This window comes from Actinacidiphila sp. bgisy144, from assembly GCF_057708105.1.
The window spans coordinates 114399-171666 of record NZ_JBYIRM010000002.1; the positions used below are offsets into that span (position 1 = coordinate 114399).

Consider the following 57268-nt stretch of genomic DNA (forward strand, 5'->3'; position numbering starts at 1 on the left):
CGGCAGGTCGAGCAGCAGCACGTCGAGGTCGCCCCAGTACACGTCCGCGAGGAACTGCTGGAGCGCGCGGTGCAGCATCGGCCCGCGCCAGACCACCGGCGCGTTGCCGGGGGTGAACATGCCGATCGAGATGACCTTCACGCCGTTCGCCGACGGCGGCATGATCATGTTCTCGACCTGGGTCGGCCGGCCGTCCGCCCCGAGCATCCGCGGCACGCTGTGCCCGTAGATGTCCGCGTCGACCACGCCGACCTTCAGCCCGTCGGCGGCCATCGCGGCGGCGAGGTTGACCGTCACCGAGGACTTGCCGACCCCGCCCTTGCCGGACGCGACCGCGTAGACCCGGGTCAGCGAGCCGGGCTGGGCGAAGGGGATCTCCCGCTCGGCCTGGCCGCCGCGCAGCGACGCCGCCAGCTCGCGGCGCTGCTCGTCGCTCATCACGTCCAGCCCGACCTGAACCGACGTCACCCCGGGCACGCCCTGCACCGCGGCGGTGACCCGGCCGCTGATCTCGTCCCGCATCGGGCAGCCGGACACGGTCAGGTAGACGGTGACCGCGACCGCGCCGTCCTCGGCGATGTCCACGGATTTCACCATGCCGAGCTCGGTGATCGGCTTGTGGATCTCCGGGTCGTCAACGGTCGCCAGGGCGGCGCGTACGGCGTCGTCGGTGGGGGTGCCGGTCGGGGTCGAACCGTGCAGAGCGGTAGCCATACGCACGAGGATACGGCCGTGGGCGGCGGCCCTTCAGCGCCCCCGGCCGTCTCCTTCGTCACGGGCGGCGGCGCCGTTGCGTTCGGCGGTGTGCCGGTCGGTGCCGGTCAGCTCAGCGGCCGGGCGCCGCTCCTCGAGCTCCCGCAGCAGGTCCTGCAACTCCGAGCGGATCCAGTCCCGGGTGGCGACCTCGCCCAGGCCCATCCGCAGCGCGGCCACCTCCCGGGTCAGGTACTCGGTGTCGGCGATGTTCCGCTCGTTCTGCTTGCGGTCCTGTTCGAGGTTCACCCGGTCCCGGTCGTCCTGCCGGTTCTGCGCGAGCAGGATCAGCGGCGCCGCGTACGACGCCTGGAGCGAGAGCATCAGGGTCAGGAAGATGAACGGGTACGGGTCGAACTGGAAGGACCGGGGCGCGAAGACGTTCCACAGCAGCCACGCGACGATGATCACCGTCATCCAGACGATGAACCGCCCGGTGCCCAGGAACCGCGCCACCCGCTCGGAGAGCTTGCCGAACGCGTCCGGGTCGTAGGACGGCAGCAGGCTGCGGCGCGGCGCGCGCGGCTGGTCCAGCCGGTTGCGGCGCGGCCGCCCGGTCGCGGTGGCCCCCGAGGGGTGCCGGGTCCGTTCGCGCTCCTCAGCGGCCACCGGGCACCCCCGTCCGGCCGCCGGCGCCGCCCGGGCCGTCCTCCGCCGCGTCGTACAGCGCGGTCTCCCGCCAGTCGTCGGGCAGCAGGTGGTCCAGTACGTCGTCCACCGTCACCGCGCCCAGCAGCGACCCGCTGTCGTCCACCACCGGCGCGGAGATCATGTTGTACGTGGCCAGGAAGCTGGTCACCGACGGCAGCCCGGTGTCCGGCCCCAGGGGTTGCAGGTCGGTGTCCACGATCGAGGCGAGCAGCGTGAACGGCGGTTCGCGCAGCAGCCGCTGGAAGTGCACCAGGCCCAGGTACTTGCCGGTCGGGGTGTCGTCCGGCGGCCGGCACACGTACACCTGGGCGGCCAGCGCGGGCGACAGGTCGGGGTGGCGGATACGGGCCAGCGCGTCGGCGACGGTCGCGTCCGGGCGCAGCACGATCGGCTCGGTGGTCATCAGCCCGCCCGCGGTGCGCTCCTCGTACGACAGCAGCCGCCGTACGCCCGCGGCGTCATGCGGCCGCATCAGGGTCAGCAGCCGCTCCTGCTCCTCGGGCGGCAGCTCGGCGAGCAGGTCGGCGGCGTCGTCGGGGTCCATCGCCTCCAGCACGTCCGCGGCCCGCTCCTCCTCCAGCTTGCCGAGGATCTCCACCTGGTCGTCGTCGGGCAGCTCCTCCAGGACGTCGGCGAGCCGGTCGTCGTCGAGGGCGGCGGCCACCTCGCCGCGGCGCTTGGGCGACAGGTGGTGCAGCACGTTCGCCAGGTCGGCCGGGCGCAGCTGCTCGAAGGTCGCCACCAGGTTCTCCGCGCCCTGGCCCTCCTCGGCGAGCGAGAAGCCGCTCACCACCGACCAGTCCACGGTCAGCGTCTCGCCCCGGCGGCGCAGCGCCCCGCCCTTGCCGCGGCGGACGAAGACCTTGTCGATCTCCCAGTCCCGCCGGGACGGCAGCTGCGTCATCGACACGTCGAGCACGGTCACCTCGACGGAAGGGGCCTCGCCCGCGGCCGAGCGGGCCGCGGCGGCGGGCGTCTCGGCGGGGGAGCCCGACTCGTCGGTGGCCAGCCGCACCCGGCGGTCCAGCAGCTCGCCCAGCACCAGCGTCTCGGTCGGCCGCTGCTCGAAGCGCCGCATGTTCACCACGCCGGGCGTGATGACCTGCCCGGACTCCACCCCCGTCACCCGCGTCATCGGCAGGAAGATCTGCCGCCGGCTGGCCACCTCGACCACCAGGCCCAGCACCCGCGGCGGGCGGCCGCGCACCCGCAGCATCACCACCACGTCGCGCACCCGCCCGACCTGGTCGCCGTTCGGGTCGAAGACGGCGACCCCGGCCAGGTGCGAGACGAAGACCCGAGTGGCGCCTGCCGCCATGTCGGTGCCTCCTACGGTCCGCGGACAGCTGCTCCGGTGGGCTGGCTCCGGTGCCTGCGGGCCACACCCGCCACACGCGCTTCAGGCTACTCCGGGCCGATCTTGCCCGCCGCGCGGGATGGTCCCCGGGAGTAACCCTGCGGTAGCTTCGAGGCGGCCCGCAGCCGCCGCCCCTGGAGGAAACCACCCGTGCACCACGGCCGCAGGACACTTGCCGCCACCCTGGCCGCGCTCGGCGCGAGCAGCCTGCTCACCGGCTGCCTCGGCCTCGGCAGCGACCCCGACGCCGGCACCAACGGCGTCGGCAAGCTCCCCGCGGCGACCATCGAGCAGAAGGCGAAGGCCGCGGCCGCCGGCGCCACCGCGGTCCGGCTGGCCGGCACCGTGGTCAGCGGCGGCCACAGCTACCGCCTGGACATGCGGCTGCGCGGCAACGGCGGCGTCGGCGAGGTCAGCACCAAGGGCGACACCTTCCAGCTGCTGCGGGTCGGCGACGACCTCTACCTCAAGGCCGGCGCCGACTTCTACGGCGCCGACGACAGCGACAAGAACAGCAAGGCCGCGGCCGAGAAACTCAACGGCAAGTACGTCAAGGTGCCGTCCACCGACCCGTCCTACCAGCAGTTCTCCGGGTTCACCGACAAGAAGACACTGCTCGCCGACCTCTTCGTGCTGGACGGCGAGGTCAAGGCCGGCGACCACCGCAAGGTCGGCGGCACCAGGACCATCGCGCTCGACGGGACCAAGGGCGGCTCCCTGGACGTCTCCCTCAAGGGCTCGCCCTACCCGCTGCGCTACGAGCGCGCCGGCGGCGGGGGCACCCTGACCCTCTCCGACTGGGGCGAGGACTTCACGCTCGCCGCCCCGGCCAAGTCCGAGGTGGTCGACTACGGCAAGACCGTCGGCAAGTAGCCGCCGGCCGGGCAGGCGGTCAGGTCCTGCGGCGGCGCGCCAGCAGCTTCGGCAGCCCCGCGGGCGCCGGCCGGCGGGTGGTCGCCGAGGTGGCGGCGGGCACGGCCGCGCCCGAGGAGTCGGGCATCGCACCCGGGTGTTCCGGCACGCTCCCGGTCGGCGCCAGCCGGAAGACCTGGCACTGCGCCGCCCACCGCGCCGGCAGCTCCTCCGCGTCGACCGCGTTCAGCCGCTTGCCCTTCATCTCGCCGACGGCCGCCTCCCAGGGCTCGCTGTGCGGCGCCAGCACCGCCACCCGCGCCACCCAGCCGACCAGCCGGCCGCCCTTGTCCTTGCTGCGCACGGTCACCGTCGCCGTACCGCCGTCCACCAGCCCCGGCACCGGCTGCTCACCGGGCCCCGCGACCAGGTGCAGGCCGCCGTCCAGCCACAGGTGCCACACCGCCTGCCCGTTCACCCAGACCAGCCCGGACTTCTTCGCGGCCTCCTCCACCAGCGCCGCCAGCTCCTCGTCGGCGGAGGGCGCGGCGGACGGGGCGGGGGAGGGCGTGGACGGCGTCGACATGGGCCCAGGCTATCGGCGGCGATCGGCGAGGATCACCAGGGCCAGCCCGGCGAGGATCACCGCCAGCGCCGGGTAGGCGGCCGCGGGCGGGGTCTGGCCGAGCCACAGCCCGGCGATCAGCGCGGCCCCGGGCGTCTCCAGCAGGATCGCGGTCGACGTGGTGGACGGCCCCAGACCCCGCACCACCCGGTTCAGCAGCGAGTGCCCCAGCAGCTGCGCGGCCACCGTGAGCGCCGCGATCTTCAGCCAGGTCCGCCCGTCGTACCCGCCCAGCGCCGACCCGGAGACCAGGCACGCGCACAGCAGCGCCACCGCCGTCGTGGTGTAGCAGACGAACGTGTACGCCGTCGTCGTCGCGGTCCGCCGCACCTGAGAGCCGAGCAGCATGTACACCGCCGCGGCCAGCCCGGCGGCCAGCGCCAGCGCGTCACCGGCCAGCGCCCGCCCGTCCGTCGACAGGTCCAGCCCGGTGAGGATCAGCACACCGACCACCGCCAGCGCGGTGCCGCCCCACACCAGCCGCGGCGGGCGGTGGCCGCGCAACCGCAGGATCAGCGTGGTCCAGATCGGCGTGGTCGTCACCAGCGCGGTCGAGGTGGCGACCGACGTCATGCCCAGGCTCGGCAGCCACAGGCCGAAGTGCGCAGCCAGCAGCAGCCCGGCCAGCACCGACAGGCCCAGCGCCCGCGGCCCCATCCGCCGCAGCTCGCCGCGGTGCCGCCACAGCGCCACCGGGCTCAGCACCCCGACGGCCATCGCGTTCCGCCAGAACGCGATCGCCAGCGCGGGCGCCGCCGTGGCCGCGATCAGCGGCGCCGACAGGGACACCCCGGCGATCGCCACGGCCAGCAGCACCAGGTCCGCCCCGCGCCCGGCGTCGACCGCCCCGGCGGCGCCCTCCGCGGCCGCCACCCCACCCTGCTCGGCGGTCCGCTCACTCGTGTTCACCGCACAAGCGTACGGAACGGGCGGCGGTGCCCGGAACCGTCCGCGGGGACCGGAACCACAGGTCCCGGAGGCGGCCGTTCCGTCCTGGAGGCGGCCGCTGCGCTCCTAGAGCCAGCCGTTCCGGCGGAAGCCCCGGTGGATCGCGTAGCAGATCGCCAGGATCGCCACGAGCACCACGGGATACCCGTACTTCCAGCCAAGTTCGGGCATGTGCTTGAAGTTCATCCCGTAGACGCCGGTGATCATCGTCGGCACCGCCAGGATCGCCGCCCACGCGGTGATCTTGCGCATGTCCTCGTTCTGCACCACGGTCGCCTGTGCCAGGTTCGCCTGGAGGATCGAGTTGAGCAGGTCGTCGAACCCGGTCACCTGCTCGTGCACGCGCGCGACGTGGTCGGCCACGTCCCGGAAGTACTTCTGGATCTCCGGGTCGACCAGCCGCATCGGCCGCTCGCCGAGCAACTGCATGGGCCGCAGCAGCGGGGTCACCGCCCGCTTGAACTCCAGCACCTCGCGCTTGAGTTGGTAGATCCGCCCGGCGTCGCCCCCGCGCGAGGTCTTCCCGTTGTGCGCGGAGAACACGTCGATCTCGACCTCGTCGATGTCGTCCTGCACCGCCTCGGAGACCGCGAGGTAGTCGTCGACGACCTGGTCCGCGATCGCGTGCAGCACCGCCGAGGGGCCCTTGGCCAGCAGCTCCGGGTCGTCCTCCAGCCGGTGCCGCAGCGCGCGCAGCGACCCGTGGCCGCCGTGCCGGACGGTGATCACGAAGTACCGGCCGGTGAAGACCATCACCTCGCCGCTCTCCACCACCTCGCTGGTGGCGGTGAGTTCGGCGTGCTCGACATAACGGATCGTCTTGAAGACCGCGAACAGGGAGTTGTCGTACCGCTCCAGCTTCGGCCGCTGGTGGGCGTGGACGGCGTCCTCCACGGCCAGCGGGTGCAGGTCGAACTCCTCGGCGACGCCCGCGAACTCCTGCTCGCTGGGCTCGTGCAGCCCGATCCACACGAAGCCGTCGCTGCCGTCGCACTTGGCGCCCGGCCGGCCGCGGCGCACCGCCGCCAGCGCCGTCCGCAGATCCGTGGCGTCCTCGTCGCGCACACCGTCGCGGTAGACGGCGCAGTCCACGACCGCGCTGGCGAGGTCCGGCTCCTGGACGGGTTCGTACTCGTAGGTCGTGGTGGTCCTGCGCAGGGTCGGGCGCAGGGCGGGGCGTACGACTGCACGCAGGTCGCGGATCATCGACATGGCAAGCTCCTTCACGGACTGGCCGACGGCATGGCGCCGCGCTGAAATGCGGATCAAGGAGGGGTGATCGCAGGCAGTTCAGGGCGCTCTTCCGCTGCGGCGGTTCCGCGGGAGCCGTCCTTCGCACCGGACCGGTGACGAAGGGGCCGTCATCCGTGGACGTGGCGCGTTTTGGACCCGGTCAGCCGGGTAGAAAACGCGCGACGTGCGCGTACGGCGGGAAACTCAGCGCGCGAAACGGCATACGGAAGAGCTGCCGGTACTGCACGGTCGACTCGGATCCATGTCAGTCCCCACCTCCTCCGGCCGATCCCCGCTGAGGGATGTCCTTGGTGCGCGAGTGAACACTCCACTTTAGCAAGCCCGGATGCGTACTCGGCGCCGCCTTACCGGTTCTGTACGCGTTCTATGCTCGCCGTATGGCTGATGTTCCGGCGCTCGTCGAGGCGCGGCTGTCCGAGACCTTCGGGGCGCCCGACGCCCGTGCCGCGGTCACCTTCGTCGGTGCCGACCGCATCGAGGTGCTCCGCTTCACCACCGGTGACCTGGTGCGCTACGCCACGCTCGGGATGTCGGCGCAGCCGATGGCCGATCCGCTGGCGACCGTGGCGGACCCGCTGCGCGGGCCGCGCGCCGAACTGCTCCTCACGGTGCGGGCGGGGCTCGCCGACACCCGCGAAGTGCTGCGGCCGCTGGCGGTGCTCGCCGCCTCGCCCCAGGTCGAGGGGCTGGTCATCGCCCCCGGGAGTTCCCTCGACACCACCGAGCCGCTGTGGCCCGGGGCGCCCTTCTCCGCGGTGCTCGTCGCCGAACCCGGTGGGCTCGTCCCCGACGTGGCCCTCCCCGAACCGCTCGACCCGGTGCGCTTCTTCCCCCTCCTCCCGATGACGCCGGCGGAAGCCGCGTGGAAGCGGGTGCACGGGGCCGCGGCCCTCCAGGACCGGTGGCTCACCCATGAAACGGATCTACGCGACCCCCTGCGGAAAGCGGTGGCCTTGACCCCCTAGGGTGCCCGGCCCGCCGGGTTGCGGGACCTTGCGGTGGGGGGTGGCTGGTCGCGCCGTTCCCCGCGCCCCTTCGAGGCGCGAGCTTCTTCCGTGGGAGGGGCCGAGCAGACCCAGGGGCGCGGGGAACGGCGCGACCAGCCACGGCGGACCGCAAGGTCCCGTGACGGCGGGGGCGGGGCACTCTGGGGGGGTGGCGCCGCGCCCCCGGAGGGGTGATCGTCCTTGACGCGGGGGAGGGGCCAGGAGGACCGTGGTGATTTATGAGGGGCGAACCCAGTTGCCCGAAGTGCGGTGGCAGGGTCCGTGCGCCCGGACTCTTCGCCGATTCCTGGCAGTGCGATCTGCACGGGGCCGTGCATCCGCTCCAACCGGTGGTCCCGCCCAGCGTCGAGGCCCTGGGCGTCGTGGTGAACCGCTCCCAGGTGCCGGTGTGGATGCCGTGGCCGCTGCCCGTCGGCTGGCTCTTCTCCGGGGTGGCCGCCGCGGGTGACGACCGCAGTGGCGGCCGCGCCACCGCCGTCTCCTGCTCGGGCCCCGGGCCGCTCGGCGGTCCCGGGGAACTCCTGCTCGTGGCCGAGGAGTTGGGGGTCGGGCTCGGTGCCAGGTTCGCCGGGATCGACGGGCCCGACCCGGGGCCCGGGATGTGCGTGGACCGGCCGCCCCACGCGAAGGTCCTCGCCGCCGGGCGGCCCACCCCGCTCTGGCACGTCGAAGGCGTGCCCGACGACCGCGTCGTCTTCGCCGGCGAGGCCCGCGGGCTCTGGCTCTGGGCCATCGTCTGGCCCGAGCAGACGGGGCTGCTCATGTACGACGAACTGGTCCTGACCGACCTCCGCGACGCCGGCGCCGAAGTCGACCTCCTCCCCTGCGGCGCCCTCACCCCCCGCCTCCTCACGTAAGCGGGGTGCCCCTTCCGCGGGAGGGGCCGAGCAGACCCAGGGGCGCGGGGAACTGCGCGACCAGCCACCGCGGACCGTGAGATCCCGGCACCCACAGAACGCACCACCCCGGAGGGTTATGCTGGCGGCGGCCACTTACGACCCCCCTAGACCCGCGGAGCGCGCTGTGCGAATAGACCTGCACACCCACTCCTCGGCGTCGGACGGCACGGACGCGCCGGCCGACCTGGTACGGAACGCGGTGGCCGCGGGGCTGGACGTGGTGGCGCTGACGGACCACGACACGGTGAGCGGGTACGCGGAGGCGGCCGCCGCGGTGCGCGGGCTGGCGCCGGGCGGGCTGACGCTGGTGACCGGCGCGGAGCTGTCCTGCCGGATCGACGGCATCAGCATGCACATGCTGGCGTACCTCTTCGACCCGGCCGAGCCGGAGCTGGACCGGGAGCGCGAACTCGTCCGGGACGACCGGGTGCCCAGGGCGCGCGGGATGGTCGCGAAGCTCCAGGAACTGGGCGTGCCGGTGACGTGGGAGCAGGTCGCACGGATCGCCGGGGACGGCTCGGTGGGCCGGCCGCACATCGCCACGGCGATGGTCGAGGCGGGCGTGGTGGCCAGTGTCTCGGACGCGTTCACCGAGGAGTGGCTCGCCAACGACGGCCGCGCGTACGTCGACAAGCACGAACTGGACCCCTTCGACGCGGTGCGGCTGGTGAAGGCCGCGGGCGGGGTGAGCGTCTTCGCGCACCCGGGGGCGCACAAGCGCGGTGAGACGGTGCCGGAGCCGGTGATCGCGGAGCTGGCCGCGGCCGGGCTGGACGGCATCGAGGTGGACCACGTGGACCACGACGACGCGACCAGGGCGCGGTTGCGCGCGTTCGCCGCCGAGCACGACCTGCTGGCCACCGGCTCCAGCGACTACCACGGCGACCGCAAGACGGTCCGGCTGGGGGAGTGCGTCACCGACCCCGAGGTCTACCGGGAGATCGCGCGCCGTGCCACCGGCGCGGTCCCCATCTCGGCGGTCTAGCGCACCGGATTCCTTTCGGCCCCGCTTTCCCGCGCCGGTGTGCGGGGAGCCGTGGTGCGCGGCGCCGTCCGCGCGGCCCCCCTTGTCCCTTGAGGCGCCCGCCGAGGCGCCGTGCTCGACGTTCATCCCCTGACGCCGCCCCCGCCGGGTCCGCCCGGTCCGCGCGGCGCCTTGCAGAAAGCCTTCACGCATGTTCGACGTCACCCTGTTCGGGTCGGTCTTCTTCACCCTGTTCGTGATCATGGACCCGCCCGGGATCACCCCGATCTTCCTCGCCCTGACCTCGGGGCGGGCGACGAAGGTCCAGCGGCGGATGGCGTGGCAGGCGGCGTCGGTCGCCCTCGGGGTGATCGCCGTCTTCGGCGTCTGCGGCCAGCAGATCCTGGACTACCTGCACGTCTCGGTGCCCGCGCTGCGGGTGGCCGGGGGGCTGCTGTTGCTGCTGATCGCGCTGGACCTGCTGACGGGCAAGGCGGACGAGCCGACGCAGACGAAGGACGTCAACGTGGCGCTGGTGCCGCTCGGCATGCCGCTGCTGGCCGGGCCGGGCGCCATCGTGACGGTGATCCTCGCGGTGCAGCACGCGCACGGCTTCGGGCAGCAGCTCTCGGTGTGGCTGGCGATCGCCGCGATGCACCTGGTGCTGTGGCTGACCATGCGCTACTCGCTGGCGATCATCCGGCTGATCAAGGAGGGCGGGGTGGTGCTGGTGACCCGGCTGTCGGGGATGCTGCTGTCCGCGATCGCGGTGCAGTCGGTGGCGAACGGCGTCATCGGCTTCGTCCACGGCGAGGGCTGAACCCCCGGCCCGGCGGGCGATCGGGCCCGGACAGGCGAAAGCGCCCCGTACATCCAGTCGGTACGGGGCGCCGTTGCGTCGGGCCTGTGATCAGTCCGCGGGGCGGATGTAGATGCGCTGCCCGAGAGCGGCGGCCTGCTGCACGATCCTGTCGACAGCGTTGGCGTCCACGACGGTGCTGTCCACGGCCTCGCCGTTGACGTCGTCGAGTCGCATGATCTCAAAGCGCATGGGGCTTCTCCCTTCGTCGCGCGTTACATGTGTGGTCAACGAACGCCCCCTTCTAAACATTCCCCAGACTAACGAAAAACTTTCCTGCCTTAACTAATCGCCGGCGAGGGAGTCGGGCGAAGGGGTACCGAGTGCCCCTACCGTCCCTCGACGTCCGTCCAGAACGCGATCAGCGCGGCCGCCGTGTCCTGCGGCTGCTCCGCGTTGGGCGAGTGCCCGGCGTCCTTGATCACGACGCGCCGCGCGCCGAGCCGGGCGGCCATGTCGTCCAGCCACGGCACCGGCCAGGCGTAGTCCACCTCGCCGGAGAGTACGAGTTTAGGGAGCGGCAGCGCGGCCAACTCCGCCACTCGGTCGGTTTCTGTCATCAACTGCCGTGCGGTGGCGAGAAGTTGCTCCGGTACGGTGCCGATCCAGCGGCGGTGCAGGAAGTCGTCCAGCCAGTCCGGGACGGCCGCCGCCTCCTCCTCGTCGCCGGCGGCGTCCGCGTCGGCCCCCGCCTCCAGCGCCCGCATCGCCTGCCAGGCCGTCTCCATGTCCATCGCCGGCAGGTGGTCCAGCAGCAGCTGGGTACGGGCCTGCTGGTCCGCCGCGATCGCGGCCGGCCCCGAACTCATCAGCGTCAGCGAGGCGTACGGCGCCGACGGCTCGGAGAGCAGCGCGGACCGGACGATCTGGCCGCCCAGCGAGTGGCCCACCACGTGCAGGGGCGCGTCCGCGGCGGCGCCGGCGGCGAGCACCGCGGTCTGCGCCAGGACGTCCGCGGCCAGCTCGGCGCGGGCGTAGGCCGCCTCGTCCCGCGGGCCGGCCGACTCGAACTGGCCGCGGCCGTCCACCGCGACGGCCCGGTAGCCGGCCGCCGTCAGCGGGGCCAGCAGAGCGAGGAAGTCCTCCTTGCTGCCGGTGAAGCCGGGGACCAGCAGCACGGTGCCGCGGGGCGCCGCGCCGGGGGACGGCGCCGGGGCGCCGTCCAGCACGGCGAACGCTCCGCGGCGGGTTTCCAGCGGGCGGGAGACGACGTTCGCCGGGAGGTCGAGGGTGGTGGGTCGGCTCATACGGTGAGGTTACGCGTCCCGTATGTCCGTCAGGTTGCCGTCACCCTCCGGGTGCCCCCGACCCCCCGGGTGCCCCGGTCCTGTCGGCCGAGGGACCACCTGCCGGTGGGGGCTGGTCGCGCAGTTCCCCGCGCCCCTTGATGTGCTCGGGTCCTTCCGGGCAAGCGCGGTGGAAGCCGCACCTACCAAGGGGCGCGGGGAACTGCGCGACCAGCCACGACGCACCGCCAAGATCCCGGCACCCACCGGACCGGGCAGCCCGGAGGGCAGCCCCACCGGCAGGTGGTCCCGGAGCCGACAGGACCGCGGCACCCGGGGGGTCAGGGGCACCCCGCTACGCGGCGAGGCCGAGCGCGGCCATGCGCTTGGTGTGGGCCTCGGTGATGCGGGAGAACATCCGGCCGACCTCCGCGAGGTCGAACCCGTCGGCGACGCCGCCGACGAGCATGGTCGACAGGGCGTCGCGCTCGGCGACGACCCGCTGCGCCTGGGACAGCGCCTCGCCCATGAGGCGGCGGGCCCACAGCGCGAGCCGTCCGCCGACCCGGGGCTCCGCCGCGATCGCCGCGCGCACCTTCTCCACCGCGAAGCTCGCGTGCCCGGTGTCGTCGAGCACCGCGAGCACCAGCGTGCGGGTGTCGGAGTCGAGCCGCGCGGCGACCTCGCGGTAGAAGTCGGACGCGATCGCGTCGCCGACGTACGCCTTGACCAGGCCCTCCAGCCAGTCCGAGGGCGCGGTCTGGCGGTGGAAGCCGTCGAGCGCGGCCGCGAACGGCTCCATGGCCTGGTGCGGCTCCTCGCCGATCCCGGTGAGCCGGTCCCGCAGCTGCTCGAAGTGGTGGAACTCGGCCGACGCCATCGCGGCCAGCTCCGCCTTGTCCGCCAGGGTCGGCGCGAGCTTCGCGTCCTCCGCGAGCCGCTCGAACGCGGCGAGCTCGCCGTACGCCAGCGCGCCGAGCAGGTCGACGACCGCGGCGCGGTACTGCGGCTGCGCGGACGCCGCGGCCCAGTCCTGGGCGGCGATGCCGGTGACGGTCGGCTGGTGGTCGGTGGGCGTGTCAGGCGTCTCCATGCAGCGCACAATAGCCAAGTTCCCGGCCGCGGTCGGCCCCGGTGACGGCATCCGCGACCGGGCCCGGGCCCGGTGCGGCCCGGCCCGCGCGGACCGGCGGGCCGGGCCCGAGGAGACGGCCGACGCCCCGAACGAAACATTTGATCGGGTGCAGCTACGTGTTTCCGGGGTAGAGTGGTAATGCACCCGTCCAAAGTCGGCCAGGCACCGACCTACGACGGGCCACGTGTGCAACACCTGGATGCCCGGTCGGTGGCCCGATCGGCTCCTAACCGACCGCCCTCCCGACATCGGGAGGGGCCCGCTCGCGGCCTGAGCGAGGGCAGCGGTCCCGCGCCTGAGCGGCCGACCTATGGCCGTACGACAACTCTGCGCGGTCAGTGAACGGCATGCCGCCCCGCGGCGTGCCGGATGCTCGACCCCCTCGCCGCCCGTGCCGCGTCTCACAGAAGAGGCAACATCCTGACCACCACGACTTTCCGCAGCCTGGGAATTCTCGATGAGACCGCCGACGCCCTCGAGGCCGTCGGGATCACGACTCCCTTCCCGATCCAGGAGATGACGCTTCCGGTCGCCCTCGCGGGCAACGACGTCATCGGCCAGGCCAAGACCGGCACCGGCAAGACGCTGGGCTTCGGCCTGCCGCTGCTGGAGCGGGTCACCGTCGCCGCCGACGTCGAAGCCGGCCGCGCCACCCCCGACCAGCTCACCGACGCGCCGCAGGCGCTCGTCGTCGTGCCCACCCGCGAGCTGTGCCAGCAGGTCACCAACGACCTGCTCACCGCCGGCAAGGTGCGCGCGGTGCGGGTCGTCGCGATCTACGGCGGCCGGGCGTACGAACCGCAGGTCGAAGCGCTGAAGAAGGGGGTCGACGTGGTCGTCGGCACCCCGGGCCGACTGCTCGACCTGTCCGGCCAGAAGAAGCTGAACCTCAAGCACGTCCGCGCCCTCGTCCTCGACGAGGCCGACGAGATGCTGGACCTCGGCTTCCTGCCCGACGTCGAGAAGATCATCGCCATGCTGCCCGCGCGGCGCCAGACCATGCTGTTCTCCGCGACCATGCCCGGCGCCGTGATCAGCCTGGCCCGGCGCTACATGTCGCAGCCGACGCACATCCGGGCCACCGCGCCCGACGACCACGGCGCGACCGTGGCCAACACCACGCAGCACGTCTTCCGCGCGCACTCCCTGGACAAGCCGGAGCTGGTCTCCCGCATCCTCCAGGCCGAGGGCCGCGGCCTGGCGATGATCTTCTGCCGCACCAAGCGCACCGCGGCCGACGTCGCCGAGCAGCTGGAGCGGCGCGGCTTCGCCTCCGGCGCCGTGCACGGCGACCTCGGGCAGGGCGCCCGCGAGCAGGCGCTGCGCGCGTTCCGCAACGGCAAGGTGGACGTCCTGGTCTGCACCGATGTCGCCGCCCGCGGCATCGACGTCGAAGGCGTGACGCACGTCATCAACTACCAGACGCCCGAGGACGAGAAGACCTACCTGCACCGGATCGGCCGCACCGGCCGGGCCGGCGCCTCCGGTACGGCGATCACCCTGGTCGACTGGGACGACATCCCGCGCTGGCAGCTCATCAACAAGGCGCTGGAGCTGCCCTTCAACGACCCCGAGGAGACGTACTCCACCTCGGCGCACCTCTACGAGCTGCTCGGCATCCCCGAGGGCACCAAGGGGATACTGCCGCGGGCGGAGCGCACCCGGGCCGGGCTCGACGCGGAAGCCGTCGAGGACCTGGGCGAGACCGGTGGGCGCGGGCGCAAGGGCGGCGGTGGCGGGCGTGAGCGCGCGGCCGCGGCACCCGTCGCCGAGCGCGCACCGCGCACCCGTACGCCGCGGCAGCGCCGGCGCACCCGCGGTGGGGCCGCGGTCGACCCGGCCGTCGCCGCCACCGAGGCCGCGTCCGCCGCCCCGGCGGTTCCGGCGCCGGCCGCCGCGGAGGCGGAGGAGCCGCGCAAGCCGCGCCGCCGCCGCACCCGCAGCCGCTCCTCGGCCACCCCGGAGCAGTCCGCCTGACGTCTCCGACCGGCCCTCCGCCGTGTCCCGCCGCCTCGAGAGGCCCTAGGCCTAGCCCAGCGCTTTGGCGTGGCGGCCGCGGCGCGGGGGGCGGGCGAGGACGCTGAGGAGGGCCGCGGAGGTGAGCAGGGCGGCCGGGAAGGTCGCCTCGGGGTGGTGGCCGCCGACGATGCTGTAGGTGACCAGGCCGCCCAGGAGCGAGGCGACCGGGCCGGTCGCGAGCACCAGGGGCGACGCGGGGAGCCGCAGCGGGAACATCCGGCTCGCCGACCATGCGGCCAGCAGTCCGAGAGCGGCGAAGACGACGGCTTCCCACAGCATCATCGTGGTATCCCTCCGGTGGCAGGTACGGAACGGGACCGGTCCATACCACTCCTACCCCGGAGCAAGCCGGCGCAAAGCGTGCTCACCCGTCTGCTCCCGGCTCGAACGCCTCAGCGGGGACCGCTCGATCCGGCCCGGGGCACAAGGGAGTTGGCGGCCCCGGGAAGGCGCCCGGATCACGGGCGCGCCCCCGGGGCGGGTCTCATACGACCTGCACGTCACCCACGACGAGCCAGCCGCCCGCGGTCGTGCCCTGCGCGGCGAGCGCGATGCCGGGCACGTTGCCCTTCGAGGTGTCGACCAGGGCGACGCCCCAGCGGTAGGCGCCCTTCGCGACGTTGAGCGCCGTCGAGGTGAACGCGTACGACGTGGTGGAGCCCTTGAGCCAGGCCGACGGGTCGCTGGCGGTGTCCACGAACACCTTCGCCGCGGTGCCGTCGGAGGTGAGCAGCGCGACCGCCGCCTTGTACCGGTGGTTCCACGCCGGGATGTTGTCCGGCAGGTAGCCCCAGCCGAGGTTGGCCCAGGTGTGCGTGAACGCGGCGGTGCCGCCGGCGGCGACGGAGCCGGGCGCGACGACCTGCGTCGGGTAGAGCCGGTATCCGCCGCCGCCGTCGAAGGACTGCACCAGCGGGTAGGCGTCCGAGAACCACGTCAGGCACTCGCCGACCCGGAAGTCCATCATGTTCACGTGCGCCTCGGCCGAGTCGTCGTACTCGCCCTGCCGTACGTCGGCGACCGTCGTGTAGCCGCGCGGGTCGACGCTGTAGTTCATGGAGCCGGTGACCCAACCGCCTTCCATGATGATGGGCCGCTGGTAGCGCCATTTCGCGGCGATCGCCTTTTCCCAGTCGCCGTAGTAGTCCGTCATTCCGAATGCGTCGTGGCGCAGCACGTATCCGGCATTGAATGCGATGTCGAGCAGCGCCTCGCTGTCCGGGTCCGGGTCGCCCCATCCCTCTCCGGTGCCGATCATCCGGTGGTAATTCATCGCGAGGGCGACCTTCGGGAATGCGGCGGAATACTCGCCGACGATCCAGCGGAACACCGATTCGCGGTTGGCGGCGTCGAGATAGAGGACGGTGTGGCCCTCGCCCCATTTCCCGAGTCCGTAGCCGTCGACGTAGTCCGTGACGGCCGGGTCGCCGTACTGGGCGCCGAACGCCCGCAGGAAGGCGGAGAACTTCGCCTGGAACACCGGGTCGTCCGGGTACGGCGACCACACCGTCTTGCTGCCGGTCTGCGTCTCGTACCCCTGGGCGCCGGCGGCGCGCACGTAGTCCGGCGTGAAGTCGTAGGACTTGTCGCGGCTGTCGACCACGACGCGGAAGGCCAGCCGCAGGCCGCGGGCGCGGGCCTCGTCGATGGCGAGCTTGACCGGGGTGTCCGACTGCCAGGCGTACACGCCCTCGGACGGCTCCAGCAGGGACCAGGCGACCCGCATGTAGTACACCGACGCGTAGTCCGTCACCTTGGCGGTGGCGGTCGACCCCTCGACCGGCACCGCGTCGTACTGCGTCCAGTAGTCCGACGGGAAGGACGTGTTGGCGTAGAGCGACCAGCCGTTGAGCGGGTTGCGCAGCACCGTGGTGGTGTCCGGCGTGAAGGCCGCGGTGATTCGGGGGTGGACGCCGTGGCCGTGGCCGTGCCCGGGGGACCGGGTCGCCGCGGCCGCCGGCCCGGCGAGAAACGTGCCGGAGGCCGCGGTGGCCAGTCCAAGACCGAGAGCGGTTCTCCGGCTGATCTTGTTCGACTCCGTCATGCGTTCTCTCCCTTGAAAACGACGAAAACGACGTGGTTTTTCGATGATGGGCGTTCGCGAATCGGCGGGGCAAGAGCCGGGTGCGAAGAGAACAGATCTCGCACATTCGGGGTGCGGGGCGGCGGAGTTCAGAAATGCGGGCAGTCGGTTGATTCGGGCCTGCCGGTGAATTCGGAACAGCCGGAATCGTGGCGAATCAGTCGGTGGCGGCGCGGGTCACCCGCAGCACGTGTTCCCCCTCGCGTGCGGGCACGCGCTGGACGAGGCGGGTGCGGAAGACCCGCCCGTTCCAGGCGCGGGCGAGTTTCGCGTCGTCGAGTTCGACCGGCTCCACGACGATGTCGAACCGGTCGCGCTCCAGCGCCACATGGGCCGCGCCGACCGTGAACCCGTGTGCGTCCGGGCGCGGTTCGAGCGCGGTCATGAACACCAGCGTCATGGTGCCGTCCTCGGCGAACGTCCAGCTGTCGCGGACCTCGACGGCCGGGCCGCCGCGGTCGAGCAGCACGGTGCGCCCGCAGCGCCGCAGCCGGCTGGACTCCGGGTAGGCGGCGGTGAGGTCCGCCGTCAGCTGCGTGGTGGTCCCGTCGTCGTGGAAGGCGGTGCCGGTGGCGCGGTACTGCGCGCCGGGCAACTGCTCGACGCCGCCCGGCAGCGGCACGTTGTGCCAGGCGCTGCGCATGGTCCAGATCGTGTACCGGGTCGACGGTTCGAACGTCTCGCGCCGGTAGACGCCGACTCCGACGTCGATCAGGACGGGGTCGCCGTCCAGCGCGACGATGACGCCGCCGGCGTCGTTGTGGTTGTGGCTGACGTCGTTGTGGCCGCCCTTGGCCGCGACGAACAGGCCCGTGGTGTCGCCGGCGCGCTCGCGGGCCACCGCGACCTCGGTGCCGGGCAGGTAGAGCGCCGCCGGCATGCCGGGCGCCGCCTCGCCGTCGGTCCAGTCGGGGGCACGCAGCGCGGTGAGGGTGCGGCGGAACAGCGGCGCGAGCTGCCCGTCGAAGCGCAGCGGGTGCGTGCGGCCCATCCACCGCGCGTGCCGGACCACCTCCTCGTCGCCGACCCGGGCGCCGAAGCGGGCGAGCAGGTGCCAGTTGGCGTTCTCCGGCAGCACCGGTGAGCCGTCGGAGTAGTTGACCTGGGAGTTCTCGCCGATCTGCATGCTCATCGGGAAGCGGGCCATCTGCGGGACGGGTACGACCGGGAAGCCGTCCAGCGCCCCCGCGGTCAGCTCCTGGAGCAGGTCGAGGGCTTCGAAGAGGGTGGCGCCGGCCCACCACCAGTAGGTGGCGCCCTCGTCGCAGCTGCCGTCGTCGTCGTACCCGGCGCGGAAGCGGTCGAGGATGACCAGCGCGCGGTCGACGGTGGCGGCCAGCCGCTCCTGGTCGGTCTCCACGACGGCGGCGCAGACCAGCACGTTCGACACGATCCACGGCGCCCAGTTGTTGGGCGGCCCGTCGACGCCGTGCCAGAAGTAGACCTCCTTCTCCCACGGGTCCAGCACCCGGCGGCGGATCTCGTAGCGCACCCGGGCCCGGATGCCGGGGTAGTCGCGCTCCAGGCGCGCGCCGGCGACGGCGTCGATCCCGGCCAGCATGGCGCCGATCGAGGCGTTCGCGAGGTCGAGGACGTCCCGGCCCGGGACGGGCAGGAACGGCCGCTCGCCGGATTCCGGCAGCGCGTAGTGCGACGGCAGGCACCAGGCGCTCAGCTCGCACATCCGCCAGACGCCGTCCGCGAGCTGCGGCACCAGTGCGTCGTCGCCGGTGGCGGCGAGCAGCAGGGCGGTGGTGCCGACCACGCCGCACATCGCGTGCTCGGCGCGCTCCTGGGGCACCCGGTCGCCGGTGCGGCTGTAGGCCGCCCACCGGGTGAGGCTGTGCGGCGCGGCGGCCGCCTTCTCCTGCCAGAGCAGGTGTTCGGCGTGCAGCGCCTGCCGGTCGCGTTCGGCGACGCCGGCCCAGGCGGCGCGGTCCTCGACCGGCGGGGCCGGGGACCAGGCCCCGACCCGCACCGCGGCACGGACCTCGGGAGTGAACAGGGAACGGAGAGAGGTTTCGCTGGTATGCACGGGTGCGGGTCCCTTGGTGGTCGGACGGTCGGCGCTGCTGTTTCTGCCGGGCCGGATCAGGGGTGCTGCTTGGCGTAGGCCGACTCGTACTCGCCGCGGATGGTGTTGCCGACGTTGGCGGTCCAGGTGCGGATGGCGCCGCGGACCTTGGACAGGTTGGCGCGGCCCAGGATGTAGTCGTTCATCGTGTCCAGGACCGCGGACTCCGCGGAGCCGGACTGCGAGGCGGTGGCCGAGTACAGGCCGGTGGCGGGGTTCTGCACCAGCATGTGCTGCGTGCCGACCTGCCACTCGTGCGAGCGGCGCAGCTGCTCGTCCTTGCGGACCGCGAGGTTGAGCACCTGCGGACCGGCGGCCAGGCGGTACAGCGAGCTGGCGTTGACCATGGTCTCGCCGGCCTTGGTCAGGGCGGCGTTCGCGCCGGAGCCGGTGTAGTGGACGCCCTCCTTGCCGTGCGTCAGGTCGAACTGCTCCTGCGAGCCGAAGGGCGCGGCCAGGTAGTTCAGCAGGCGCAGCTGCTCCTTGATGGTGGCCGGGCTCGCCTTCTTCAGCGCGGTGAAGGAGAAGCTCGACGAGCCCTGGTAGTTGCCGCCCTTGCCGCCGTCGGCGCCGAAGGGGACGACCCCGCCGGTCACGACGCCGTCGGGCAGCGTGGTGTCCAGCAGCGCGGAGATGCCGTCCATGTGCAGCAGCACCGTGCCGTTGGCGATGTACGTCTTGGCCTGCGCGCTCTGCATGCTGGGGGTGTCGGGGTGGTAGTAGCCCGCCGAGTACAGCTTCTTGATGTAGCTGACGGTGCGCACCCACTCCTCGGTCTCGTACTTGCTGACGAACTTGCCGTCGGCGGTGCGCTTCCAACCGTTGGGCACCCCGAAGATGGCGCCCATGATGTCGTAGGCCCAGTCGACGAGGTCGGCGCCGCCCTGGCCGGTGATGGCGTAGCGGTTGGCCTTCGCGTCGGTGATCGACTTGCACAGCTCGGTGAAGTCGGCCTCGTTCTTGGGCGCGGGCTCCTGGCCGGTGAGCTTCTTGATGATGTCCGGGCGGCACACCAGGATGCTGCCGAACGGTGGCCGGTGCTCGGGCACACCGTAGATCTTGCCGTTGATCCGGGCGCTCACCCAGGACAGCGACGGGATGTTCGCGAGGTTCGGGTACTCCTTGATCTTGTCGCCGGACAGGTACTCGGACAGGTCCTGGAACCGGGAGGCGAGGATCTGCGGGTACCGCGGCGGCATCGCGAAGGTGAGGAACTCCACCATCTGCGGCAGGGAGTTGCCCGCGATCATGGTGGCGAACTTCTCCGCGAAGGAGTCGCCGGGCACGAAGGTCAGGTCGAACTTGGCATTGGCCTGCTTGCCGATGTACTGGAGGTAGGTGTTGTTCGCCGGCGGCGGGGCGTCGTAGGTCACCACGAAGCCGGACGTGGTGCTGCCGTCGCCGACGGTGCCCGTGACGGACCTGTACAGCTCGCTCTGCGCCGGGGAGTTGTAGTACACCGGCTGGACGACGCCGTTGCCGGCCAGGTCGGGCTTGGGGCCCTTGGTCACCGGTATGTACGTCGGCAGCGGGGTGAGGGTGTCGGACAGCTTGTTCATGCCGGCCGCGTCACTGGAGGAACAGGCGGACAGCGCGCCGCCGGTGCCGAGGGCCAGCAGGCCGAACGCGGCGCCGCCGAGGAGCTTGCGCCGGCTGATCGAGCCGTTGGTGGGCATGTTCATCGGACTTCTCCTTTGAAGTGGACTCCGTGTCGGGGGGGATGGCGGCGGCTCAGCCCTTGACGGCCCCGGTGAGCACACCCTTGGTGAGGTGCCGCTGGACGAACGGGTAGGCGAGGGCGATCGGCGCGATCGCGATCATGACGACCGCCATCTGCACGGACTGCGCGGCGGGGTGGATGGTGGTGTCACCGACACCGGAGACGAGGGAGGAGCCCTGGAGCACATAGGTGCGCAGCACCAGCTGGAGCGTCCACTTCGTCGAGTCGTTGATGTAGAGCAGGGCGTTGAAGAACGCGTTCCAGTAGCCGACGGCGTAGAAGAGGGTGACGACGGCGATGACCGCGCGGGACAGCGGCAGCACGATCTGCCACAGCACCCGGAACTCGCCCGCGCCGTCCATCTTCGCGCTGTCGATGAGCTCCTTCGGTATGCCCATCATGAAGCCGCGTACGACGACCAGGTTGAAGACGCTGAAGGCCGACGGCAGGATCAGCGCCCAGTAGTTGTTGACCAGGCCCAGCTGCTTGACCACCAGGTACAGCGGGATGAGGCCGGGCGTGAAGAGGAACGTCACCAGCACGAAGGTCAGCAGCGGCCGCTGGAAGAGCGATCCGGGACGGCTCAGCGCCCATGCGGCCAGCACCGTCGAGCTGACGCTGATCGCGGTGCCGACCAGGGTGACCAGTGCGGTCACCACGATCGCCCGGGTCACGATCCCGCCGGTCAGGATCTGCGAGTAGGCCGACAGGTCGAACGACTTCGGCCACACCACGTAGCCGCCGGCCGCGGTGATGTCGTCGTTGGTGGACACACTCGTGGAGAAGACGATGAGGAACGGGAAGAGGATGACGGCGAGCAGGATCACGACGGCGACACTCTTGAGCGCCAGCACGACGGGCTTGGGTTTTCCGGCCCAGACCGGACGGCGGATAGTGCTCATGACCGCGAGTACACCCCTTGTTCTCCGAGCATGTGCGCGGCCTTGTTCGCTCCCAGGATGAGGATGAACCCGACCACGCCCTTGATGAGTCCGACCGCGATGCCCACACCCCAGTTGCCGTCGACGACACCGTGGTAGTAGACGTACGTGTCGAGGACCTCGGCCGCGTGCGCGCCCACCGCGTTGCGTTGCAGGATGATCTGCTCGAAGCCGACGGACAGCGCCTCGCCCAGGCGCAGGATGAGCAGCAGCACGATGATCGGCCGGATGCCGGGCAGTGTGACGTGCCAGAAGCGGCTCCAGGCGCCCGAACCGTCGATCGCGGCCGCCTCGTAGAGGGAGTCGTCGATGGCGGCGAGCGCGGCCAGGAAGATGATCGTGCCCCAGCCGGCGTCCTTCCAGATCAGCTGCGAGGTCAGCAGCAGCTTGAAGGTCGACGGGTCGCTCATCACGGTGATCGTCGACTCGTTGGCCTGCCGCAGCATGTGGTTGACCACGCCGCCCGAGCCCAGCGACTCCTGGAAGAAGCCGACGACGATCACCCAGGACAGGAAGTGCGGCAGGTACAGCACCGACTGGACCAGCACCCGCAGCCACGGCCACACCAGGGAGTGGATCAGCAGTGCCAGCGCGATCGGCACCGGGAAGAAGAGCACCAGCTGCATCAGGGTGATCTCAAGGGTGTTGACCACCGCGCGCCAGAACGTCGGGTCGGCGAAGAGCGTCTGGAAGTTCTGCAGGCCGATCCACGGGCTCTGGGTGATCGGCACGTAGGGCTGGTAGTCCATGAACGCGATCACGTTGCCGAACAGCGGCACATAGACGAAGAGCAGCAGCAGGACGACGGCCGGCGTCACCATGATCAGCAGCGGGTAGTCCTGCCGCAGCCGGGCGAGGAACGGGACGCGTCGTTCGACCAGTTCGTGACCGTGGCGGTCGGTACGGGTCGCTGCGGGGGCGACCAACTTCGCGCTCATGCGGCTCCTTTGCCTCGGGTGGTTGCGGGTGTCCGGGAGTTGGCTCGGCGACGACCACGGTGCGACGTTCGAACACTTCGACATCTCTAAGTGCTCATATGATGAGAGTCAAGAGCGATTATTCATCCGCACACCAAACGCACATGGGGAGCGACGATGCACCCGAGTCAGCGCCAGGAGCGCATCCTGGCCGAGTTGCGTGTCCACGGGAGCCTGTCCGCAACCGACTTCGCCGCCCGGGAGGGTGTCTCGGCGATGACGGTCCGGCGGGATCTCGGCGAACTGGCCGACCGCGGCGCCCTGCGGCGCGTGCACGGCGGTGCCGTTTCGGTGGAGACGTACCCGACCGCGGGCGTCCCGCACCGGCCGGCGCCCCGGTCGGCGCCGGGGGAGCCGACCGCCGCGCTGTTCACGCTGGGGCTTGTCGTCCCCGACCCCGGCTACTACTTTCCCAAGGTCGTGGCCGGGGTCGCCGAACGCACCGAGGCCCTCGGCGGGCGCGTCGTCCTCGGCGTCTCGCAGTACGACCGGGCCCTGGAGCGGCAGCAGATCAAGCGCTTCATGTCGAGCGGGATCGACGGGCTGCTGGTCACCACGACGACCGCCGACGCGTACCCGGCGCTGGAGCTGCTGAGCCAGGCGGCGATGCCGGTGGTGATCGTCGAACGCGCCGTGACCGAGGCGCCCATCGGGGCCGCCACCTTGGAGTCCGTGCGCAGCGACCACGGCGCGGGCGCCGCCGTCGCCATCCGGCACCTGGCCGAACTGGGGCACCGCTCGGTCGGCGTCGCGATGTTCGACACCCCCACCTCGCCGCAGCTGCGCACCGGTTACAAGCGCGCCGTGCGCCAACTCGGACTGCGCACCGACGCACCGGTGGAGATCATCGACGAGACCGCCTCGGTGGGCGCCGCGACCCGCCGCTTCGTCACCCGCTGCCTCGACGCGGGCACCACCGCGGTGTTCGTGCATTCCGACCACTACGCGGTGGAGTTCGTGAAGACCGTGCTCGAGATGGGCGTCTCGATCCCGGGCGACCTGTCGGTGGTGGCGTACGACGACGAGGTCGCCGCGTTCGCCGCGGTGCCGCTGACCGCGGTGGCCCCGCCCAAGCACGACGTGGGCCGGTTCGCGGCCACCATGTGTTTCGAGCGTCTTTCGGCAGCCGCCGAACTGGGTTTCGCGCGCCGCCACATGACGCTGACGCCGACCCTGAGCATCCGGGAGTCGGCCCGTCCGGTGTTCGACTCCTGATCGATTGCACCCCGCGCCTTGACTTCGCACATCGCTCCGGGCTGAGGTGGGATTCGCTGTTCGCCGGAGGGGAGTCCACCGTCATATGACGTCGAACATCAACACCATGGGGCCGCCGCACATCGATGCGGTGCGCACCGTCGCGGTCGGCTTCGCGATGCCAGGCCCGACGTTCGGCCGGGTCTTCGCCGCCGCCGACCTCGCGGCGCTGCACGCCGCGAGCACCGTGCGGCTGCTCGCCGACCGGCCGCTCGACCTGGACGGCGCGGCCGACACCGCGCACCTCGCCGAGGTCGAGGTGCTCGTCACCGGGTGGGGCTCGCCGGTCCTGGACGCCGGACGCCTGGACCGGATGCCGCGGCTGCGCGCCGTGGTGCACTCCGCCGGCTCCATCCGGCCCGTGGTCGACGACGAGGTGTGGCGGCGCGGCATCGCCGTCGCGTCGAGCGCCACCGCCAACGCGGTGCCGGTGGCGGAGTTCTCGGTCGCCATGATCGTGCTCGCCGCGAAGCGGGCCCTGGCCGGCGCGGACCTGCTGCGCGCCGCCGACGGCCACGCCGTCGACATCGAGGGCACCTGGCCGATCGTCGGCATGCACGGCATCACCGTCGGCGTCGTGGGGGCCTCCCGCGTCGGCCGCGCCGTGATCGAGCGGCTGCGCGGGTACGACGTCCGCGTGGTGCTGGCCGACCCGCACATCGACGCGGCGGACGCGGCCCGGCTCGGCGTCGAGCGGATGGCCCTGGCCGACCTCTGCGCGGCCAGCGACATCGTCTCGCTGCACGCGCCGCTGCTGCCGTCCACCGCCGGCATGCTGGACCGCGCCGCCATCGACGCGATGCGCCCGGGCGCGACACTGGTGAACACCGCGCGCGGCGGGCTGGTGGACCAGGAGGCGCTGGCCGACCGGCTCGACCGGGGCGACCTCGCCGCGATCCTCGACGTCACCGAGCCGGAGGTGCTGCCGTCCGGCGCCCGGCTGCGCGCCACACCGAACACCTTCATCACCCCGCACATCGCCGGCTCGCAGGGCAACGAACTGCGCCGGCTCGCCGGCAACGCGGTACGCGAGACGCTGGCGTTCAGCGCGACCGGCAGCTTCGCGGAACCGATCGCCTTCGAGCGGTCCGTCCTCCAGGCCTGAGAGCGGAGCGCCGCCACGATGACCGACATCACCACCGCCCGCCCGTTCCTCGACCAGCACGGGCGGTTCGCCCAACTCCACGGCGCCGGCGTCCTGCGGATCGGCGACCGCTTCTACGCCTGGGGCGAGGACAAGAGCGCCGGCGGCACCTTCGCGGGCATCGCCTGCTACTCCTCGGCCGACCTGGCGGCCTGGCGGCACGAGGGCACCGCGCTGGCCGTCGGCGACGGCGACCTCGCCCCCGGCCGCGTGGTCGAACGCCCGAAGGTGCTGCGCCACCCGCGCACCGGGCAGTACGTGATGTACCTCCACATCGACTCCGCGGACTACGCCGACGCGCGCGTGGGCTTCGCGACGAGCGACGACCCGGCCGGACCGTACTCGTACCGCGGCAGCGTGCGGCCGATGGGACACCTCAGCCGCGACATCGGTGTCTACGCGGAGGACGGCGCCGGCTACCTGCTGTCCGAGGACCGCGACCACGGGCTGCACATCTACCGGCTCACCGAGGACCTGCTCGGCGTCGAGGAGCTGGTGGCCACCACGCTCGGCGAGAGCGGTGACCACGGCTACGAGTCGCCCGCGCTGGTCCGGGCCGAGGGCACCTACTACCTGTTCGGCTCCGACCTCACCGGCTGGGCCGCCAACGACAACCGGTACGCGACCGCGCCCTCGCTCGCCGGGCCGTGGTCGCCCTGGCGGCGGTTCGCACCGGCGGGGTCGGCGACGTACGACTCGCAGATCAGCACGATCGTCCCGGTCGAGGGCAGCGAGCGCACCGCGTACGTGTACGTCGGGGACCGGTGGCTGCCCGAGGAGTTGGAGCGGTCGCTGCCGGTGTGGCTGCCGATCCGGATCGGGGGCGGGCAGGCCCGGTTGGAGTGGGCGGGGCGGTGGAGGGTGGACGTCGCGACGGGCGAGGTCGAGGTGGAGCCGGGCGAGGCCGAGGCGGTGCCGGGCGAGGCCGAGGCGGCGGAGGCATGAGCGGCAACGGCAACGGCAACGGTCCTTCCGGCGGCAGCGGTCCTTTCGTGCTGCCCGCGCCCGACGCGGAGCGCTCGCCCCTCACCGGGTGGACGCGCGCGCACTGGGAGGCGGTCGGCCGGCGCTGGCTGTCGCGCATCGAACCGTACGACAGTGCCGGCGGCGCCCTGCCGCGGCTGCCCGGCCGCGTCACCGGCGACGGCGAGCGGCGCGAGAGCATGGAGGCGGTCGGCCGGTCCTTCCTGCTCGCCGCACCGCTCATCGCCGGCGCCCGGGGCACGGAGGCCGAGGCGCTCACGGAGCGGTACGCCCGCGCGCTGCTGGCCGGGACCGACCCGGACGGCGCCGAGTCCTGGCCGCGCGGCGTCACCTGCCGGGCCCCGGTCACCGGGGTGACGAACTCCATCGTGGAGGCCGCGAACATCGCGTTCGGGCTGCACATCAGCCGCGAGCGGCTGTGGGACCGGCTCGCCCCGGCCGAGCGGCGCCGGATCGCGGACTGGCTGCGCCACCACGCGCGGCTGGAGGTCTGGCACAACAACTGGCAGCTGTTCCCGGCGATGGCGGAGGGCTTCCTCCGCTCGGTCGGGGAGGACACCTCCGGGTGCACCGGCACGCGCAACGTCCGCCGCGTGGAGTCCTGGTACCTCGAACAGGGCTGGTACACCGACGGCCCCGAGCACGCCGTCGACTACTACAACGCCTGGGCCATCCACCCCTACCTGTGGGCCTGGTACCGGATGACCGACCGGACCGCGACACCCGACGGCGCGCGGCACCTCGAACGGCTCGGCGCGTTCGCCGGGTCCTGGGCCGACACCGTGGCGCCCGACGGCTCGATGCTGCACGTCGGGCGGTCGCTGACGTACCGGACCGCCGCGCTCGCGGCGCTGTGGTGCGCGGAGATCTCCGGGGTCAACCCGCTGACGCCCGGGGCGACCCGGCGGCTCGCGTCCGGGGTGCTCGCGCGGTTCACCGCGGCCGGGGTCGGCATCGCGCACCCGCCGGAGCTGGGCTGGTACCGCCCGTACGAGCCGATCGCGCAGACCTACAGCGGGTTCGGGTCGTCCTACCTGGCCGGCATCGGGTTCCTCGGGCTCGCGATCGACCAGGACGCGCCGGTGTGGACCGCGGCGGAGCAGCCGCAGCCGACCGAGCGCGGGCCGCGGACCCGGGTGATGCCGGAGCTGGGGTGGCTGCTGCGAACCCAACAGGACGGCATCGTACGGCTGGTGAACCACGGCAGCGACCACTGCGAGATCCCCGTCGAGCCGACCCGGGCCGACCCCGACGACCCGCACTACGCCAAGTTCGGCTACTCGAGCCACACCGCGCCCGGCACGGCGGCCGGTTGGACCGCCAACGTCGACGGGCACCTGGCGCTGCTCGACGCCGGCGGGCGGGCCAGCCACCGCGGGGTGATCCGGGCGATGCGGGTGGAGGGTGCCGTGGCCGGCTCGGTGCACCTGCCGCAGCTCGACGGCCGCCTGCTGCCCGGGTGCTCCGTGGTCAGCGTCACCGTCCTCGACGGCGACCTCGAACTGCGCGCCCACCTCGTGCGGACGCCGCGGCCGCGGCCGGTGCGCGAGGGCGGCTGGGCCGTCGCCGACACCTCGCCCCTCACCACCCGCACCCCCGGTGGCCCGGGCACCGCCCGCACCGCCGCCGTCACCCGCGCGGACGGCCTCACCGCCACCGTCGTCGGCCTGTACGGCTGGCAGCACGCGGCCACCCACGCCGAACGCGACACCAACGCGATGGGCCCCTACTCCGCGGTCCCCGTCCTCACCGCCACCGCCGGCACCCCGACCACCGTCCTCGTCTCCCTCCACACCCTCACCCGCACCGCCCCCACCCCGACCGACCTGGCCGACCTCGCCACCGCGGTCCGCGTCGAGGTCCACGGCACCGTCCTGCACGCCCACTGGCGCACCGGCCCCCACCACACCCTCGACCTCGCCACCTTCGTGCCGTGGGACGGCGAGGTGCCCGCCGCGCACTGAACGAAGAGCGGGCCGCGCGCACCGCACCGGCCAACAGGAGAAGCCGCGTCCCCCTTGGTCGGGGGCGCGGCTTCGCCGGTGGTGGGGCGGGGGCTACAGGGCGGCGCCGAAGCCGACGCGGCGGGCGGCGGGCTCGCCGATCTCCACGTAGGCCAGACGGTCGGCGGGGACCAGGACCTTGCGGCCGTGCTCGTCCACCAGGCTCAGCAGCTTGCTGGTGCCCGAGAGCGCGTCGGCGACAGCGGTTTCCACCTCGTCGGCCGACTGCGAGCTCTCGATGCTGATCTCGCGCGGCGCGTGCTGCACGCCGATCTTGACCTCCACGGCTTGGATACCTCCGATGGTCGGGCGGTGTGCGCGGTTGGATCGCGCCGTACGGAGCACAGCGTAGCCCCGCCCGGCGGACGGCACGGGCACGCCGCAAACGCCGTGAGCGAACAGCCCGCGCTACTCGGGCCGGTGGTCGCCCTCGGCGCCGTGCAGCGGGAACCCGGCGATACCACGCCAGGCCAGCGACGTGAGCAGCTGCACCGCGGTGTCCCGCGGCACCTCGCTGCCGCTGGCCAGCCAGTAGCGCGCCACCACCTGCGAGACACCGCCCAGGCCCACCGCGAGCAGCATGGACTGCTCGGCCGGCAGCCCGGTGTCCTCGGTGATGACCTCGCTGATCGCCTCGGCGCACTCCAGCGCGACCTTGTCCACCCGCTCCCGCACCGCGGGCTCGTTCGTCAGGTCGGACTCGAAGACCAGCCGGAACGCGCCGCCCTCGCCCTCGACGTAGGCGAAGTACGCGTCCATCGTGGCCTCGACGCGCTTCTTGTTGTCCGTGGTGGACGCCAGCGCCGTGCGCACCGACTGGAGCAGCGACTCGCAGTGCTGGTCCAGCAGCGCGAGGTAGAGCTCCAGCTTCCCGGGGAAGTGCTGGTAGAGCACCGGCTTGCTGACCCCGGCCCGCTCGGCGATGTCGTCCATGGCCGCGGAGTGGTAGCCCTGCGCGACGAACACCTCCTGGGCCGCGCCCAGCAGTTGCTCGCGCCGGGCCCTGCGGGGCAGGCGCGTGCCACGCGGCCGTGCCGCCTGAGTCTGCTCGATGGCTGTCACGCCGCCTCCCAGTTCTGGTGGTGAAGGTACGAATGAGCACCGCACTGGCCATCGTACTTTTCAGTAACGACCCTGTGCGCCGCGCGGACGGACATTCTCACTTCCTGGGACCTGCGGGCGAAACCTCACGGGCGGCATTCCCTGGCGCACCGGGGGTCCCGGGCGCCCACGGACCCGGTCAGCGGTAGTCGTCCTCGTCACGGGTGACCGCACGGCGCTGCTCCGCGGCGTCCACCGGGTCGGCCTCGGCCGCCTGGTCCGCGGGCCGCGCGGTGACCTGGTCGTCATCCGGTTCGACCAGGTCGGCGCGCTGCTCGGCGGTGTCCGCCTCGGGCGCCTCCAGGTCGAGCGAGGGGTCGCGGTCGGCGTCCTCGCGGGAGGTCTCCGCGGCCTCCGCCTCGTCGATCACGCCGATCTCGTCCCGTTCGTCCACCTCGGCCGGCCCGCCGTCGGCGCCATGGGCGCGGTTGGTGGCGTCGGTGGCGTTGGTGTCGTTGCTTCCGGTCCGGTCGGACATGGCCCCTCCTCGTGCAGAAACGCGCAGAACCGCCACCTTCGAGCGTAGGAGCTGCCGCGCGCATGCGCAGGGCGGCCCCGGGCGGCAGCCCGCAGCGCGGCCCGGGCGGCGGCCGTACCGCGGGCGCACCGGGGGCGCACCGCGGACACCCGGGATGGCGGCTTTCGGCTCCTCCTGCCCGCCGTCGGGCCGCTTCTCGCCGCGAACCCAGGGGCGTTGGCGTGATCCTCTCGTAATATTGCCGTATGCCCTCGACCGATCTTCCCCGCGCGGCCGTTGCACCGGCGGCCGTACCACCGGAGGGGCCGCCGCTGGCGGCCGGCGAGACGGTGCGGACCGTGGGGCTGCCCGGGCTGAGCCTGGTGGTCCGGTCGCGGTCCGACGGCGGACCGGAGCCCGCGCTGTGCGTGCACGGCCTCGGCGGCTCCTCGCAGAACTGGTCCGCCCTGATGGCCCGGATCTCCGACATCGTGGCTCCGGAAGCCCCGGACCTGCCCGGATTCGGCCATTCTCCGCCGCCGGACAACGCCGACTACACGATCCCGGGGCAGGCCAGAGCCGTGATCCGGCTGCTGGACGCGGAGGGCCGCGGCCCGGTCCACCTGTTCGGCAACTCGCTGGGCGGCTCGGTCGCCGTCAAGGTCGCCGCGGCCCGCCCGGACCTGGTGCGCACCCTCACCCTGATCTCGCCCGCGCTCCCGGAGGTCCCGCCGCAGCTCACCGCGTGGCCCACCGTGTTCGCCGGGGCACCCGGGGTGATCCAGCTCTACACCCGGCTGACCCGCGACTGGTCCCCGCAGCGCCGCACCCACGCCCTGCTGTCGCTCTGCTACGGCGACCCGGACGCGGTGGACCCGCAGGCCGTCGAGGCGGCCGCCGCCGAGTACGAGCGCCGGATGCGGCTGCCGTACTTCCGGGACGTGATGGTCCGCTCCGTGCGCGGACTGGTGGACGCCTACACCCTCGGCGGCCAGCACGCCCTGTGGCGCCAGGCCGAGCGGGTCCTCGCCCCGACCTTGCTGGTGCACGGCGGGCGCGACAAGCTGGTCTCCGCCAAGTCCGCCCGCCGTGCGGCCGGCGCCTTCCGGGACCGCCGGACGCTTGTCATCCCCGGCAGCGGGCATGTGGCGATGATGGAGTACCCGGAGCTGGTCGACCGGGCCTTCCGCGACCTGCTGGCCGACGTCGCCGCGCGCGAGCGCGAGCACGCCGGGCCGGCGGGGTCCGGCGGCCCGGCGGACAGCGGCACGCACCCGGGCGCGAGCAGGAGTACGGGCACGAGCACGGATACGGGCACCGACGCGGCGACCAGGAGCTGATCGAGGGCGTGGGGAAGCACAGCGCGACAGACGGCCAGGACGACCGGGACAGCCCGAGCCAGTGGGGCGGCGGACCGGACGGCCCGGCCGGGTGGGACGACGACCCCTGGGGCGACCGGGAGCTGGGGCGCCGCCGCGCGGGCCAGGACGGGACGGACCGGGCGGCCCCGGGCATATCCGGCGCCGGCGGCTTCGTCAGCGGCGGCCCGATCCCGCCCGCCGCGCCCGGTACGGGCCGGCGCCGCCGCGGCCCCGCCGACGACAGCGACTACTTCGCGCCGCTGAGCCCGGTGGACCGCCTGGACCGCTCGGACCGCTTGGACCGCCTGGACCCGCCGGCCGCTGAGGACCCGGCGAGCCCGCTCAGCCCGGTGAGCCCCTACGGCGTCGACGAACCGCCGCGACCCCCGTACGGCCGGGACGGCGTGGACCGGTGGGGCGGCCCCGGCCGGCCCGACCCGTTGGACCGGCTCGACGACGGCCCGCCCGGCCCCGCCCGCTTCCGCCCCGAACACCCCGAACACCCCGAACACGGCGCGTGGGGCGCCCCCGGCGCCTGGCCGGCGGACCGCCCCGGCCGCCGCGACCTGCCCTACGACCCGGTCGAGGAGTGGGCCGCGGACTGGGCGCCGTACGACACCGCGGCCGCGTTCGACTCGCCCGCCGCGCACGGCGGGCGGCACGGCCAGGCCGGGCGCGTGATGTCGCGGCCCCGGCAGGAGTTCCTGGATGCCTTCGACGCGCCCGCGCCGCGCCCGGTGCCGGCCCCCTCGCCCGAACCCGGCGCCGGAACCGACGACGACGGCGGCGGGAGCACGGGGAAGGGCGCGGCGGACGGCGCCGACCGGTCCGCGCCCGGCGCCCCCGGCCGCCGCAGGGCCCGCACCCTCACCACGGGCGTCGCCGCCATGACCGCGCTGGCCGCCCTCGCGGTGCTGGCCGGCACCCAGTTCCACCGCGGCCACCACCGGCCCGAGGACGACACCACCCCGGACGGCGCGTCCGGCCCCGCCGCGGAGGACACCTCCGCCGCGCCGAGCGCCCCCACGGCGAGCACCGCCGCGACCGGCACCGCCTCGTACGACGAGCAGATGGCCCGGCAGTACCCGCTCGACCCGCACCTGAGCCTGTCCGGCGCCTTCAGCACCGTGCCGGGCCACCAGGCCGCCCCCGGCAAGGGCAAGGTGATGCGCTTCCGGGTCGACGTGGAGAAGGGCCTCGACCTGGACCCCCGGCTCTTCTCCGACGCCGTCTTCGCCACCCTGAACGACCCGCGCAGCTGGGGCCACGGCGGCACGATGACCTTCGAGCGGGTCTCCTCGGGGCCGGCCGACATCGTGGTCACCCTGGCCAGCCCCGGCACCACCGCGAAGTGGTGCGCCAAGTCCGGGCTGGACACCACCGTCGACAACGTTTCCTGCGACTCCGCGTCCACCCCGCGCACCATGATCAACGCCTACCGCTGGGCGCAGGGCGCCGCCACCTACGGCCCGGACCGGATGCTCGCCTACCGCCAGATGCTGGTCAACCACGAGGTCGGCCACCGCCTCGGCCACGGCCACGTCGGCTGTCCGCGCGAGGGCGCGCCCGCCCCGGTGATGATGCAGCAGACCAAGTTCCTGTCCCTCGACGGCGGACCGACCTGCGTCCCCAACCCCTGGCCGTTCCCCTGACGCGGCCGCACCGCCCCTCGGCCGCCGCTGCGACCGGCGGCGCGACCGGCGGTGCCCGGAGCCACGTAGGCGCCCGAGCCGCGTAAACGGCAGCCGCGCAAGGAAGTTACGCCCCTTCACCCCTTTTGGTGGCACCACGGACAACCGTCCGCCGAAGCACCGTTGTCCCGGCATAGCGTGCTTCGCGCCGGGCGGGCACCGCCGCCGCACCAACGCACAGCGCCCCGCCCCGGCAGCGACCGTGGAACCGGTATGCCGAGAGGGGGCGCACGCGTGCGCATCGCACTACTCACCGAGGGTGGCTACCCGTATGCGCGAGGTGAAGGGGGTGCGTGGTGCGACCGCCTGGTCCGCGGCCTCGCGCACCACGAGTTCGACGTGTACGCGCTCAGCCGGTCGCCGCGGACCGAGGCCGGCGGACGGGTGGAGCTGCCCCCGCCGGTCCGGCGGGTGCGGGCCGAACGGCTGTGGGGCGAGCCGCCGTCCGCCGCACGCGGCGGCGGCCGGGCCGCACGGAAGGCCCGGCGGGCCGCCTTCCGCTGGCACTTCGGCGACCTGGCCGCGGCGCTCGCGGGCGCCGCGGAGACCCCCGACCGGCGCCGGCCGGCGCCCGCAGCGCCCCGCACCGACCCCGCCGACCGCGCGGGACGGTTCGCCGCGGGGCTCTACGGCCTCGCCGAACTCGCCGCGGAACACGGCGGACTGCCCGAGCTGCTGCGCGGCGAGGACGCGCTCACCGCGCTGGAGGCCGCCTGCCACGCACCCGGGGTACGGCCCCTGCTCGGCGACATCGGCGTCACCGAACTCCTCGCCGTGGCCGCGCTGCTGGAACACCAGCTGCGCCCGCTGTCACTGCCCTGGTACGGCCCCGACGAGCTGGGCGCCGCCGACGTCTGCCACGCCGTCTCGGGCGGCCCGGCCACACTGCCCGGGCTGCTGGCCAAACGCTTCTGCGGCACCCCGCTGATCGTCACCGAGTACACCGTGCGGGTGCGGGAGGCGCTGCTCGCGCACCGCGCGGCCGGGCTGACCCCGGCGGTGCGGGTCCTGCTCGGCGACTACCACCGCCTGCTGGCCGGCGAGTCCTACCGGCAGGCCGCGCTCGTCACGCCCGGCTCGACCCACGTCCGGCGCTGGCAGGAGCGGTGCGGCGCCCCCGCCGACCGCGTCCGCACCGTCCACCCGGGCATCGACGCCGGACGGTTCGCCCGAGCCGGCGCCGCCTCCGAGGAGGAGACCCGGCGGCAGCCCGCGGCGCCCGCCGAACCCACGCTCGCCTGGGTCGGGCGCGCCGACCCCGCCAAGGACCTGATCGCCCTGCTCCACGCCTTCCACGCGATACGCGCCGAGGAGCCGCAGACCCGGCTGCGGGTCTTCCACGCGCCCGTCACCGACGAGCGGAGCGCCGGCTACCTCGGGTACTGCCGGGGCCTGGCCGCCCAGCTCTTCCCCGACGAGGCCGCCCACCCGCACGCCGTCGGCGAGAGCCCGGTCACCTTCGAGGAGATCGGGTCCCCCGGCGCGCCCGAACCCGCGGACGCCTACGCGGCGGGCGACGTGGTCCTGCTCAGCAGCAGCGCCGAAGGGTTCCCGCTCAACTTGGTCGAGGCCATGTTCTGCGGGCGCCCGACGGTCTCCACCGACGTCGGTGCCGTCCGCGAGGTCATCGGCGGCACCGGGCTGATCGTCCCCCCGCGCAACCCCCGCGCCCTCGCCGACGCCACCCTCCAACTCCTGCGCGGGCCCGAACGCGCCTCCCGCCTCGGCGCCGCCGCCCGCGAGCGCGCGCTCGCCCTCTTCACCGTCACCACCTGCGTGCACGCCTTCCGCGACGCCTACCTCTCCGTCCTCGCCCGCCACCCCGTCCCCCGCGAACCCCTCCACGACGCCACCGGCGCCCCCCGCCCCTTCGTCGCCCCCGCGGAAGCCCTCACCCCGTGCCGCTAGGAGCCGCCCCCATGCCACCCCAAGACGAATCGCTTCTGCACCCCCCAGGCGAATCGATTTACCACCCCACCCCCCCAACACCCGAGCAGAACGGGAGCGCGGGGACCTACCCGCCCAGCCGCCCCCCGGCGGGTGCGGCGCCGCCGCCCGCACCCCGCAACGGCGGTGGCGGCTTGCGGGGGGAGGTGGAGCCGTTGGCCGAGCGGAATGGGGGCGCGGGGAACTGCGCGCCCAGCCGTCCCCCGGCGGGTGTGGCGGCGGCGGCCGTATCCCGCAACGGCGGTGGTGTCGTTGAGGCGGTGGTGGCCGGGCCGCGCGGTGGAGGTTCGCCGGGGGAGGTGGAGCCGTTGGCCGAGCGGAATGGGGGCGCGGGGAACTGCGCGCCCAGCCGTCCCCTGGCGGGTGTGGCGGCGGCGGCCGTATCCCGCAACGGCGGTGGCGGTTTGCCGGGGGAGGTGGAGCCGTTGGCCGAGCGGAATGGGGGCGCGGGGAACTGCGCGCCCAGCCGTCCCCCGGCGGGAGCCGCAGCGCCGGCCGTATCCCGCAACGGCGGTGGCGGTTTGCGGGGGGAGGTGGAGCCGTTGGCCGAGCGGAATGGGGGCGCGGGGAACTGCGCGCCCAGCCATCCCCCGGCGGGAGCCGCAGCGCCGACCGCACCCCACAACGGCGCCGGCGCCCCCCGCACCGCCCCCCGCAGGGGCCCCGCTGACCCGGTACGAGGCGTGATGCACCACCACCACGCGATGATCGCGGGCGCAGCCGACATGTGGGAGGTGGCCGCGGGCCTGGAAGCCCGAGGCGTCACGGACGTCGACGCGCGACGGCTGCGCCACCGCGACGTGTTCGGCCTCGCAGAGGAACTGTTCGCCCGGGTCCCCCGCAAGACGGCGCGCACCGCCACCCCGGCCCCGGCCCCGCGCCCCGAGCACCCCCGCGGCCGGGCCCGCCCCCACCCCCACCCCCGCCCCCGCGACCTCGCCCTGCACCTGCTGCCAGGCGCAGCCTGCTCCGTGGCCGCGGCCCTGCACGCCCCGGCCCCGGTCGCGGTGGCGGTGCTGGCCGCCACCGCATGGCCCGCCCTGCACCGCGGCCCGCTGAGAACGACCGGAAGAGCCGCGGCCCGCGTCCCCGCCGCACTGTGCGCCCTCGCCCTGCTCGCCCTGGCCCGCTGCGGCCCGGACCCGGTCGGCACCGGCACCCTCGCGGTGCTCGCCCTGACCCTGCTCCCGGCGGCCGCCCTCGCCCGGTGGTTCGCGGCGAGCGCCCGGGCCCAACTCGCCCCGAGCCACAGCCTCGCCGACTTCGCCGACGCGGTCCGCCCGCGGCTGCTGGCCGCCCTCGCTGGATACGCGGCGACCCTGCTCGTCCTGCTTGCCCTCCTCGGCTCGCTGCGCGGCTCGGCCGTCGGAGCGCTGCTGTTCTCGGCGCGGCTGCTCTCGGTGCACGGCGCACCGCGGGCGGCGACCGCGGGACTCGCCGCCGCCGTGGCCGCGCAGGCCCTGCTGGCCGCCCTGCTGCCGGTGGCCGCGGGCACCGCCGAAGCCGCCGCCTGCGGCGCCGCCGCCCTGGCCCTGGCCGCGCACTGCCTCCACCGCGTCCCGCGCGCCTCGGCCCACCGCACCTGACCTCTCGTACCACCGATCAGGAGAACCCTCGTGAGCACGCACCGCCCACCCGTCCCGACCTCGCCGGACGCGTCCGGCCACCCGTACGCGTACGGCCGCCCGCCGGCCGCACCGCCGACCGGTACGGCCGTACCCGTCGGGCCGTTCGCGATCCCCGTACCGTCGGCACCGGAAGCGGCACCGGAAGCGGCCGCCCCCGCGGAGCGGTTCGCGCCGCCCGCCGCGGCCGGCCGTACGGTCCTGCGGCACCGGACCGGGCGGGGTGTGCGATGAGGGTCCTGCTCCTGGGCGCCGACGGCTTCATCGGCCGCCACGTCGCCGAACGCCTGCTGGCCGACCCCGCCTGCCAGTTGACCGCGCTGGGCCGCAGCGACGACGCGGACGTGCGGTTCGACCTCTCCTCGGGCGCGCCCGGGGTGCTGGCCCGGTTCGTGGACGCGGTCCACCCGGGGGTGGTGGTCAACTGCGCCGGCTCCACCCGGGGCAACGCTCGCGACCTGACCCGGCAGAACATCGTCGCCGTGGCGACCGTCTGCGAGGCGCTGCGCCGCAGCTCGGTCGCGGCCCGGCTGGTGCAGGTCGGCTGCGGTTCGGAGTACGGCCCCTCGCCGGCCGGGTCGTCCACTGGGGAGGACGCGGTGCCGCGGCCCGGCGGCCCGTACGGGGTGAGCAAGCTCGCCGCGACGGAGCTGGTGCTCGGCTCGGGCCTGGACGCGGTGGTGCTGCGGGTGTTCACCCCGGTCGGGCCGGGCACTCCGACCGGGGCGCCGCTGGGCCGGGTCGCGGAGGCGCTGCGGCGGGCGATGCAGAACGGCGAGAGCGAGCTGAAGCTCGGCGGGCTGAGCGCGCAGCGCGACTTCGTGGACGTGCGCGACGTGGCCCGCGCGGTGCACGCCGCCTCGCTGTCGGCCGCGCAGGGCGTGGTGAACATCGGCAGCGGGCGTGCGGTGCGGATGCGGGACATGGCCGCGGCGCTCGCCCATGTCGCCGGCTACGACGGGTCGCTGCGCGAGCTGGAGGACCCGCCGCACGCCGCGCCGTACCCGGATGGGTGCGGCGCCTGGCAGCAGGCCGACGTGCGCACCGCCCGCGACCGGCTCGGCTGGCGGCCGCGGATCGGGCTGGAGGAGTCGCTCGCCGATGTGTGGATGGAGGCGGCATGCCGCGTCTGAACCCCTTCCCGCGCGGCGACACCCACCCGCGCGGCATGCCGCAAAGCGAGCCGCCCACCCGTCCGGACCCCGTTTCGGACCCCGTCCAGGACCGGGCGGCGGGCGGTGGGCGCGGGGCGGAGGCGGTCAGGACCGGCTTCGGGGTGCCGCTCTTCGCGCACCCGCTGGTCGCGCCCGCGGAGTGGGCCGAACTGGCCCGGCCGGGCGCGCCCGTCGACTGGGCCGCGTTCGACGTGTCGTCCGGGCCCGGCAGCCGGGCGGACGCCCTCTACACCGAGGCGCTCACCCGCGTCCGTGAGAACGGCGTCCCACTCCTCGGACGGCTGGACGCGGTGCACGGCACCCGGCCGTACGGCGAACTGGCCGCCGACGCCGCCCGCTACCTGGACTGGTACCGGGTGGACGGCTTCTACGTGGACCGGGCGCCCACGCTCCGCGCCGAGGCGGCGCAGTGCCGCCGGACCGTCGCGACCCTGCGCGCGCTGCTGCCCGGCGGCGGCCGGGTGGTGCTCGCGCCGGGCGCGCACCCGTACCCCGGCTACGCCGAGTTCGCCGACCAGCTGGTGGTCTTCGCCGGGCCGTGGACCCGTTACCGCTGGTCGGAGGTGCCGGAGTGGACCGCGTCGTACTCGCCGCGGCTCTTCGCGCACCTGGTGCACGGGCTGCCGGCCACGCACCTGGATGCCGCGCTGCGGGTCGCCCGCTGGCAGGGCGCGGCCACCGTGTACGTGACCGACCGCACCGACCGGGACGGCGCCGACCCGTGGGCGGGCCTGGCCGGCTACTGGACGGAGGCGGTCCGCAGGGTCCGCGAGGAGCCGCCGCCCAGCATGTGACCGGTTTCCGTCTCGGCCCTCGGACCAGGTGACGTGGAATGAAGTGGGGCGTGGCAGTGTTACAGGGCCAGGACGTGCGGGCGGCCGCCCGCACCTACTGTCCGAAGACCTACCAACCGTATTGCTGAGGTCCCTGTGTCGCTGCCACCCCTGGTCGAGCCGGCCACCGAACTCACCGTTGACGAGGTCCGCAGGTATTCGCGCCACCTGATCATCCCGGATGTCGGGATGGACGGGCAGAAGCGGCTGAAGAACGCGAAGGTGCTGTGCGTCGGGGCCGGCGGCCTCGGCTCGCCCGCGCTGATGTACCTGGCGGCCGCGGGCGTCGGCACGCTGGGCATCGTCGAGTTCGACGAGGTCGACGAGTCGAACCTGCAACGTCAGATCATCCACAGCCAGGCCGACATCGGCCGCTCCAAGGCCGAGTCCGCCCGCGACTCCGTCAAGGGCATCAACCCGTACGTGAACGTGGTCCTGCACGAAGAGCGGCTCGAAGCCGAGAACGTGATGGAGATCTTCGCGCAGTACGACCTGATCGTCGACGGCACGGACAACTTCGCCACCCGCTACCTGGTCAACGACGCCTGCGTGCTGCTCAACAAGCCGTACATCTGGGGCTCGATCTACCGCTTCGACGGTCAGGCGTCGGTCTTCTGGTCCGAGTACGGCCCCTGCTACCGCTGCCTGTACCCGGAGCCCCCGCCGCCGGGCATGGTGCCCTCCTGCGCCGAGGGCGGCGTCCTCGGCGTGCTGTGCGCCTCGATCGGCTCCATCCAGGTCAACGAGGCGATCAAGCTGCTGGCCGGCATCGGCGAGCCGCTGGTCGGCCGGCTGATGATCTACGACGCCCTGGAGATGACGTACCGCACGGTCAAGGTCCGCAAGGACCCGGACTGCGCGGTGTGCGGTGACCACCCCACCGTCACCGAACTGATCGACTACGAGGCGTTCTGCGGCGTCGTCTCCGAGGAGGCCCAGGAGGCCGCGGCCGGCTCCACGATCACTCCCAAGCAGCTCAAGGAGTGGATCGACGACGGCGAGAACATCGAGATCATCGATGTCCGCGAGCCGAACGAGTTCGAGATCGTGTCGATCCCCGGCGCGAAGCTCATCCCGAAGAACGAGTTCCTGATGGGTTCGGCGCTCGAACATCTCCCGCAGGACAAGCGGATCGTGCTGCACTGCAAGACCGGGGTGCGCAGCGCCGAGGTGCTGGCCGTCCTGAAGTCCGCGGGCTTCTCCGACGCCGTCCACGTCGGCGGCGGGGTCATCGGCTGGGTCAACACGATCGAGCCGGAGAAGCCGGTCTACTAGCCGGAACCCGCAGGCGCACTGCGGTAGCGGACCGAGGTAAGGGGCGGCACTCCAGAGTGCCGCCCCTTACCTCGCGTCTCAGCGGTTGACGGACTGGATCTCCTGGACGGTGACCTGCTTCGGCTGCTGGACACGGCCGTCGGGCAGGGCCCCGCCGGTGCCGCCGGAGCCGGTCCAGCTGACACTCCAGGTCGCGGTGACGTCGAGGTCGAACGGGCCGGTCGCCTGGGTGGACCTCAGATACGTCACCCCGCAGGGCGGGTCGGCCTTCGGGTCCCCGCCGTAGTCGGCGCCCACGGTGCCGTCCGCCGCGATCGGGCAGTCGCCGGACGCCGGGTGGAGCGTCGCGTCCGAGGTGCCCGGGTCGATGTGCACGCTCGTCGGCCGCGCGGTGGTCTCCGCCCAGATCTCCTGCCCGCCGCCGAGGTCCACCGACGCGCGCACCTTCACCGGCGTGTACTTCTCCTCCAGCCGCACCCACGTGGGCAGGTTGACCGTCTGGGTGGCCACCGGGTTGGTCTCGACCGTCACGCCGGGCACCTGCGTGTGCGCGTACGCGAGCTTCGAGAGCATCTCGGGGGTGATCACGTTCGGCGTGCCCGCCGGCGGGCGCTGGCCGTTGGGCACGAAGAACGGGATCGTGCCGTTGCAGGCGTACTTCGCGAGGGTGTTCGGCGCGTCGGGGTTCTCCACCGCGCCCCAGAACATGCCCTTGCCCTGCTGGTCGACGTTGAAGTCCTTGTAGCCCTTGCCGCTGCCGTCCCAGGTGTAGCCGGTGTCGTAGTGGTTCTTGTACTGGTCCATCGCCTCCAGGGCGTAACTCGGCTGCCCGGGCACATCGGTGGCCTTCACCCCGGCCAGGACGTCCTTCTTGAACGTCACCGGGTCGGCGATCGGGCCGATCCAGCACGCCGGCGGCGTCCAGTTCACGTCCACCGAGGCGATCGCGTGCGTGCGCGTGGACGACGACCCGGACGGATACGTGATGCGTACGGCCTTCGCCCCGGCCGCGAGGTCGACGCCGTTGCTGGTGCCGGAGGTCTGTGAGGAGTCGGACGAGGACTTGGAGGTGTCGGTGTACGCGTGGCCGGGCGTGGCGGCGGCGAGGACCACCACCGCGGCGAGTACCAGCCCGCGGCGGGCCGCTCCGGCGATGCTCACTGCTTGCACTGGAGTGCCTTCTCCTTGACGGTGACCGAGTGCGCCTGCCAGACCGCCTGCGCGGTGGGGAGCTTGACCATCACGATGTCCCAGGACACGTAGTTGCGGTCACTCGCCCCGGTGACGTGCACCTTCCCGCCGGCGACCTCCTTGCTGTAGAGCTTGGACTGGTCGTTGCAGAGCTTGACCTCGACGGACCCGCCGCCACTGCCCAGCGTGAAGGCGGGACTGTAGTAGCGGTCGGTGCCCGTCATGGTCAGCTTCAGGTCGACGTTCTGCTGGACGTAGTTCTGGGCGTACGTCAGCGCGCCGTCCGCGGCGTATCCGACCAGGCCCGCGTCGTTCTTGTTCTGCTTCACCACGGCGTGGTCGATGGCCTGGATGAAGTTGGCGGCGCCCGAGAGGGCGGCGGCCTCCTCGGCGTTCTTCGGCGCGGTCCACTCGAACTGCGCCTTCAGGTCGGCCGGGAGCGCCAGCGTCGGGTCGATCTTCAGGGCGCTGCTCTGCGTCGCCGGGGCCGATGGGGTGGTCGGGGCGGCCGAACTCGTCGCGGGGGAGGAGATCTTGGCGTCGGACCCGCCGCCGGACCCGCCGCAGGCCGTCAGGGTGAGGGCGGTGGCCGCCGCCAGTGCGGTGGCGGTCGCTGCGGTGCGTGCGCGCATCGTGGAGGGCTCCCGATCGGTCGTCGCTGCGGAGCCCCCGGTTCGCGGCACTGCGTTCACCCGTTGCTGGCCCCCGTATCCAGGGCTCCACCGTATCGAAGCTCCGGGGCGGGTCACGAGAGCGGGGACGTGCGCGTTCGGTCACGGACATGTCACACGGCGGGGCGGCCGGGGGCGGCGGTGGTCATGTGTTCCCCCCAAGAGGAGGACAACCCTTCGCGGACACAGCCGGTCTTACGGGGTGTCAGATCGCTTATGGGGCAACAGTGGTCTATCCACTCCCATCTCGTGAAAGGTCGCCCTCCATGCACCTCGCGCGCACCCGCGCCCGCACTGCCGGCCGCCGCCTTGTCCTGGCCGCAGCCGTTCTCGGCCTGGCCGTCGCCGCGCCCGCGGCCGCCGCCCAGGCGGACAGCACCCGCAGCCCGCACCGGGCCGGACCGATCTCGGCCACGCACACCGACCACACCACCGGCGCCGACCAGGTCATGCACCCCGACCACACCACCGGCGCGGACCCCCTCACCGGCGCGATCCCCGTCGCCGGTGCCGACCACACCACCGGCTCCGACGCGCCGAAGGCCACCTCGGCCGCCCGCTCGGGCGACCCGCAGTCGACCGCCGACCGGGTCGCGGACTTCTACGGCGCCTACATCGACGTGGTGTGGGACGCCCGCAACGACGACCTGCGCAACGGCCTGCGGGAGCACTACCTCACCACCGGCTTCCAGAAGACGCTGGCCGCCTGGGAGGCCGCCCAGCACGCCGACGGTGTGCTGCGCGCCCAGGACAGCCCGATCGGCTGGCAGGTCACGCCCGACGGCACCGACGCCGGGCACGCGTTCAGCACCGTCCGCCTGAGCTGGGGCAACCCGAGCCACCCCGGCTACACCTACCTGAAGGTCCGGTCCGATCTGGCGACGAAGCAGATCTCGGACATCGAGGACGCGTAGGCCCCCGCTCCCGCAGCTCCTGCCGACCGGTCGTCCCACCGGCCGGCAGGCCCCGCCCCCGCAGCGGCCAGCCCGCGCTACAACTCGCCCTTCCGGCTGAGGTGTGTGAACGCCAGCCACCCGGGCAGCACCGGCAGCCAGAACGTCAGCAGCCGGAAGAACAGCACCGCCGGCGTGGCCACCTCCTTCGGCAGCCCGGCCGCGATCAGGCCACCGGTCAGCGCCAGTTCGACCGCGCCGACCCCGCCCGGCGTCGGTGCCGCGGAGCCCAGCGCGTTGCCCGCGAGGTAGACCACCGCGACCGTCGCGTAGCTGAGGTGCCCGTCGAAGGCCCGTACGCAGCCGTCCAGGCACAGGACGAAGGTCACCGTGACCATCAGGGTGCCGCCGATGCCGGTGAGCAGCTTCGCCGGACGCTGGAGCACGTCCAGCATGCGCGGTACGACGCCCGCGAACAGCGCCCGCACCCGGGTGGAGACGAACTTCCGCAGCGCGGGCACCGCGGTGACCACCAGCACCAGCACACCCGCGGTCAGCAGCCCCGCCATGACCGTCCGCGACGGCGACAGCGACGGCGTCTTCTCGGTGCCGGTGACGAAGCCGAACGCCATCAGCAGCACGATGTGCGAGCCGAGTCCGACGAGCTGCGAGGCGCCCACACTCGCCACCGCCAGCCCCGGCCGCACCCCGGCCTTCTGGAGGTAGCGGGTGTTCAGCGCCACCCCGCCCACCGCGGCCGGCGCGACCAGTTTCACGAACGACCCGGCGACCTGCGCCATCACCGTCCGCGGCCACGACAGCCGCTCCGGCACGAAACCGGACAGCGCGCCGGCCGCGGCCACGTAACTGGCCGCGGAACCGACCAGCGCGACCAGCGCCCACTTCCAGTCCGCGTGCACGATGGCGTGGCCGATCGGCACCGACGACAGCTGGGAGAGCAGGAAGTACGCGGCGAAGGCGCCCGCGATGACCGTGATCAGGGTGCGCGGCTTGATCCGCTCCAGCCGCACCGGCTCCACCGGCGCCTGCGGGCGGATCAGCAGCACCTGACGCCTGATCCGCGCCAGCAGGTCCTCCTCGCGGACCTCCTCCAGCGCGTCCTCCATGGCGCGCTTCTCCGCCTTGCTCTCGGCCTTCCGCTCCGCCTTCGACTGCGCCCGGGCCGGCGTGCCGGACTGCTCCGCGGGCACCGCGGACGCCCCCTCATGGCCGCGGGCGGCCTGCGCCCGGCTGCGCTCCCTGGCCTCCTCCTTGGCCTCCTTGTCCGCGGACAGCGCCGCGAGCACCGCCTCGCGCTCCCGCACCGCGCGGGCCCGGTTGAGCGCCTTCAGCTCGCCGCGGGTGGAGCGGCTGAGCGCGATCGGCTGGAGCAGCGGCAGCGAGGCGGCGACCGCGTCCGGGCCGAGCACCGACAGCGCCGCGCCGACCGCCCGCTCGGGGCCGACCCGCAGCGCCATCGTCGTCAGCAGTTGCGCGATGTCCATCCGCAGCAGGATGTCGCCGGCGGCGATCTCACCGCCGCGCAGGTCGGTGAGGAAGACCCGGCCGCTCCGGTCCACCAGCAGCGACTCGCCGACCAGCCGCCGGTGCGCTATCCGCCGCGACTGGAGGGCCCGCACCTGCGTCCACGCCTCGCGCATCAGGGCGTCGGTGATCTCGTCGTCGGCCAGCGCGTCCAGCCGCCGGCCGCCGATGTGCTCGTAGACGAGCATCACCGCGTCGGGGCCCAGCTCCGAGGTGGCGATCAGCTTGGGCGCGTTGGCGCCGGCCGCGATCGCCGCGTACGCGAGCAGCGCCTCCTGCTCCAGCGCCTGCCGCAGCGAGAGCAGGCTGCGGCGCTGGGTGATGCCGCCGACCAGCGACATCCGCCGCCAGGCCCGGTAGAAGAAGCCGTGCGCCTGCTGCTCGCGGTCGACCACGGTGACGTCCAGCGGCGGGCCGTCCTCCAGGGTGACCAGGTAGCCGCGGCCGCGGTCGGAGTCGGCGCTCTCCGGGCGGTCCTCCACCACTCGCCGCGCGGTCAGCGGCGCGAACCCGACCCGGCGCAGGCCGGCCAGCAGGTTCTGCCCGGTGGGGCGGACGTTCGGCGAGCCGATCGCGTAGACGGTGCCGTTCGCCACGGTCCAGCCGATCAGCAGGGTCAGCGCGATCGAGAACGGCGTGGTGTAGCCGCCGACCAGCACCGCGAAGGCGTCCAGCAGCAGGACGAACCACAGCGCCACCCGCCAGCGCGGCCGGCGGGCCATGCCGGAGGCGGTGACGTAGGCGATGACCGGGGCGAGGTAGCCCTGCACCGGGTCGGTCATGCCCAGCCCGGTCGGCGCGCCGTGCGAGAGCGCCTCGCGGATCGGGCCGGGGGCGGCGTTGGTCACCCACAGGTCGGTGGCGAGGGCGGCGCCGTGCGCGAGGACGGCCGCGAGCACGCCGTCCGCGACCCGCAGCCCGTCCCGTTTGACCAGCCGCTCCACCGCGAACGCCACCGGCACGATGAGCACCGCGACGCTCGCGGCGTTGCCGGTGACGGAGGAGAAGAAGTCCGGCGCCCGCATGGCGCCCTTGGTGATGTCGGTCTCCAGGCCGTTGGTGGTGGCGTGCGCGAAGCCCGCGATGGCCAGCACCACGCCGATGCCGAGCAGCCCGAGGAAGAAGCGGACCAGGTCGGCGGGGCGGTGCACCCGGGCGGCGAGCAGCGGCTCGTCCACGGAGACGGCCTGGCGGGTGGCGCCGGCCGGCTCGGGGGAGGCGCCGTCGCAGGACGGGGGCTCCTCGGGGGGCTCTTCCGGGGCTTCGTGGGTGCCGTGCGTGTCCTGGGGGCCCGGGGACTCGTTGGGCTTCGGGGTGCCCGGGTCCGTCCAGATCAGGTCCTCCGGTGCCCGGTGGGCGCCGTGCGGCTGCGGCAGGCCGCCGGGTCTTCCGCCGGTGGACGGGGAGCCGTCCGTACCGTCGGGGTCGCCGGAGTTGCCGGAGCCGCCGGGGTCATCGGAACCGCCGGAACCGCCGGAACCGTCAGCCATCGCCGCCCCCGTGCCGGCCCCGCCGCCGGTCCGCGGTGCGGAGGCGGCCGGGGACAGCCCGCCGGGAGCGCCGGCGGTCCCCATGGCCCCGCCGCCGCCCTGCTTGTCCCCGGTTGTCTCTTCTTGGTCTCGTATCACCAGTCACCGCCCGGACGATGGTGGCATGCGCCCTGTGCGTTCGGAGCCGTAACCCCCCGGTGTCGGCGGGGTGCGGCAGGATTGACCGGGTGAGCGAGGAGACCGGGGCGGGCGAGCTGGGGCCGTACGCGGAGAAGGTGCTGGACGCGGTGGACCTGATCCCGCCCGGCCGGGTCATGACGTACGGCGACGTGGCGGAGTGGCTGGGGGAGGGCGGTCCGCGCCAGGTCGGCCGGGTCATGGCGGAGTACGGCGCGGTGGTGCCGTGGTGGCGGGTGGTGCGCGCCGACGGGGTGCTGCTCGCCGGGCACGAGCAGCGCGCGCTGGCGGAGTACCGCGCGGAGGGCACCCCGCTGCGGACGGCCGGCCCGGCCACCGAGGGCCACCTGCCGCGCCTGGACATGCGCCGGGCCCGCTGGGACGGGCAGGGCCGGCAGGACGGCGGGCAGGGGCCGGACGGCGGACGGCACGCCGAGGACCCGCCCGGCACGGCGGGCGCGGACGGCGGATGACGGCCCGAGGCTCATATCACCCAGCTTCCGGCATCGGGCGGCGGCGCGTGCCGCGGCCCGCCCGTACGGAGTACATTGCCTGACCACCACGAAACCGGCGAACCACGTGAACCCCTCTTCCCCACTTCCTGGCACTGCTGCTGGCGGCGCGCCCGAGACGGCCGGCCCGGACGCCCGGACCGGTGCCGTCCGCACCGGTGACGTACGGGCGGGCCGCCCGGGCGTCGGAGGCTACCGGCTGGTGCGCGCCCCGCTGGTGTCCGCCGCGCCTCCAGTGCTGGACGCATCCCAGCGCGCCGTGGTTGAGCACGACCGGGGACCGATGCTGGTGCTGGCCGGACCCGGCACGGGCAAGACCACCACGCTCGTCGAAGCCGTCCTGGCCCGGGTGCGGGCCGGCACCCCCGCCGACCGGGTGCTCGTCCTGACCTACGGCCGGGCCGCCGCGGTCGAACTGCGCGACCGGATGGCCGCCCGCGCGCAGCTCCTGACCGGCAGCGCGACCGCCGCTCCGCAGGCCGCCACCTTCCACTCGTTCTGCTACGGGCTGCTGCGCGCGCACCAGGACCCCGACCTGTTCGCCGAGCCGGTGCGGCTGATGTCCGGGCCCGAGCAGGACCTGATGGTCCGCGAACTGCTCGCCGGGCAGGCCCGGCTCGCCCGCGAGGGCCGCGCCAAGGTCGGCTGGCCGGACGACCTGCGGGCCGCGCTGACCACCCGCGGCTTCGCCGACGAGGTGCGCGCCGTGCTCGCCCGCACCCGCGAACTGGGCCTGGCCCCGCGCGCGCTCGCCGACTTCGCCCGCCGGATCGGCCGCCCCGACTGGCTCGCGGCCGCCGCGTTCCTCCAGGAGTACCTGGACGTCGCCGACCTCCAGGGCGTCATCGACTACACCGAACTGGTGCACCGCGCGGTCCGGCTGGTCCGGCGGCCGGAGGTGCACGCCGAACTCGCCGGGCGCTACGACGCGGTCTTCGTCGACGAGTACCAGGACACCGATGCCGCGCAGGTCCGGCTGCTGCGCGCGATCGCCGGGCAGGGCCGCACCCTCGTCGCCTTCGGCGACCCCGACCAGTCGATCTACGCCTTCCGGGGCGCCGACGTGAACGGCATCCTCGACTTCCCCACCGCGTTCCCCGGCCAGGACGGCCGCCCGGCCCCGGTCCGGGTGCTCACCGGCAACCGCAGGGCCGGGGCCGTGCTGCTCGCCGCCGCGGGGCAGCTCGCGGGCCGGATGGCGCTGCCGCGGCTGCCCGCGGCCGCGGCCCGCGCCCACCGCGCCCCGACCGCGCACCGGCCCGGCGGCGTGCTGGCGGTGCGCACCCACCCCACGCCGGGCGCCGAACTCGAGGCCGTCGCCGACGCGCTGCGCCGCGCCCACCTCGAAGACGGCATCCCCTGGACCGGCATGGCGGTCCTCACCCGCACCACCGCGGCCCTGCCCACGCTGCGCCGCGCGCTCGCCGCCGCCGGGGTGCCGATCGACCTCGCCCCGTCCGACACCCCGCTGCACGCGGACCCGGCCGTCGCCCCGCTGCTGCTGGCCCTGCGGGTGGCGGCGGAAGCGGCGGCGCAGCCGGCCCCATCGCCGGAACAGGCGTTGCCGGAACAGGCGTCGCCGGAGCCGACGGCACCGGAGCAGGCGGCGCCGGCGGACGCGGCGTCCGGGTCCGGCGACCGCGAGCAGCAGCCGAGCGCGGACCCGGGCGGGCAAGCGGCCGCGGGCGACGCCCCGCACGCGGCCCGGGCCGATACGGCACCGGGCGCGGGGGGCGGCGAGGGCGAGCGCCCCGGGTCCGGGTTGTCTGTCGAGGACGCATTGACGCTGCTCACGTCGCCGCTGGGCGGCATGGACTCCGCCGACCTGCGGAAGCTGGGGCGCGCGCTGCGCGAGGAGGAGCGGGCCGCGGGCGCGGCGGTGCCGCGCCCGTCGGACCAGCTGATCGCCGAGGCGCTGGCGCACCCGGAGCGGCTGGCGGCCCACGACCCGTCGTACGCGCGCGGCGCCCAGCGGCTGGGGGCGCAACTGGCCGAGGCCCGCACGGGTCTCGCGGCGGGCGGCACCGTGGAGGACGCGCTGTGGGCGCTGTGGCACGGGTCGCCGTGGCCGGGCCGGCTGGAGCGGGCGGCGCTGCGCGGCGGCCCGGCCGGGCGGAACGCCGACCGCGACCTGGACGCGGTGTGCGCGCTGTTCGAGACGGTGGCGCGGGCGGAGGAGCGCACCGGGGGCCGGGGCGCGCTGAACCTGATCGACGAGCTGTCGTCGTTCGACATCGTGGCCGACACGCTCGGCGGCCGTACCGTACGGCCCGACGCCGTACGCCTGATGACCGCGCACCGGGCGAAGGGGCTGGAGTGGCCGCTCGTCGTGGTGGCGGGGGTGCAGGAGGGGGTGTGGCCGGACCTGCGGCGGCGCGGCTCGCTGCTGGAGGCCGACCGGATCGGCCGGGACGGACTGGCGCCGCCGCTCACCCCGGGCGCGCTGCTGGCCGAGGAGCGCCGGCTGTTCTACGTGGCGGTGACCCGCGCGCGCGACCGGCTGCTGGTGACCGCGGTGAAGTCCGCCGCGGACGAGGGCGACCAGCCGTCGCGGTTCCTGGCCGAGCTGGGCGTGGAGCCGGTGCACGTCGGCCACCGGCCGCGCCGGCCGCTGGCGGTGGCCCCGCTCGTCGCGGAGCTGCGCGCGACCACCGTGGACCCGAAGGCGTCCCCCGAGCTGCGGGACGCCGCCGCGCGCCGGCTGGCCCGGATGGCCTCGCTCACCGACGACGGCTATCCGCTGGTGCCCGCCGCGCACCCCGACCGCTGGTGGGGGCTGTACGAGCCGACCCGCTCGGAGGTGCCGCTGCGCGACCGGGACCAGCCGGTGGTGCTGTCGGGCAGCGCGCTGGACCAGTTGGCGAACACCTGCGCGTTGCAGTGGTTCCTGGGCCGAGAGGTGAAGGCGGAGCCGCCGTCGACGGCCGCGCAGGGCTTCGGCAACGTGGTGCACGTCCTGGCCGACGAGGTGGCCTCGGGGCGTGCCCCCGCGGATCTGGACGTGCTGATGGCCCGGCTGGACTCGGTGTGGGACGCGCTCGCCTTCGACGCGCCCTGGAAGTCCCGGCAGGAGCGGGAGAACGCCCGCGCCGCGCTGGAGCGCTTCCTGCGCTGGCACGTCATGGAGCGCGGCCGGCAGGCGGTCGCCGGGGAGCACGCCTTCGACGTGACGCTGGAGGCGGGCGACGCGCAGGTGCGCATCCGCGGCAGCATGGACCGGGTGGAGACGGACGCCGAGGGGCAGGCGTACGTCGTGGACTTCAAGACCGGGCGGGCCAAGCCCGCCGCGAAGGAGGTCGAGCGGCACCCGCAACTCGCGGTCTACCAGCTCGCCGTCCGGGAGGGGGCCGTCGACCCGCTCTTCGGCGGCGCGCGCCCGCACCCGGGCGGCGCCGAGCTCGTGCAGCTGCGGGTCGGCGCCACCCGCAAGGAGGGCGGCGACGCGCTTCCGGCGGTGCAGCGGCAGGAGCCCCTCGAGGGGGAGTGGGCGCAGGAGCTGCTCGCCGAGGCGGCCGGGCGGGTGCTGGACGAGCGCTTCACGCCGGCGGCCGGCCACCACTGCGCGCACTGCGCCTTCCGCTCGGCGTGCACGGCCCGCCCGGAGGGACAGCAGGTCGTGGAGTAGGAGAGCGGGAGTACCGGGAGGGGCAGGGGCGGGAGCGGCAGGTGAAGCGTGTCGGCCCGGCCGGATAGCCTCACTGGGTGGTGAACCGTCTCAACCGTCCTGAGCAGCTCAAGGAGCTGCTGGGCATCCCCTTCACCCCGGAGCAGATGGCGTGCATCGTCGCGCCGCCGGCTCCCGGGGTGATCGTGGCGGGGGCGGGCTCGGGGAAGACCACGGTGATGGCCGCGCGGGTGGTGTGGCTGGTCGGCACCGGGCAGGTCGCGCCGGAGCAGGTGCTGGGGCTGACCTTCACCAACAAGGCGGCGGCGGAGTTGTCCGAGCGGGTCCGGCGGGCGCTGGTGCGCGCGGGCGTCACCCCGGGAGCGGCGGACGGCCCGGCGGCCCTGGACCCGGACCAGGTGCCGGGCGACCCGCAGATCTCGACGTACCACGCCTTCGCCGGGCAGCTGCTGAAGGACCACGGGATGCGGATCGGGCTGGAGCCGAGCGCGCGGCTGCTCGCCGACGCGACCCGGTTCCAGTTGGCGGCGAAGGTGCTGCGGGCCGCGCCGGGCCCGTATCCGGCGCTGACCAAGGGGCTGCCCACGCTCGTCGGGGACCTGCTCGCGCTGTCGGGCGAGCTGGCCGAGCACCTGGTGCCGGCCGAGCGGCTGCGCGCCCACGACACCCGGCTCGCCGCGGAACTCGGCGCCCTGGACCCGGGGGCGCGCGGCTACGCCTGGGTGCGGGAGGTGGCGCAGGCCACCGCAGCCCGCCGCGACCTCGCCGAACTGGCCGCCGCCTACCGGCAGGAGAAGAAGGGCCGCGACCTGCTCGACTTCGGCGACCAGATCGCGCTGTCCGCCGAGCTCGCGCTCAGCCGCCCGGAGGTCGGCGCGCTGCTGCGCGAGCAGTACCGGGTGGTGCTGCTGGACGAGTACCAGGACACGTCGGTGGCCCAGCGGCTGCTGCTCGCCGGGTTGTTCGGCGGCGGCACCGGGCACGCGGTGACCGCGGTCGGCGACCCCTGCCAGGCGATCTACGGCTGGCGCGGCGCGTCGGTGGCGAACCTCGACGACTTCCCGCGGCACTTCCCGTACGCGGACGGGCGGCCCGCCGACCGGTACGCGCTGAGCGAGAACCGACGCTCCGGCGGCCGGCTGCTGGACCTCGCCAACGGGCTGGCCGCCGAACTGCGGGCGCGGCACGAAGGCGTGGAGGCGCTGCGCCCGGCGCCCGGCGCGGAGCGCGACGGCCTGGTGCGGTGCGCGCTGCTGCCCACCCAGGCCGAGGAGACGCGGTGGCTCGCCGACTCCGTCGCCCACCTGGTGCGCACCGGCACCCCGCCGGGGGAGGTCGCGGTGCTGTGCCGTACGGCGGCGCACTTCGCGGACCTGCACGCGGCGCTGGTGGCGCGGGACGTGCCGGTGGAGGTGGTCGGGCTGTCGGGGCTGCTGCACCTGCCGGAGGTGGCCGACCTCGTCGCGACCTGCGAGGTGCTGCACGACCCGACGGCGAACGCGGCCCTGGTGCGCCTGCTGACCGGGCCGCGCTGGCGGATCGGGCCGCGCGACCTGGCGCTGCTCGGCCGCCGGGCCCGGCTGCTGGTGCGCTACGGCCCCGGCGGCGCGGAGCCCGACCGGCTCGCGGCGGCCGTGGAGGGCATGGACCCGGCCGAGGTGGTGTCGCTGGCCGACGCCCTGGAGACGTTCCTCGACGCCGACCCCGGCGACGACCTGCCGTTCTCCGCGCAGGCGCGGGTGCGGTTCGCCCGGCTGGCGAACGAGATAAGGGACCTGCGGCGGGCACTGGCCGATCCGCTGATGGACGTGCTCCACCGGGTGCTGGCCGTCACCGGACTGGAGGTGGAACTGGCCGCGTCGCCGCACGCGCTGGCCGCCCGCCGCCAGGAGACCCTGAACGCGTTCCTGGACGTGGCCGCGTCCTTCGCCGCGCTGGACGGCGAGGCGACCCTGCTGGCCTTCCTGGGGTTCCTGCACACCGCGGCGCAGTACGAGAAGGGCCTGGACAGCTCGCTGCCCGGCGGCGAGGACACGGTGAAGCTGCTCACGGCCCACAAGTCCAAGGGCCTGGAGTGGGACGTGGTCGTGGTGCCCGGGCTGGTCGCCAAGGGCTTTCCCAGCGAACGCGGCCGCGAGCTGTGGCCGGTCAACGCGAAGGTGCTGCCGCACGGGCTGCGCGGGGACGCCGCCACGCTGCCCGACGTGGAGGAGTGGACGAAGGCCGGGCTCGACGGCTTCCGCGCCGCGATGAAGGAGCACCAGCGGGTGGAGGAACTGCGGCTCGGCTACGTCACCTTCACCCGGCCGCGCTCCCTCCTGCTCGGCTCGGGCTACTGGTGGGGCGCCACCCAGACCAGACCGTTCGGGCCGTCGGTGTTCCTGGAGGCCCTGCGCGAGCACTGCGAGGCCGGGCACGGCGAGATCGAGGTCTGGACCGAAGCGCCGGCCGAGAACGCCGAGAACCCGGCTCTGGCCGCCGCCACCGAACCCCCCTGGCCGCTGCCGCTGGACCCCACCGCCCTGGCCCGGCGCCGCCATGCCGCCGAGTCGGTGCTCGCCGAGATCGCCGCCACCGCCCCTTCCGCGGCCGTCCCCGCTCCCACCCCGCCGCCGCCCGGTGCCCTCCCCCCGCAACCCACCCGGGGGAAAGGCACTCCCGCCCCCGAACCCGAGTCCGCACCCGCACCCGCCCCCGACGCGGACCTCCCTCCTGAGGACTCCCGCCTCGTCGCCGCCTGGGACCGCGACCTCACCGCCCTCACCGGCGAGCTCCGTCGCGCCCGCGCCACCGTCCACGACGTCCCCCTCCCGCGCACCCTGACCGCCACCCAGCTCATGCGGCTGGCCGCCGACCCCGACGGCCTCGCCCGCGACCTGGCCCGCCCCATGCCGCGCCCGCCCGCCCCCGCCGCCCGGCGCGGCACCCGCTTCCACGCGTGGGTCGAGTCCCGCTTCGACACCCGGCCGCTCTTCGGCCCCGAGGAACTGCCCGGCGTCGAACCGGGCGACGACATCGCCGACGAGCAGGACCTCGCCGCCCTCAAGGACGCCTTTCTGCGCACCCCGTACGCCGACCGCACCCCCTACCGCGTCGAGGCCGCCTTCACCCTCACCCTCGCCGGACGCCTGATCCGCGGCCGCATCGACGCGGTGTACCGGGAGCGTACGGAGCAGGCACCGGACGCCGGCGCGGACCCGTACACGGACACGGACCGGTACGCCGGCGCGGACCCGTACACGTACGAGATCGTGGACTGGAAGACCGGGCACCGCACGGACACCGCGGACCCGCTGCAACTGGCGATCTACCGGCTGGCCTGGGCCGAGCAGCAGGGGGTGCCGGTGGAGCGGGTGCGGGCGGCGTTCCTGCACATCCGCACCGGCACGCTGCTGCGGCCCGCCGGGCTGCCGGACCGGGCCGCGCTGGAGCGGCTGCTGCGCCCCGATCCGCCGGGCCCCGACGGCGGGTGACGGGGAGCGGGCGGCCGGACGGGTCCGCCGGCGCTCCCGGTACGCTGAAAACCATGCGCACGACCCCGGACAACGCCGTCCACCCGCTCCCGGCCGACCCGGCCCCGTACATCGCGGAGCACAGCGCCGCGTTCCTCGCCGAGCTGACGGACTGGCTCCGCATCCCCTCTATCTCCGCGAACCCCGACAACGCCCCTGACGTGCGCCGCAGCGCCGAATGGCTCGCGGCGGCCCTGACCCGTACCGGCTTCCCGGTGGCCGAGGTCTGGGAGACCGAGGGCGGCCCCGCGGTGTTCGCGGAGTGGCCGAGCGGCGCGGCCGACGCCCCCACGGTCCTCGTCTACGGGCACCACGACGTGCAGCCCGCGGCGCGCGAGGACGGCTGGGCGACGGACCCGTTCGAGCCGGTCGAGCAGGACGGCCGACTGCGGGCGCGCGGCGCCGCGGACGACAAGGGCCAGGTGTTCCTGCACACCCTGGGCCTGCGCGCGCACCTGGCGGCGACCGGCCGCACCGCCCCGGCGGTGAACGTCAAACTGCTCGTCGAGGGCGAGGAGGAATCCGGGTCGCCGCACTTCGGGGCACTGATCAGGAAGCACGCCGACCGGCTGCGCTGCGACACCGTGATCGTCTCGGACACCGGCATGTGGGCCGAGGACACCCCGACGGTGTGCACCGGCATGCGCGGCCTGGTCGACGGCCAGATCGACCTGTACGGGCCGGACCAGGACATCCACTCCGGTTCCTTCGGCGGCGCGGTGCCGAACCCGGCCACGGAGGCGGCCCGGCTGGTCGCCGCGCTCCACGACGAGGACCGGCGGGTGGCGATCCCTGGTTTCTACGACGGTGTGGTGGAACTCACCGACCGGGAGCGGGCGCTGCTGGCGGAGCTGCCGTTCGACGAGGCGGGCTGGCTGCGCACCGCCAGGTCGCACGCGGCGCTCGGCGAGCGCGGCCACACCACGCTGGAGCGGATCTGGGCCCGGCCGACCGCCGAGGTCAACGGCATCCACGCCGGGTACGGCGGCCCCGGCGGCAAGACGATCGTGCCCTCGCGCGCGGAGATCAAGTTCTCGTTCCGGCTGGTCGCCGGGCAGGACACGGCCCGGGTGCGGGAGTTGTTCACCGACTGGGTCGCGGCCCGGCTGCCCGAGGGCATCCGGCACGAGCTGCGCTTCTGGGGCGAGGGCACCCGGCCGTGCCTGACCCCGCTCGACCACCCGGCGCTGCGCTCGCTGGTGCGCGCGATGGGCCGCGCCTTCGGCCAGGAGATCCGGTACACCCGCGAGGGCGGGTCGGGGCCGGCCGCGGACCTCCAGGACGTGCTGGGCGTACCCGTGCTGTTCCTGGGAATTTCCGTGCCGTCCGACGGTTGGCACTCGGTGGACGAGAAGGTGGATCTCGACCTGCTGTTCAAGGGCGTCGAGACTGCGGCGCACCTGTGGACGGAACTGGCCGCGGACTGGGCGGAGGAACCGTGGCCGAGCAGCCGATGACCACCGGCCGCAGCGCACGGACCGCAGGCAGCGCGGGCACCGCAGGGACCGCACGGACCGCAGGCAATGCAGGCACCACCGGCACCGCACGGACCGCAGCCGGCACCGGCACCGCAGGGACCGCAGGCACCGCAAAGGGGAGTTGGGAAGACGCCTTGACCGAACTCGACGCGACATCGAAGCCGCTGAGCCTCACGTACACCGGGGTGGACCGCGCCGCCCACCACCGGCTCGACGAGGCGTGGCTCGCGGCGGCCTGGAGCCACCCCACCACCCGCGTCTTCGTCGTCTCCGGCGGGCAGGTGCTGGTCGAGGACACCTCCGACGGCGGCGCCGAACTCGTGATGACCCCCGCGTTCGACGCCCCCGAGACCGAGCAGCACCGCTACTTCCTCGGCATCGACGCCGAGGGCGTGCGCTACTTCGCGCTCCAGAAGGACACCCTGCCCGGGCGGATGGACGACCCGGCCCGCCCGGCCGGGCTGCGCGAGGTGGGCGGGCTGCTCTCCCCGCTGGAGGCCGGGCTGATGGTCCACGCGGTGGCGCTGGAGAACTGGCAGCGCATGCACCGCTTCTGCTCGCGCTGCGGCGAGCGCACCGTCATCGCCGCGGCCGGCCACATCCGCCGCTGCCCGGCCTGCGGCGCGGAGCACTACCCGCGGACCGACCCGGCCGTCATCATGCTGGTCACCGACGACGAGGACCGCGCCCTGCTCGGCCGCCAGGTGCACTGGCCCGAGGGCCGCTTCTCCACGCTGGCGGGCTTCGTCGAACCCGGCGAGTCCATCGAGCAGTCGGTGCGCCGCGAGGTCTTCGAGGAGGCGGGCGTCACGGTCGGCGACGTCTCCTACGTCGCCAGCCAGCCCTGGCCGTTCCCCTCCAGCCTGATGCTGGGGTTCATGGCGCAGGCCACCTCCTCCGACATCCAGGTCGACGGCGAGGAGATCCACGAGGCCCGCTGGTTCTCCCGCGAGGACCTGCGCGCCGCGTTCGAGTCCGGCGAGGTGCTGCCCCCGTACGGGATCTCGATCGCGGCCCGGCTGATCGAGCTGTGGTACGGCAAGCCGCTGCCGAAGCAGGGGGGCGCGGCGGTGGTGCGGTAGGCCGGGGAGCGGGGGAGCGGGGGAGCCCGGGGGCCTCGGCCTCCCCGGGCTGGCACTCACCCGGCGAGGGCGGCCAGTACGTCCTCGGTGCTGCCGGTCTCGGCGATCTTCGGGAAGACCTTCGCCACGCTGTGCTCATGGGTCGCCAGGTCCGAGTCGGTCATGGCGTCGACCGGCAGCGTGACATGGAAGCCCCGCTCGTGCGCGTCCCGGGCGGTCGACTCCACGCCGCTGCCGGTGGCGATGCCGGTCACGACGACCTGCGTCACACCGAGCGCCCGCAGCCGGTCGGCCAGCCCGGTGCCGGCGAAGGCGCTGCGCGCGTACTTGGTCACCAGCAGGTCCTCCGGCCGCTGCTCCAGCTCCGGGACGAGGTCGGTCCAGCCCTCGGGGAACGTACGGCTGCCACGGGCGCCGCGGTCGGTACGGCCGGGCGGCGAGCCGGCGACGTTGACCAGCACGACCGGAAGGCCCCGGTCGCGGAAGGCCCGCAGCAGTTCCACCGACCGCTCGACGACGCCCTCGACGGGGTGTGCGAGCGGCAGCGGCACGATGCCGGCCTGGAGGTCCACGACGACCAGGGCGGCCGTCGGGTCGATGGCGGTGATGGGCATGGGGGGTCCTTGGGTGTCGTTCGGGATTCGGGGGTCCGGTGCTGCCGGGCGCTGCCGGCGGCTGCCTGCCGGGTGCGGCGGCGCCGGGGGCGGGTCAGGGTGACTGGGCGAGCCGTTTGAGCAGGTCGGTGCAGGACGCGAGGCGGGCGGCCTCCTCGGCGGACAGCTGCGACCCGATCGCCTGCGTCAGCCAGTCGTGCTTGGCCAGCCGCCCGGTGCGGAACTGCTCCCGAGCGGCCCCGGTCAGGCTCAGCAGCGTCTTCCGGCCGTCCGCCGGATCGGGGGCGCCGCCGACCAGTCCGGCGTCCTGGAGCACCGCGACGATCTTCGCCATCGACTGCGGGCGCATGCCTTCCGCCCGCGCCAGCGCGGTCGCCGTGGCCGGCCCGTCCCGCTCGATCCGCAGCAGCACCGACGCCTGCGACCGCGTGAGGTCGCTGCCCTCCGTCTGCTCCCGCAGCTTCCGTACCAGCTGCCCGACCGCGACCCGCAACTCCCCGGCGAGCACCGCCGGGTCCGCGCCGTCCGCCTGCCTGTCGTCCATACCGGCAGGCTAGCACTTTGGACAGCCAACTACACAGTTGGCTGGCTATCTGCTGGACCGCGCCGTCCTGTGCCGCCACTCCCGCGCGCCCAGCAGCACCACGCCGAACAGCCGCGCCTTCTCCGCCGCGTACTGCCCGGGCTCGTACGCGTACCGGGCGGCGAGCGTCCGCTTGACGAGGGCGTACCGCCGCGCGGTCCCGGGGTCGGCCCGCAGGAAGTCGCGGAACAGCAGGTAGCGCCCGGCGAGCGGGGAGCCCGCGGCCACCAGGTGCAGCAGGTGCGTCCGCCGCCCGCCCGCGCTTCTGGCCAGGAGCAGCGGCTGCTCGACGGCCGGGAACACCTCGGGCGCCGGCTCGGGCGCGTATCCCCTGCGTACGAGCTGCTGCCGGGCCCGTACGGCGGCCTCGGCCGGGTCCTCGACGACCACCAGGACGTCGACGGTCGGCGCCGCGCACAGGCCCGGGACGCTGGTCGCCCCGACATGCTCGATCGCCCGGGCGCCGGGCAGCGCGTCCGCGAGGAGGGCGCGCTCGGCGGCGAACGCCCGTGTCCACCGCGGGTCGTGGTGCGCCACGGTGACGGCGGGCGCGGGCTCGCACGCCGTCACGGCGCCGCCTTCGAGGCGGCGCACCGCGCTCCAGGCGGCGAACTGCCGCCCCCCGGGCTCGCCGGAGGCGCCGACCACCTCGACGTAGGAGGTCGCACCCGCGGCCACCTCCACCCGGGCGCCGCCCTGCC

48 protein-coding genes (2 of these 48 only partly in view) are annotated in these 57268 nt (G+C 74.0%); 24 read left to right on the forward strand and 24 right to left on the reverse strand.

The window, feature by feature from the left end; all coding sequences use genetic code 11:
- The 3 genes in view from AC3EVP_RS03455 to AC3EVP_RS03465 are tightly spaced (at most 33 nt apart) and all read right to left on the reverse strand, a layout consistent with a single transcriptional unit that may run on beyond the window.
- Positions 1 to 714, reverse strand: the 5' portion of a protein-coding gene (locus AC3EVP_RS03455; RefSeq protein ID WP_335977479.1) for an Mrp/NBP35 family ATP-binding protein. It extends 456 nt beyond the left edge of the window; 714 of the gene's 1170 nt are visible here — the first part of the coding sequence; the start codon lies at positions 712 to 714; the stop codon falls past the left edge of the window.
- A 33-nt stretch (positions 715 to 747) separates the two neighbouring features.
- Positions 748 to 1362, reverse strand: a complete 615-nt coding sequence (locus tag AC3EVP_RS03460) for a DUF1003 domain-containing protein (protein WP_335977477.1) — start codon at positions 1360 to 1362, stop codon at positions 748 to 750.
- Positions 1352 to 2722: a magnesium transporter MgtE N-terminal domain-containing protein gene (locus AC3EVP_RS03465; RefSeq protein ID WP_435125829.1), complete on the reverse strand. Its 1371-nt coding sequence runs from the start codon at positions 2720 to 2722 to the stop codon at positions 1352 to 1354. The genes AC3EVP_RS03460 and AC3EVP_RS03465 overlap by 11 nt, the downstream gene beginning before the upstream one ends.
- Positions 2723 to 2911: 189 nt before the next feature.
- Between AC3EVP_RS03465 and AC3EVP_RS03470 the strand changes: the two genes are divergently transcribed.
- On the forward strand, positions 2912 to 3634 hold the full coding sequence (locus tag AC3EVP_RS03470; protein ID WP_435125832.1) for a hypothetical protein: 723 nt from the start codon (positions 2912 to 2914) through the stop codon (positions 3632 to 3634).
- Between the two features lie 19 nt (positions 3635 to 3653).
- Here the strand turns inward: AC3EVP_RS03470 and AC3EVP_RS03475 are convergent, their stop codons facing one another.
- From AC3EVP_RS03475 to AC3EVP_RS03485, 3 genes are all read right to left on the reverse strand, one after another.
- A complete protein-coding gene (locus AC3EVP_RS03475) occupies positions 3654 to 4199 on the reverse strand; it encodes a hypothetical protein (RefSeq protein ID WP_435125834.1) in 546 nt (181 codons plus the stop codon).
- Between the two features lie 9 nt (positions 4200 to 4208).
- Complete coding sequence (locus AC3EVP_RS03480) at positions 4209 to 5111, reverse strand: DMT family transporter (protein WP_435126267.1); 903 nt, start codon at positions 5109 to 5111, stop codon at positions 4209 to 4211.
- Positions 5112 to 5252: 141 nt separating this feature from the next.
- Positions 5253 to 6398, reverse strand: coding sequence for a magnesium and cobalt transport protein CorA (locus tag AC3EVP_RS03485; RefSeq protein WP_435125837.1), 1146 nt, complete (start codon positions 6396 to 6398; stop codon positions 5253 to 5255).
- A 419-nt stretch (positions 6399 to 6817) separates the two neighbouring features.
- Here AC3EVP_RS03485 and AC3EVP_RS03490 point away from each other — a divergent pair, with 419 nt between their 5' ends.
- The 4 genes from AC3EVP_RS03490 to AC3EVP_RS03505 all read left to right on the forward strand — a co-directional run bounded on the left by AC3EVP_RS03490 (position 6818) and on the right by AC3EVP_RS03505 (position 10130).
- On the forward strand, positions 6818 to 7405 hold the full coding sequence (locus AC3EVP_RS03490; protein ID WP_335977465.1) for a suppressor of fused domain protein: 588 nt from the start codon (positions 6818 to 6820) through the stop codon (positions 7403 to 7405).
- A 260-nt stretch (positions 7406 to 7665) separates the two neighbouring features.
- A complete protein-coding gene (locus tag AC3EVP_RS03495; protein ID WP_335977462.1) occupies positions 7666 to 8304 on the forward strand; it encodes a DUF6758 family protein in 639 nt (212 codons plus the stop codon).
- Between the two features lie 166 nt (positions 8305 to 8470).
- On the forward strand, positions 8471 to 9331 hold the full coding sequence (locus tag AC3EVP_RS03500; RefSeq protein WP_335977460.1) for a PHP domain-containing protein: 861 nt from the start codon (positions 8471 to 8473) through the stop codon (positions 9329 to 9331).
- 190 nt (positions 9332 to 9521) lie between these two features.
- Entirely contained in the window at positions 9522 to 10130 is a 609-nt protein-coding gene (locus AC3EVP_RS03505; RefSeq protein WP_335977459.1) for a MarC family protein, read from the forward strand.
- A gap of 90 nt (positions 10131 to 10220) precedes the next feature.
- Here the strand turns inward: AC3EVP_RS03505 and AC3EVP_RS03510 are convergent, their stop codons facing one another.
- The 3 genes from AC3EVP_RS03510 to AC3EVP_RS03520 form a co-directional block, all read right to left on the reverse strand.
- Positions 10221 to 10361, reverse strand: a complete 141-nt coding sequence (locus AC3EVP_RS03510) for a hypothetical protein (RefSeq protein WP_200823142.1) — start codon at positions 10359 to 10361, stop codon at positions 10221 to 10223.
- Between the two features lie 137 nt (positions 10362 to 10498).
- Positions 10499 to 11416, reverse strand: coding sequence for an alpha/beta fold hydrolase (locus AC3EVP_RS03515; RefSeq protein WP_435125843.1), 918 nt, complete (start codon positions 11414 to 11416; stop codon positions 10499 to 10501).
- 334 nt (positions 11417 to 11750) lie between these two features.
- Entirely contained in the window at positions 11751 to 12488 is a 738-nt protein-coding gene (locus AC3EVP_RS03520) for a ferritin-like fold-containing protein (protein WP_435125846.1), read from the reverse strand.
- 411 nt (positions 12489 to 12899) lie between these two features.
- Between AC3EVP_RS03520 and AC3EVP_RS03525 the strand changes: the two genes are divergently transcribed.
- Entirely contained in the window at positions 12900 to 14507 is a 1608-nt protein-coding gene (locus AC3EVP_RS03525) for a DEAD/DEAH box helicase (protein WP_435125849.1), read from the forward strand.
- Between the two features lie 51 nt (positions 14508 to 14558).
- Here AC3EVP_RS03525 and AC3EVP_RS03530 read toward each other — a convergent pair whose 3' ends face one another.
- The 6 genes from AC3EVP_RS03530 to AC3EVP_RS03555 all read right to left on the reverse strand — a co-directional run bounded on the left by AC3EVP_RS03530 (position 14559) and on the right by AC3EVP_RS03555 (position 22305).
- Positions 14559 to 14831: a hypothetical protein gene (locus AC3EVP_RS03530; RefSeq protein WP_335977453.1), complete on the reverse strand. Its 273-nt coding sequence runs from the start codon at positions 14829 to 14831 to the stop codon at positions 14559 to 14561.
- A gap of 202 nt (positions 14832 to 15033) precedes the next feature.
- On the reverse strand, positions 15034 to 16593 hold the full coding sequence (locus AC3EVP_RS03535) for a hypothetical protein (RefSeq protein ID WP_435125852.1): 1560 nt from the start codon (positions 16591 to 16593) through the stop codon (positions 15034 to 15036).
- A 196-nt stretch (positions 16594 to 16789) separates the two neighbouring features.
- A complete protein-coding gene (locus tag AC3EVP_RS03540; protein ID WP_435125855.1) occupies positions 16790 to 18667 on the reverse strand; it encodes a heparinase II/III family protein in 1878 nt (625 codons plus the stop codon).
- Positions 18668 to 18723: 56 nt separating this feature from the next.
- On the reverse strand, positions 18724 to 20388 hold the full coding sequence (locus AC3EVP_RS03545) for an extracellular solute-binding protein (RefSeq protein ID WP_435125858.1): 1665 nt from the start codon (positions 20386 to 20388) through the stop codon (positions 18724 to 18726).
- A gap of 49 nt (positions 20389 to 20437) precedes the next feature.
- Positions 20438 to 21328, reverse strand: a complete 891-nt coding sequence (locus AC3EVP_RS03550; RefSeq protein ID WP_335977446.1) for a carbohydrate ABC transporter permease — start codon at positions 21326 to 21328, stop codon at positions 20438 to 20440.
- Positions 21325 to 22305, reverse strand: a complete 981-nt coding sequence (locus tag AC3EVP_RS03555; protein ID WP_335977444.1) for an ABC transporter permease — start codon at positions 22303 to 22305, stop codon at positions 21325 to 21327. Before AC3EVP_RS03555 ends, AC3EVP_RS03550 begins: the two co-directional genes overlap by 4 nt.
- 156 nt (positions 22306 to 22461) lie before the next feature.
- Between AC3EVP_RS03555 and AC3EVP_RS03560 the strand changes: the two genes are divergently transcribed.
- The 4 genes from AC3EVP_RS03560 to AC3EVP_RS03575 all read left to right on the forward strand — a co-directional run bounded on the left by AC3EVP_RS03560 (position 22462) and on the right by AC3EVP_RS03575 (position 27690).
- Entirely contained in the window at positions 22462 to 23559 is a 1098-nt protein-coding gene (locus tag AC3EVP_RS03560; RefSeq protein WP_435125862.1) for a LacI family DNA-binding transcriptional regulator, read from the forward strand.
- 85 nt (positions 23560 to 23644) lie between these two features.
- Positions 23645 to 24703 carry a hydroxyacid dehydrogenase gene (locus AC3EVP_RS03565; RefSeq protein ID WP_435125865.1) on the forward strand — a complete coding sequence of 353 codons (1059 nt, stop codon included), beginning with the start codon at positions 23645 to 23647 and terminating at the stop codon, positions 24701 to 24703.
- Positions 24704 to 24721: 18 nt separating this feature from the next.
- Positions 24722 to 25687: a family 43 glycosylhydrolase gene (locus AC3EVP_RS03570; protein WP_435125867.1), complete on the forward strand. Its 966-nt coding sequence runs from the start codon at positions 24722 to 24724 to the stop codon at positions 25685 to 25687.
- Complete coding sequence (locus tag AC3EVP_RS03575) at positions 25684 to 27690, forward strand: DUF2264 domain-containing protein (RefSeq protein ID WP_435125870.1); 2007 nt, start codon at positions 25684 to 25686, stop codon at positions 27688 to 27690. Before AC3EVP_RS03570 ends, AC3EVP_RS03575 begins: the two co-directional genes overlap by 4 nt.
- 93 nt (positions 27691 to 27783) lie before the next feature.
- On the opposite strand, the gene AC3EVP_RS03580 is transcribed toward AC3EVP_RS03575, so the two are convergent.
- The 3 genes from AC3EVP_RS03580 to AC3EVP_RS03590 form a co-directional block, all read right to left on the reverse strand.
- Complete coding sequence (locus AC3EVP_RS03580) at positions 27784 to 28014, reverse strand: DUF3107 domain-containing protein (protein ID WP_335977432.1); 231 nt, start codon at positions 28012 to 28014, stop codon at positions 27784 to 27786.
- A 123-nt stretch (positions 28015 to 28137) separates the two neighbouring features.
- Positions 28138 to 28791 (reverse strand): TetR/AcrR family transcriptional regulator, encoded by a 654-nt coding sequence (locus AC3EVP_RS03585; protein WP_335977429.1) that lies wholly within the window; start codon positions 28789 to 28791, stop codon positions 28138 to 28140.
- 178 nt (positions 28792 to 28969) lie between these two features.
- The gene (locus AC3EVP_RS03590; protein WP_435125874.1) at positions 28970 to 29308 is read right to left on the reverse strand and encodes a hypothetical protein; all 339 of its coding nucleotides are present in this window, start codon (positions 29306 to 29308) and stop codon (positions 28970 to 28972) included.
- A gap of 245 nt (positions 29309 to 29553) precedes the next feature.
- On the opposite strand from AC3EVP_RS03590, the gene AC3EVP_RS03595 reads away from it, so the two are divergent.
- From AC3EVP_RS03595 to moeZ, 8 genes are all read left to right on the forward strand, one after another.
- Positions 29554 to 30627 carry an alpha/beta fold hydrolase gene (locus AC3EVP_RS03595; RefSeq protein WP_435125877.1) on the forward strand — a complete coding sequence of 358 codons (1074 nt, stop codon included), beginning with the start codon at positions 29554 to 29556 and terminating at the stop codon, positions 30625 to 30627.
- 8 nt (positions 30628 to 30635) lie between these two features.
- On the forward strand, positions 30636 to 32300 hold the full coding sequence (locus AC3EVP_RS03600; RefSeq protein WP_435125880.1) for a DUF3152 domain-containing protein: 1665 nt from the start codon (positions 30636 to 30638) through the stop codon (positions 32298 to 32300).
- Between the two features lie 273 nt (positions 32301 to 32573).
- Positions 32574 to 34247 carry a DUF3492 domain-containing protein gene (locus AC3EVP_RS03605; protein ID WP_435125882.1) on the forward strand — a complete coding sequence of 558 codons (1674 nt, stop codon included), beginning with the start codon at positions 32574 to 32576 and terminating at the stop codon, positions 34245 to 34247.
- A 725-nt stretch (positions 34248 to 34972) separates the two neighbouring features.
- The gene (locus tag AC3EVP_RS03610) at positions 34973 to 35872 is read left to right on the forward strand and encodes a hypothetical protein (protein WP_435125884.1); all 900 of its coding nucleotides are present in this window, start codon (positions 34973 to 34975) and stop codon (positions 35870 to 35872) included.
- A 30-nt stretch (positions 35873 to 35902) separates the two neighbouring features.
- Positions 35903 to 36145, forward strand: coding sequence for a hypothetical protein (locus tag AC3EVP_RS03615; protein WP_435125886.1), 243 nt, complete (start codon positions 35903 to 35905; stop codon positions 36143 to 36145).
- A complete protein-coding gene (locus AC3EVP_RS03620) occupies positions 36142 to 37044 on the forward strand; it encodes an NAD-dependent epimerase/dehydratase family protein (protein WP_335977412.1) in 903 nt (300 codons plus the stop codon). The genes AC3EVP_RS03615 and AC3EVP_RS03620 overlap by 4 nt, the downstream gene beginning before the upstream one ends.
- Complete coding sequence (locus AC3EVP_RS03625) at positions 37032 to 37880, forward strand: spherulation-specific family 4 protein (RefSeq protein ID WP_435125889.1); 849 nt, start codon at positions 37032 to 37034, stop codon at positions 37878 to 37880. Before AC3EVP_RS03620 ends, AC3EVP_RS03625 begins: the two co-directional genes overlap by 13 nt.
- A gap of 135 nt (positions 37881 to 38015) precedes the next feature.
- Positions 38016 to 39194, forward strand: coding sequence for an adenylyltransferase/sulfurtransferase MoeZ (gene moeZ / locus AC3EVP_RS03630; protein ID WP_335977407.1), 1179 nt, complete (start codon positions 38016 to 38018; stop codon positions 39192 to 39194).
- A gap of 78 nt (positions 39195 to 39272) precedes the next feature.
- Here the strand turns inward: moeZ and AC3EVP_RS03635 are convergent, their stop codons facing one another.
- Together AC3EVP_RS03635 and AC3EVP_RS03640 are read right to left on the reverse strand one after the other, a co-directional pair.
- Entirely contained in the window at positions 39273 to 40364 is a 1092-nt protein-coding gene (locus AC3EVP_RS03635; RefSeq protein WP_435125892.1) for a hypothetical protein, read from the reverse strand.
- Positions 40352 to 41017: a hypothetical protein gene (locus AC3EVP_RS03640; protein WP_435125895.1), complete on the reverse strand. Its 666-nt coding sequence runs from the start codon at positions 41015 to 41017 to the stop codon at positions 40352 to 40354. The genes AC3EVP_RS03635 and AC3EVP_RS03640 overlap by 13 nt, the downstream gene beginning before the upstream one ends.
- A 305-nt stretch (positions 41018 to 41322) precedes the next feature.
- On the opposite strand from AC3EVP_RS03640, the gene AC3EVP_RS03645 reads away from it, so the two are divergent.
- Positions 41323 to 41970 (forward strand): hypothetical protein, encoded by a 648-nt coding sequence (locus AC3EVP_RS03645; protein WP_435125897.1) that lies wholly within the window; start codon positions 41323 to 41325, stop codon positions 41968 to 41970.
- A 77-nt stretch (positions 41971 to 42047) separates the two neighbouring features.
- Here AC3EVP_RS03645 and AC3EVP_RS03650 read toward each other — a convergent pair whose 3' ends face one another.
- A complete protein-coding gene (locus AC3EVP_RS03650; protein WP_435125899.1) occupies positions 42048 to 44984 on the reverse strand; it encodes a lysylphosphatidylglycerol synthase transmembrane domain-containing protein in 2937 nt (978 codons plus the stop codon).
- A 227-nt stretch (positions 44985 to 45211) separates the two neighbouring features.
- Between AC3EVP_RS03650 and AC3EVP_RS03655 the strand changes: the two genes are divergently transcribed.
- From AC3EVP_RS03655 to nudC, 5 genes are all read left to right on the forward strand, one after another.
- Entirely contained in the window at positions 45212 to 45634 is a 423-nt protein-coding gene (locus tag AC3EVP_RS03655) for an MGMT family protein (protein WP_335977395.1), read from the forward strand.
- 322 nt (positions 45635 to 45956) lie between these two features.
- A complete protein-coding gene (locus AC3EVP_RS03660; protein ID WP_435126270.1) occupies positions 45957 to 49298 on the forward strand; it encodes an ATP-dependent helicase in 3342 nt (1113 codons plus the stop codon).
- Positions 49299 to 49375: 77 nt separating this feature from the next.
- Positions 49376 to 52771 (forward strand): ATP-dependent helicase, encoded by a 3396-nt coding sequence (locus AC3EVP_RS03665; protein WP_435125903.1) that lies wholly within the window; start codon positions 49376 to 49378, stop codon positions 52769 to 52771.
- Between the two features lie 53 nt (positions 52772 to 52824).
- A complete protein-coding gene (locus tag AC3EVP_RS03670) occupies positions 52825 to 54267 on the forward strand; it encodes a M20/M25/M40 family metallo-hydrolase (RefSeq protein ID WP_335977386.1) in 1443 nt (480 codons plus the stop codon).
- 155 nt (positions 54268 to 54422) lie between these two features.
- The gene (nudC, locus tag AC3EVP_RS03675; RefSeq protein ID WP_335977383.1) at positions 54423 to 55370 is read left to right on the forward strand and encodes an NAD(+) diphosphatase; all 948 of its coding nucleotides are present in this window, start codon (positions 54423 to 54425) and stop codon (positions 55368 to 55370) included.
- 56 nt (positions 55371 to 55426) lie between these two features.
- On the opposite strand, the gene AC3EVP_RS03680 is transcribed toward nudC, so the two are convergent.
- From AC3EVP_RS03680 to AC3EVP_RS03690, 3 genes are all read right to left on the reverse strand, one after another.
- A complete protein-coding gene (locus AC3EVP_RS03680; protein ID WP_435125908.1) occupies positions 55427 to 55984 on the reverse strand; it encodes a cysteine hydrolase family protein in 558 nt (185 codons plus the stop codon).
- Between the two features lie 94 nt (positions 55985 to 56078).
- Complete coding sequence (locus AC3EVP_RS03685) at positions 56079 to 56528, reverse strand: MarR family winged helix-turn-helix transcriptional regulator (RefSeq protein ID WP_435125911.1); 450 nt, start codon at positions 56526 to 56528, stop codon at positions 56079 to 56081.
- 45 nt (positions 56529 to 56573) lie between these two features.
- A protein-coding gene (locus AC3EVP_RS03690) for a GrpB family protein (RefSeq protein ID WP_435125914.1) crosses the window boundary here: on the reverse strand, positions 56574 to 57268 show its 3' portion. The gene runs 229 nt beyond the window's last position; the window shows 695 of its 924 coding nt (coding positions 230–924); its start codon lies off the right edge, out of view; it ends in the stop codon at positions 56574 to 56576.

Coding starts and splice junctions, on each gene's coding strand:
- AC3EVP_RS03650 (WP_435125899.1), bottom strand. CDS start 44,984: ATGGCTGACGGTTCCGGCGGTTCCGGCGGTTCCGATGACCCCGGCGGC.
- AC3EVP_RS03530 (WP_335977453.1), bottom strand. CDS start 14,831: ATGATGCTGTGGGAAGCCGTCGTCTTCGCCGCTCTCGGACTGCTGGCC.
- AC3EVP_RS03520 (WP_435125846.1), bottom strand. CDS start 12,488: ATGGAGACGCCTGACACGCCCACCGACCACCAGCCGACCGTCACCGGC.
- AC3EVP_RS03680 (WP_435125908.1), bottom strand. CDS start 55,984: ATGCCCATCACCGCCATCGACCCGACGGCCGCCCTGGTCGTCGTGGAC.
- AC3EVP_RS03620 (WP_335977412.1), top strand. CDS start 36,142: ATGAGGGTCCTGCTCCTGGGCGCCGACGGCTTCATCGGCCGCCACGTC.
- AC3EVP_RS03485 (WP_435125837.1), bottom strand. CDS start 6,398: ATGTCGATGATCCGCGACCTGCGTGCAGTCGTACGCCCCGCCCTGCGC.
- AC3EVP_RS03575 (WP_435125870.1), top strand. CDS start 25,684: ATGAGCGGCAACGGCAACGGCAACGGTCCTTCCGGCGGCAGCGGTCCT.
- AC3EVP_RS03640 (WP_435125895.1), bottom strand. CDS start 41,017: ATGCGCGCACGCACCGCAGCGACCGCCACCGCACTGGCGGCGGCCACC.
- AC3EVP_RS03610 (WP_435125884.1), top strand. CDS start 34,973: ATGCACCACCACCACGCGATGATCGCGGGCGCAGCCGACATGTGGGAG.
- AC3EVP_RS03545 (WP_435125858.1), bottom strand. CDS start 20,388: ATGAACATGCCCACCAACGGCTCGATCAGCCGGCGCAAGCTCCTCGGC.
- AC3EVP_RS03555 (WP_335977444.1), bottom strand. CDS start 22,305: ATGAGCGCGAAGTTGGTCGCCCCCGCAGCGACCCGTACCGACCGCCAC.
- AC3EVP_RS03570 (WP_435125867.1), top strand. CDS start 24,722: ATGACCGACATCACCACCGCCCGCCCGTTCCTCGACCAGCACGGGCGG.
- AC3EVP_RS03560 (WP_435125862.1), top strand. CDS start 22,462: ATGCACCCGAGTCAGCGCCAGGAGCGCATCCTGGCCGAGTTGCGTGTC.
- AC3EVP_RS03535 (WP_435125852.1), bottom strand. CDS start 16,593: ATGACGGAGTCGAACAAGATCAGCCGGAGAACCGCTCTCGGTCTTGGA.
- AC3EVP_RS03515 (WP_435125843.1), bottom strand. CDS start 11,416: ATGAGCCGACCCACCACCCTCGACCTCCCGGCGAACGTCGTCTCCCGC.
- AC3EVP_RS03685 (WP_435125911.1), bottom strand. CDS start 56,528: ATGGACGACAGGCAGGCGGACGGCGCGGACCCGGCGGTGCTCGCCGGG.
- AC3EVP_RS03490 (WP_335977465.1), top strand. CDS start 6,818: ATGGCTGATGTTCCGGCGCTCGTCGAGGCGCGGCTGTCCGAGACCTTC.
- AC3EVP_RS03475 (WP_435125834.1), bottom strand. CDS start 4,199: ATGTCGACGCCGTCCACGCCCTCCCCCGCCCCGTCCGCCGCGCCCTCC.
- AC3EVP_RS03550 (WP_335977446.1), bottom strand. CDS start 21,328: ATGAGCACTATCCGCCGTCCGGTCTGGGCCGGAAAACCCAAGCCCGTC.
- AC3EVP_RS03660 (WP_435126270.1), top strand. CDS start 45,957: ATGCTGGTGCTGGCCGGACCCGGCACGGGCAAGACCACCACGCTCGTC.
- AC3EVP_RS03625 (WP_435125889.1), top strand. CDS start 37,032: ATGCCGCGTCTGAACCCCTTCCCGCGCGGCGACACCCACCCGCGCGGC.
- AC3EVP_RS03595 (WP_435125877.1), top strand. CDS start 29,554: ATGCCCTCGACCGATCTTCCCCGCGCGGCCGTTGCACCGGCGGCCGTA.
- AC3EVP_RS03505 (WP_335977459.1), top strand. CDS start 9,522: ATGTTCGACGTCACCCTGTTCGGGTCGGTCTTCTTCACCCTGTTCGTG.
- AC3EVP_RS03565 (WP_435125865.1), top strand. CDS start 23,645: ATGACGTCGAACATCAACACCATGGGGCCGCCGCACATCGATGCGGTG.
- AC3EVP_RS03645 (WP_435125897.1), top strand. CDS start 41,323: ATGCACCTCGCGCGCACCCGCGCCCGCACTGCCGGCCGCCGCCTTGTC.
- AC3EVP_RS03495 (WP_335977462.1), top strand. CDS start 7,666: ATGAGGGGCGAACCCAGTTGCCCGAAGTGCGGTGGCAGGGTCCGTGCG.
- AC3EVP_RS03465 (WP_435125829.1), bottom strand. CDS start 2,722: ATGGCGGCAGGCGCCACTCGGGTCTTCGTCTCGCACCTGGCCGGGGTC.
- AC3EVP_RS03670 (WP_335977386.1), top strand. CDS start 52,825: ATGCGCACGACCCCGGACAACGCCGTCCACCCGCTCCCGGCCGACCCG.
- AC3EVP_RS03525 (WP_435125849.1), top strand. CDS start 12,900: ATGCTCGACCCCCTCGCCGCCCGTGCCGCGTCTCACAGAAGAGGCAAC.
- AC3EVP_RS03510 (WP_200823142.1), bottom strand. CDS start 10,361: ATGCGCTTTGAGATCATGCGACTCGACGACGTCAACGGCGAGGCCGTG.
- AC3EVP_RS03590 (WP_435125874.1), bottom strand. CDS start 29,308: ATGTCCGACCGGACCGGAAGCAACGACACCAACGCCACCGACGCCACC.